42 protein-coding genes and 1 pseudogene are annotated in these 44,210 nt (G+C 71.0%); 30 read left to right on the top strand and 13 right to left on the bottom strand.

The annotated features are described in order from the left end of the window. Window positions 1-1,165, top strand: a pseudogene (locus tag G3I41_RS18795) (export associated protein); the annotation flags it as partial. A 287-nt stretch (window positions 1,166-1,452) separates the two neighbouring features. Then, the gene (locus tag G3I41_RS18790) at window positions 1,453-2,436 is read left to right on the top strand and encodes a TerC family protein (RefSeq protein ID WP_164401374.1); all 984 of its coding nucleotides are present in this window, start codon (window positions 1,453-1,455) and stop codon (window positions 2,434-2,436) included. Window positions 2,437-2,467: 31 nt separating this feature from the next. Here G3I41_RS18790 and G3I41_RS18785 read toward each other — a convergent pair whose 3' ends face one another. Further along, the gene (locus G3I41_RS18785) at window positions 2,468-3,124 is read right to left on the bottom strand and encodes an MBL fold metallo-hydrolase (RefSeq protein ID WP_164401373.1); all 657 of its coding nucleotides are present in this window, start codon (window positions 3,122-3,124) and stop codon (window positions 2,468-2,470) included. A gap of 29 nt (window positions 3,125-3,153) precedes the next feature. Continuing rightward, window positions 3,154-3,843 (bottom strand): maleylpyruvate isomerase family mycothiol-dependent enzyme, encoded by a 690-nt coding sequence (locus G3I41_RS18780; RefSeq protein WP_164401372.1) that lies wholly within the window; start codon window positions 3,841-3,843, stop codon window positions 3,154-3,156. Window positions 3,844-4,019: 176 nt separating this feature from the next. Here G3I41_RS18780 and uvrA point away from each other — a divergent pair, with 176 nt between their 5' ends. Next, window positions 4,020-7,025: an excinuclease ABC subunit UvrA gene (gene uvrA, locus G3I41_RS18775; RefSeq protein WP_164401371.1), complete on the top strand. Its 3,006-nt coding sequence runs from the start codon at window positions 4,020-4,022 to the stop codon at window positions 7,023-7,025. 234 nt (window positions 7,026-7,259) lie between these two features. After that, a complete protein-coding gene (locus tag G3I41_RS18770) occupies window positions 7,260-7,688 on the top strand; it encodes a Rieske (2Fe-2S) protein (RefSeq protein ID WP_164401370.1) in 429 nt (142 codons plus the stop codon). 25 nt (window positions 7,689-7,713) lie between these two features. On the opposite strand, the gene G3I41_RS18765 is transcribed toward G3I41_RS18770, so the two are convergent. After that, window positions 7,714-8,640 (bottom strand): hypothetical protein, encoded by a 927-nt coding sequence (locus G3I41_RS18765; RefSeq protein WP_164401369.1) that lies wholly within the window; start codon window positions 8,638-8,640, stop codon window positions 7,714-7,716. A 226-nt stretch (window positions 8,641-8,866) separates the two neighbouring features. Between G3I41_RS18765 and G3I41_RS18760 the strand changes: the two genes are divergently transcribed. From G3I41_RS18760 to pgi, 12 genes are all read left to right on the top strand, one after another. Beyond that, entirely contained in the window at window positions 8,867-9,520 is a 654-nt protein-coding gene (locus G3I41_RS18760) for a papain-like cysteine protease family protein (protein ID WP_164401368.1), read from the top strand. 4 nt (window positions 9,521-9,524) lie between these two features. Then, window positions 9,525-10,388: a hypothetical protein gene (locus G3I41_RS18755; protein ID WP_164401367.1), complete on the top strand. Its 864-nt coding sequence runs from the start codon at window positions 9,525-9,527 to the stop codon at window positions 10,386-10,388. 114 nt (window positions 10,389-10,502) lie between these two features. Beyond that, window positions 10,503-12,545 (top strand): excinuclease ABC subunit UvrC, encoded by a 2,043-nt coding sequence (gene uvrC, locus G3I41_RS18750; RefSeq protein WP_164401366.1) that lies wholly within the window; start codon window positions 10,503-10,505, stop codon window positions 12,543-12,545. Then, window positions 12,542-13,522: an RNase adapter RapZ gene (rapZ, locus tag G3I41_RS18745; protein ID WP_164401365.1), complete on the top strand. Its 981-nt coding sequence runs from the start codon at window positions 12,542-12,544 to the stop codon at window positions 13,520-13,522. Before uvrC ends, rapZ begins: the two co-directional genes overlap by 4 nt. Further along, complete coding sequence (gene yvcK, locus G3I41_RS18740) at window positions 13,519-14,553, top strand: uridine diphosphate-N-acetylglucosamine-binding protein YvcK (protein ID WP_164401364.1); 1,035 nt, start codon at window positions 13,519-13,521, stop codon at window positions 14,551-14,553. The genes rapZ and yvcK overlap by 4 nt, the downstream gene beginning before the upstream one ends. Continuing rightward, window positions 14,544-15,533, top strand: a complete 990-nt coding sequence (whiA, locus tag G3I41_RS18735) for a DNA-binding protein WhiA (RefSeq protein ID WP_018104603.1) — start codon at window positions 14,544-14,546, stop codon at window positions 15,531-15,533. The genes yvcK and whiA overlap by 10 nt, the downstream gene beginning before the upstream one ends. 260 nt (window positions 15,534-15,793) lie before the next feature. Further along, window positions 15,794-16,804: a type I glyceraldehyde-3-phosphate dehydrogenase gene (gap, locus tag G3I41_RS18730; protein WP_073968324.1), complete on the top strand. Its 1,011-nt coding sequence runs from the start codon at window positions 15,794-15,796 to the stop codon at window positions 16,802-16,804. Between the two features lie 111 nt (window positions 16,805-16,915). Further along, window positions 16,916-18,127, top strand: coding sequence for a phosphoglycerate kinase (locus G3I41_RS18725; RefSeq protein ID WP_164401363.1), 1,212 nt, complete (start codon window positions 16,916-16,918; stop codon window positions 18,125-18,127). Window positions 18,128-18,133: 6 nt separating this feature from the next. Next, window positions 18,134-18,910 carry a triose-phosphate isomerase gene (tpiA, locus tag G3I41_RS18720; protein ID WP_164401362.1) on the top strand — a complete coding sequence of 259 codons (777 nt, stop codon included), beginning with the start codon at window positions 18,134-18,136 and terminating at the stop codon, window positions 18,908-18,910. A 110-nt stretch (window positions 18,911-19,020) separates the two neighbouring features. Next, window positions 19,021-19,257: a preprotein translocase subunit SecG gene (gene secG, locus G3I41_RS18715; RefSeq protein ID WP_018104607.1), complete on the top strand. Its 237-nt coding sequence runs from the start codon at window positions 19,021-19,023 to the stop codon at window positions 19,255-19,257. Between the two features lie 109 nt (window positions 19,258-19,366). Beyond that, window positions 19,367-19,702, top strand: coding sequence for an RNA polymerase-binding protein RbpA (locus tag G3I41_RS18710; RefSeq protein WP_073864697.1), 336 nt, complete (start codon window positions 19,367-19,369; stop codon window positions 19,700-19,702). A gap of 152 nt (window positions 19,703-19,854) precedes the next feature. Beyond that, window positions 19,855-21,507 carry a glucose-6-phosphate isomerase gene (gene pgi / locus G3I41_RS18705; RefSeq protein ID WP_164401361.1) on the top strand — a complete coding sequence of 551 codons (1,653 nt, stop codon included), beginning with the start codon at window positions 19,855-19,857 and terminating at the stop codon, window positions 21,505-21,507. Window positions 21,508-21,582: 75 nt separating this feature from the next. On the opposite strand, the gene pgl is transcribed toward pgi, so the two are convergent. The 5 genes from pgl to tkt are packed head-to-tail and all read right to left on the bottom strand — an operon-like array spanning window position 21,583 to window position 28,156. Continuing rightward, window positions 21,583-22,368, bottom strand: a complete 786-nt coding sequence (gene pgl, locus G3I41_RS18700) for a 6-phosphogluconolactonase (RefSeq protein ID WP_164401360.1) — start codon at window positions 22,366-22,368, stop codon at window positions 21,583-21,585. Continuing rightward, entirely contained in the window at window positions 22,365-23,381 is a 1,017-nt protein-coding gene (gene opcA / locus G3I41_RS18695; RefSeq protein ID WP_164401359.1) for a glucose-6-phosphate dehydrogenase assembly protein OpcA, read from the bottom strand. The genes pgl and opcA overlap by 4 nt, the downstream gene beginning before the upstream one ends. After that, entirely contained in the window at window positions 23,378-24,910 is a 1,533-nt protein-coding gene (gene zwf / locus G3I41_RS18690; RefSeq protein WP_164401358.1) for a glucose-6-phosphate dehydrogenase, read from the bottom strand. Before zwf ends, opcA begins: the two co-directional genes overlap by 4 nt. Before the next feature lie 5 nt (window positions 24,911-24,915). Continuing rightward, window positions 24,916-26,034, bottom strand: a complete 1,119-nt coding sequence (gene tal, locus G3I41_RS18685; protein ID WP_164401357.1) for a transaldolase — start codon at window positions 26,032-26,034, stop codon at window positions 24,916-24,918. Window positions 26,035-26,068: 34 nt separating this feature from the next. After that, window positions 26,069-28,156, bottom strand: coding sequence for a transketolase (gene tkt, locus G3I41_RS18680; RefSeq protein WP_164401356.1), 2,088 nt, complete (start codon window positions 28,154-28,156; stop codon window positions 26,069-26,071). Between the two features lie 446 nt (window positions 28,157-28,602). Here tkt and G3I41_RS18675 point away from each other — a divergent pair, with 446 nt between their 5' ends. Both G3I41_RS18675 and G3I41_RS18670 read left to right on the top strand, forming a co-directional pair. Further along, window positions 28,603-29,556 (top strand): heme o synthase, encoded by a 954-nt coding sequence (locus tag G3I41_RS18675; RefSeq protein ID WP_164401355.1) that lies wholly within the window; start codon window positions 28,603-28,605, stop codon window positions 29,554-29,556. Window positions 29,557-29,648: 92 nt separating this feature from the next. Beyond that, window positions 29,649-30,011: a hypothetical protein gene (locus tag G3I41_RS18670; protein ID WP_164401354.1), complete on the top strand. Its 363-nt coding sequence runs from the start codon at window positions 29,649-29,651 to the stop codon at window positions 30,009-30,011. 82 nt (window positions 30,012-30,093) lie between these two features. On the opposite strand, the gene G3I41_RS18665 is transcribed toward G3I41_RS18670, so the two are convergent. The 3 genes from G3I41_RS18665 to G3I41_RS18655 form a co-directional block, all read right to left on the bottom strand. Continuing rightward, window positions 30,094-31,107, bottom strand: coding sequence for a COX15/CtaA family protein (locus tag G3I41_RS18665; RefSeq protein ID WP_164401353.1), 1,014 nt, complete (start codon window positions 31,105-31,107; stop codon window positions 30,094-30,096). A gap of 75 nt (window positions 31,108-31,182) precedes the next feature. Then, window positions 31,183-31,950, bottom strand: a complete 768-nt coding sequence (locus G3I41_RS18660) for an ABC transporter permease (protein WP_164401352.1) — start codon at window positions 31,948-31,950, stop codon at window positions 31,183-31,185. Further along, window positions 31,947-32,879, bottom strand: coding sequence for an ABC transporter ATP-binding protein (locus G3I41_RS18655; RefSeq protein WP_164401351.1), 933 nt, complete (start codon window positions 32,877-32,879; stop codon window positions 31,947-31,949). Before G3I41_RS18655 ends, G3I41_RS18660 begins: the two co-directional genes overlap by 4 nt. Before the next feature lie 136 nt (window positions 32,880-33,015). On the opposite strand from G3I41_RS18655, the gene G3I41_RS37460 reads away from it, so the two are divergent. From G3I41_RS37460 to G3I41_RS18610, 9 genes are all read left to right on the top strand, one after another. Continuing rightward, window positions 33,016-33,756 (top strand): metalloregulator ArsR/SmtB family transcription factor, encoded by a 741-nt coding sequence (locus G3I41_RS37460; RefSeq protein ID WP_164401350.1) that lies wholly within the window; start codon window positions 33,016-33,018, stop codon window positions 33,754-33,756. Then, window positions 33,753-35,174 carry a Fe-S cluster assembly protein SufB gene (gene sufB, locus G3I41_RS18645; RefSeq protein WP_018104622.1) on the top strand — a complete coding sequence of 474 codons (1,422 nt, stop codon included), beginning with the start codon at window positions 33,753-33,755 and terminating at the stop codon, window positions 35,172-35,174. Before G3I41_RS37460 ends, sufB begins: the two co-directional genes overlap by 4 nt. Before the next feature lie 60 nt (window positions 35,175-35,234). Continuing rightward, window positions 35,235-36,416, top strand: a complete 1,182-nt coding sequence (gene sufD / locus G3I41_RS18640) for a Fe-S cluster assembly protein SufD (RefSeq protein ID WP_164401349.1) — start codon at window positions 35,235-35,237, stop codon at window positions 36,414-36,416. Beyond that, window positions 36,416-36,733, top strand: coding sequence for a bifunctional 3-phenylpropionate/cinnamic acid dioxygenase ferredoxin subunit (locus G3I41_RS18635; RefSeq protein WP_018555702.1), 318 nt, complete (start codon window positions 36,416-36,418; stop codon window positions 36,731-36,733). Before sufD ends, G3I41_RS18635 begins: the two co-directional genes overlap by 1 nt. A 7-nt stretch (window positions 36,734-36,740) precedes the next feature. Next, on the top strand, window positions 36,741-37,505 hold the full coding sequence (gene sufC, locus G3I41_RS18630) for a Fe-S cluster assembly ATPase SufC (protein ID WP_073968339.1): 765 nt from the start codon (window positions 36,741-36,743) through the stop codon (window positions 37,503-37,505). Then, complete coding sequence (locus tag G3I41_RS18625; RefSeq protein ID WP_164401348.1) at window positions 37,502-38,758, top strand: cysteine desulfurase; 1,257 nt, start codon at window positions 37,502-37,504, stop codon at window positions 38,756-38,758. Before sufC ends, G3I41_RS18625 begins: the two co-directional genes overlap by 4 nt. 20 nt (window positions 38,759-38,778) lie before the next feature. Beyond that, the gene (sufU, locus tag G3I41_RS18620) at window positions 38,779-39,234 is read left to right on the top strand and encodes a Fe-S cluster assembly sulfur transfer protein SufU (RefSeq protein ID WP_164401347.1); all 456 of its coding nucleotides are present in this window, start codon (window positions 38,779-38,781) and stop codon (window positions 39,232-39,234) included. Then, on the top strand, window positions 39,231-39,569 hold the full coding sequence (locus G3I41_RS18615) for a metal-sulfur cluster assembly factor (RefSeq protein ID WP_018104628.1): 339 nt from the start codon (window positions 39,231-39,233) through the stop codon (window positions 39,567-39,569). The genes sufU and G3I41_RS18615 overlap by 4 nt, the downstream gene beginning before the upstream one ends. Before the next feature lie 104 nt (window positions 39,570-39,673). Then, on the top strand, window positions 39,674-40,039 hold the full coding sequence (locus G3I41_RS18610; protein WP_164401346.1) for a VOC family protein: 366 nt from the start codon (window positions 39,674-39,676) through the stop codon (window positions 40,037-40,039). Window positions 40,040-40,058: 19 nt separating this feature from the next. Here the strand turns inward: G3I41_RS18610 and G3I41_RS18605 are convergent, their stop codons facing one another. Then, window positions 40,059-41,078, bottom strand: coding sequence for a hypothetical protein (locus G3I41_RS18605; RefSeq protein WP_164401375.1), 1,020 nt, complete (start codon window positions 41,076-41,078; stop codon window positions 40,059-40,061). Window positions 41,079-41,200: 122 nt separating this feature from the next. Here G3I41_RS18605 and G3I41_RS18600 point away from each other — a divergent pair, with 122 nt between their 5' ends. Both G3I41_RS18600 and G3I41_RS18595 read left to right on the top strand, forming a co-directional pair. Beyond that, the gene (locus tag G3I41_RS18600) at window positions 41,201-41,521 is read left to right on the top strand and encodes a multidrug efflux SMR transporter (protein WP_143618885.1); all 321 of its coding nucleotides are present in this window, start codon (window positions 41,201-41,203) and stop codon (window positions 41,519-41,521) included. Further along, complete coding sequence (locus G3I41_RS18595) at window positions 41,521-42,057, top strand: TetR family transcriptional regulator (protein ID WP_164401345.1); 537 nt, start codon at window positions 41,521-41,523, stop codon at window positions 42,055-42,057. The genes G3I41_RS18600 and G3I41_RS18595 overlap by 1 nt, the downstream gene beginning before the upstream one ends. Window positions 42,058-42,073: 16 nt before the next feature. On the opposite strand, the gene G3I41_RS18590 is transcribed toward G3I41_RS18595, so the two are convergent. Further along, complete coding sequence (locus G3I41_RS18590; protein ID WP_164401344.1) at window positions 42,074-42,955, bottom strand: winged helix-turn-helix transcriptional regulator; 882 nt, start codon at window positions 42,953-42,955, stop codon at window positions 42,074-42,076. Window positions 42,956-43,083: 128 nt separating this feature from the next. On the opposite strand from G3I41_RS18590, the gene G3I41_RS18585 reads away from it, so the two are divergent. After that, on the top strand, window positions 43,084-44,210 hold a 1,127-nt coding region (locus G3I41_RS18585; protein ID WP_164401343.1), incomplete at its 3' end, for an MFS transporter.

Below are 44,210 nucleotides of genomic sequence, written 5' to 3'. Positions count from 1 at the left end.
GGCCGCGCCGCCCGCCCGGCCGGGGCAGCCCGCGCAGCCGGTCGCCGGGGACGCGACCGGCTGGTCCATGGACGAGCGCCTGTACAACCAGGTGTGGGGCATGTTCGAGGACCTGGCCCGGGCCGTCGCCGCCTACCGCAGCGCCGTCGACTTCGCCGAGTCCCGGATGGACCAGGAGCTGGAGCGCGCCCTGTCCGACCCGCGCAGCCGCATCGGGGGAGCGGGCGACCGGGCCCGCGAGGAGGCCCGCGCCAAGCGCGACGAGCTGACCGGCCGCGCCCGGGAGTCCCTGGACCGCGACCTCGCCCAGCTCGCCGCCGAGTCCGCCGTCGTGGAGCCCGCGCTCCCGGCCCCCTACGCGGGCTGGGACAACCCCGTCTGGCACGGCCACCGGGTGCCGATGGAGATCCCCATGGCGCTGCGCATCGGCGACCTCCACCTCCCGGAGCGGGCCGACCTGCGCATCCCGCTCCTCGTCCGGCTGCCGCTGGAACGGGGCATGTGGATCGACAGCGGGCGCACGGCCTCCGAGGCCGCCGCGCTGACCGGCACGGACCAGCTGCGCCGGCTGGCGATGGAGACCGCCGTGCTGCACGCGGCCCGCCTGCTGGCGGTCTACCCGCCGAACGAGTTCACGGTCCACGTCATCGACCCGGCCGGTTCGGCCGCCGGCGCGCTCGCCCCGCTGGTCCGCTCCGGGGTGCTGCCCTCGCCGCCCGCCGCCGGGGCCCAGGGCGTCTCCGCGGTCCTCGCCCACCTCACCCGGCGGGTGGACCTCGTGCAGATGGCGATCCGGGCCGGTGCCGCCGACTCGCTGCCGCCGGACGTGGACCCGGCCGAGCAGCTGCTGATCGTCAACGACTTCCCGCACGGCTTCGACGACCGGGCGGTGACCCAGCTCCGCTACCTCGCCGACGAGGGGCCCTCGGTGGGCGTCCACCTCATGATGGTCGCGGACCGGGAGGAGGCGTCCGAGTACGGCCCGGTCCTGGACCCGCTGTGGCGCTCGCTGCTCCGGGTCACCCCGGTCGCCGACGACCATCTGGCCGACCCCTGGGTCGGCCACGCGTGGACGTACGAGCCGCCCAGGACGCCGCCGGGGAGCGCGGTCCTGGACCAGGTGCTGGAGCGGGTGGCCCACGCCCGCCGCACCGGGTCCCGCTGAGCCGCCGCTCGTCCCCGTACAGCGCGGCAAGTCCTCGTCAAGCATGAGGCAAAGCGCCTCCGACCTGCGCTTTTGGAGATTTTTTAGGCTTCTCTTTACCTTTCTTTGGTATTTCCTGTACCGTTCATGGAGCGGAGGGGAGTACTCCCATACGCGGCGTTCCCGTCAGTACGGACTGTGACCGGTCCCGGGGCGCCGGCCCGGTGCGCAGCCCGCGCGCCCGGTGGAAGAGACCTCCGGCAGCGACGACGCTGATCAGTAGCCCGTAGCGAACTGCCGGAGGCGCAGTGGACGTTTCATGGACCCTCTGGGCGCTGACCATCTTTGGTCTGTGCGCCCTCATCGCCGTCGACTTCTTCATCGGGCGCAAGCCCCATGACGTGTCGACCAAGGAAGCCGGGATCTGGACGATCGTCTGGATCGTGCTGGCCGCCCTCTTCGGCCTCGGGCTGCTCGTCTTCGGCGAGAGCCAGGCATCGGGCGAGTTCTTCGCCGGCTACATCACCGAGAAGTCGCTCAGCGTCGACAACCTCTTCGTCTTCGTGCTGATCATGGCGAAGTTCTCGGTGCCCTCCCACCTCCAGCAGCGGGTGCTGCTGATCGGTGTGCTGATCGCGCTGGTACTGCGGGCGGTCTTCATCGCCGCGGGCGCCGCGGTCATCGCCAACTTCTCGTGGATCTTCTACATCTTCGGCGCGTTCCTGATCTACACCGCCTGGAAGCTCATCCAGGAGGCGCGGGCCGACGACGAGGACGAGGAGTTCGAGGAGAACCGCCTCCTGAAGAGCATCGAGCGCCGCTTCGGCGTCTCCGACCGGTACCATGGCACCAAGCTCTTCATCCGCACCAACGGCAAGCGCGTCATGACCCCGCTGATGGTGGTCATGCTCGCCATCGGCACCACCGACGTGCTGTTCGCGCTGGACTCCATCCCGGCGATCTTCGGCCTCACCCAGGACCCGTACATCGTCTTCACCGCCAACGCCTTCGCCCTGATGGGCTTGCGCCAGCTGTACTTCCTGATCGGCGGTCTGCTGGAGAAGCTGGTCCACCTCAGCTACGGGCTGTCGGTGATCCTCGGCTTCATCGGCGTCAAGCTGGTGCTGCACGCGCTGCACGAGTCCGGGGTGCACGTCCCCGAGATCTCCATCCCGGTCTCGCTCGGCGTGATCTGCGGGGTGCTGATCATCACCACGATCACCAGCCTCATGGCCAACAGGAAGAAGGCCGAGGCGGAGGCCCGGGAGGCGAAGACCGGCGACCGCGTCTAGCCGCTGCGGTACGGGGACGGACGGCCCCGCCTCACCAGCCCCGGGCGCGCCACTCGGGCAGGTGGGGCCGTTCGTCCCCCAGCGTGGTGTCGCGCCCGTGGCCCGGGTAGACCCAGGTCTCGTCCGGCAGGGGCGCGAAGAGCTTGGTCTCCACGTCGTGCAGCAGGCTCGCGAACGCCTCGGGGTCCTTCTGCGTGTTGCCGACGCCGCCGGGGAAGAGGCAGTCCCCGGTGAACAGGTGCGGCGCTCCGTGCGGGTCGTCGTACAGGAGGCTGATGGAGCCCGGGGTGTGACCGGTCAGTTGGCGGGCGGTGAGCGCCACCTCGCCCACCCGGATCGTGTCGCCGTCCTCCACCAGGACCTCCGTCGGCACCTCGATGCCCTCGGCGTCGAACCGGCCCGCGTAGGTGCGCGCCCCGGTCGCCGCGACCACCTCGCCCAGCGCCCGCCAGTGGTCGCGGTGCCGGTGGGTGGTGACGACGGAGAGGATCGAGTCGTCACCGATCAGCCGCAGCAGCGTCCCGGCCTCGTCGGCCGCGTCGATCAGCAGCTGCTCGCCGGTGGCCCGGCAGCGCAGCAGATAGGCGTTGTTGTCCATCGGGCCGACGGCGACCTTCGAGATCATCAGATCCGTCAGCTCGTGCACGTCGGCGGGCCCGCCGACCCTGACCGCTCCGCTGTACGTCATGTTCCTCAGCCTATAGCGGGGGCGGCGGCCTACAGCGGGGGCAGTGCCGGAAGCGGTCCGCCCTCGACCCTCAGGGCCGAGCCGTCGCGCCGCCCGCTGAGCCAGCCCAGCAGCTCGGGCGCCGTGCCCCGGACCCCGACCGGTCCCCCCTCCGCGCCGCCACCGGTCGTCCACACCCGCCCGGTGTCGTCGGCCACCGCGGTCGACACGACCTCCGGGTGCCCGGCGAACCGCTCGGCCAGGAAGTCGATCTCCCGTGCCGTGAACTCGTCCGGCAGGTCCTCCAGCTCGTAGCCGACGCCCAGGTCGACGTGGTGCAGCTCCACCTCGACGCGGCGCCGGAACGGCACGCGGGAGGCGGAGTCCGTCACACCGTTGCGCAGGGTCACCGTGCGCGACCAGTCCCCGGGCTCGGCCGCCGCCTCGACGAAACGGGCCGCGCTGGCGGTCAGGTCGGCCAGCTGCGCCACATGGGTCCGGGGGGCGTCCCGCTCGATGTCGCGGTCGCGGGTTTCGCTGTCTGCGTACATCGGCAGCCCGCGGAGAACATTTGCGAGCGCGTCGGCGTTACGTGAGACGTGCGCGATGACATGGCCGCGGCTCCAGCCCGGCAGCCGTGACGGCTCGGACAGCGCCGCGTCGCTCAGTCCTTCGGTGGCTCCCAGCAGTCGATCCGTCGCTTCCCGGAGTGCTGCCAGGTCGTGCGCATGATCAGTCATGGGGCCGAGCCTAGCCCCGACCACTCGTTCGGGTGAAGGAGTTCTCAGCCGTCCGCAATTCGAATGTGCGTGCTATACGCTCGAAGTCGAAAGCTTCGTACACCGCTGTGGCGCCCCCCATACCCTGGGCGAGGGGCTCAGTTCCCCCGCTTCTCTCTAGAAAGGTGCGGACCGGCGTGGCCGACCGTCTCATCGTCCGTGGCGCTCGCGAGCACAACCTCAAGAACGTCTCGCTCGACCTCCCCCGCGACTCCCTCATCGTCTTCACCGGGCTCTCCGGGTCGGGCAAGTCGTCGCTCGCGTTCGACACGATCTTCGCCGAGGGCCAGCGGCGCTACGTGGAGTCGCTCTCCTCGTACGCGCGGCAGTTCCTCGGCCAGATGGACAAGCCGGACGTCGACTTCATCGAGGGCCTGTCGCCCGCCGTCTCCATCGACCAGAAGTCGACCTCGCGCAACCCGCGCTCGACGGTCGGCACCATCACCGAGGTCTACGACTACCTCCGGCTGCTCTTCGCCCGGATCGGCAAGCCGCACTGCCCCGAGTGCCACCGCCCCATCTCGCGCCAGTCGCCGCAGGCCATCGTGGACAAGGTCCTCGGCCTGCCCGAGGGCAGCCGCTTCCAGGTGCTCTCGCCGCTGGTGCGCGAGCGCAAGGGCGAGTTCGTGGACCTGTTCTCCGACCTCCAGACCAAGGGTTACAGCCGCGCCCGGGTGGACGGCGCAACGATCCAGCTCTCCGAGCCGCCCACGCTCAAGAAGCAGGAGAAGCACACCATCGAGGTCGTCATCGACCGCCTCACCGTGAAGGACAGCGCCAAGCGCCGGCTGACGGACTCCGTCGAGACCGCGCTCGGCCTCTCCGGCGGCATGGTCGTGCTCGACTTCGTGGACCTCCCCGAGGACGACCCCGAGCGCGAGCGGATGTACTCGGAGCACCTCTACTGCCCGTACGACGACCTCTCCTTCGAGGAGCTGGAGCCGCGCTCGTTCTCCTTCAACTCCCCGTTCGGCGCCTGCCCCGACTGCACCGGCATCGGTACGCGCATGGAGGTCGACCCGGAGCTGATCGTCCCGGACGAGGAGAAGTCCCTGGACGAGGGCGCCATCCACCCCTGGTCCCACGGCCACACCAAGGAGTACTTCGGCCGCCAGATCAACGCCCTGGCCGAAGCCCTCGGCTTCCGTACGGACATCCCCTGGGCCGGGCTGCCGCAGCGCGCCAAGAAGGCCCTGCTGCACGGCCACAAGATCCAGACCGAGGTCCGCTACCGCAACCGGTACGGGCGCGAGCGCGCCTACACCACCCCGTCCTTCGAGGGCGCCGTCCAGTTCGTCAAGCGGCGGCACTCCGAGGCCGAGAGCGATTCCAGCCGGGAGCGCTTCGAGGGGTACATGCGCGAGGTCCCCTGCCCGACCTGTGAGGGCACCCGGCTCAAGCCGATCGTCCTCGCGGTCACGGTGATGGAGAGGTCCATCGCCGAGGTCTCCGCGATGTCCATCAGTGAGTGCGCCGAATTCCTCGGCCGTCTCAAGCTGAACGCCCGCGACAAGAAGATCGCCGAGCGGGTCCTCAAGGAGGTCAACGAGCGGCTGAAGTTCCTGGTCGACGTCGGCCTGGACTACCTCTCGCTGAACCGCGCCGCGGGCACCCTGTCCGGCGGCGAGGCCCAGCGCATCCGGCTCGCCACGCAGATCGGCTCCGGCCTCGTCGGCGTGCTCTACGTGCTGGACGAGCCCTCCATCGGACTGCACCAGCGCGACAACCACCGGCTGATCGAGACCCTGGTCCGCCTCCGGGACATGGGCAACACGCTCATCGTCGTGGAGCACGACGAGGACACCATCAAGGTCGCCGACTGGGTGGTCGACATCGGCCCCGGCGCCGGTGAGCACGGCGGCAAGGTCGTCCACTCCGGCTCGCTCAAGGAACTGCTGGCCAACGACAAGTCGGTCACCGGGCAGTACCTGACCGGCAAGCGGTCGATCCCCGTGCCCGAGGTGCGGCGGCCCGTGGACCCCTCGCGGCTGCTCACGGTGCACGGCGCCCGGGAGAACAACCTCCGGGACATCGACGTCTCCTTCCCGCTCGGCGTGCTGACGGCCGTCACCGGCGTCTCGGGCTCCGGCAAGTCGACGCTGGTCAACGACATCCTCTACACCCACCTGGCCCGCGAGCTGAACGGCGCCAAGTCGGTACCCGGCCGGCACACCCGGGTCGACGGGGACGACCTGGTCGACAAGGTGGTGCACGTCGACCAGTCGCCCATCGGCCGTACGCCCCGGTCCAACCCGGCCACGTACACCGGCGTCTTCGACCACGTCCGCAAGCTCTTCGCCGAGACGATGGAGGCCAAGGTCCGCGGCTACCTGCCGGGCCGGTTCTCCTTCAACGTCAAGGGCGGCCGCTGCGAGAACTGCTCCGGCGACGGCACCATCAAGATCGAGATGAACTTCCTGCCCGACGTGTACGTCCCGTGCGAGGTCTGCCACGGTGCGCGCTACAACCGGGAGACCCTGGAGGTCCACTACAAGGGGAAGTCCATCGCGGAGGTGCTGGACATGCCCATCGAGGAGGGCCTGGAGTTCTTCGAGGCCGTTCCCACGATCGCCCGCCATCTGCGCACGCTCAACGAGGTCGGCCTCGGATACGTGCGGCTCGGCCAGTCCGCGCCGACGCTCTCCGGCGGTGAGGCCCAGCGGGTCAAGCTCGCCAGCGAGCTCCAGAAGCGCTCCACCGGCCGCACCGTCTACGTCCTGGACGAGCCGACCACCGGTCTGCACTTCGAGGACATCTCCAAGCTGATCAAGGTGCTCTCCGGCCTGGTCGACAAGGGGAACTCGGTGATCGTCATCGAGCACAACCTCGATGTCATCAAGACCGCTGACTGGGTGGTCGACATGGGCCCCGAGGGCGGCAGCGGCGGCGGCCTGGTCATCGCCGAGGGCACCCCGGAGTTCGTGGCGGGCGCCCCCGCCAGCCACACCGGGAAGTTCCTCCAGGACATCCTGGACGCCGACCGGATCAGCGAGGCCGCCGTCCCGGCCGCCCGCAAGCCGGCGGGCAGGAAGGCCGTGAAGAAGACGGCCGCTTCGAAGCCGGCCTCGGCCACCAGGACGGCCACGGCGAAGACGGCCAAGAAGACGGCCGCCAAGAAGACGGCCCGCGCCCGGAAGAGCTGACCCCGGGACACGCGGTACGAGGCGGCGGCCCCCCACGACAGGGGCCGCCGCCTCGCCGCGTTCCCGCCCGGCCGTCCCTCCGACCGGCCGGGGCGGCCACGACCGACCACGACCGGCCCGCGCGCGGGACCGTCCGTCTCCGCCGGTATCGTCGGTTACGTCACCGATGCCGCGGCCACCCCCGGGCAGCTCCGGCACGGTCCCCGATCTGACCGCCCGACCCGTGGAGACCGCATGTCCGGCCAGCCCGCCGCCCGCCGCACCGTGCTGAAGGGCGCCGCTCTCGCGGGCGTCGCCGGGCTGGGAGCCGCCGCCTGCTCGACCGACTCGAAGCTCGGCCACGCCCAGACGCCGACCCCCACCGCCCCCGTCGAGCTCGGCGCGCCCGACGAGATCCCCGTCGGCCAGTCCAAGCTCTACCGCGAGCAGCGCGTCGTCGTGACCTGCCCGGCGAAGGGGGAGTTCAAGGCGTTCAGCGCCCAGTGCACCCACGCCGGCTGCCTGCTGGACAAGGTCGAGAAGAACGAGGGCCACTGCCCCTGCCACGGCAGCCGCTTCGACACGACGACCGGCAAGGCCCTGCACGGCCCCGCGACCGTGCCGCTGCCCGCCGTCCCGGTCCGCGTCGAGGGCGGAAAGCTGATCGCGGGCCCGGACGCCTGAGCCGCTTCCCGCCCCGCCCGCGGGCCTACTCCCAGTCCCAGTCGATGCCCACCAGACCCGGCCGTACCCCCTGCTCCACCAGATGCACGGTCCGGTGCCGGCCGGTCAGCGTGAGCTCCGCCCGGGCGCCCCGGGGCGCCCCCGCCGACGCCTGCGCGAAGCTCCGGCAGCGTACCGGCAGCGCCTCCTCGGCGAAGCCGACCTGGAGCACGTACTGCCCGCCGCCGAAGGTGAAGCCGCGCAGGTACTCGCCGCAGGGCCCGCCCGTGCCGTCCTCGAAGCCGTAGCCGAAGAGGTACGTGTCGCCCGCCCGCAGCCGGGTGTCGAACAGCAGCTCGGCGACCAGCACCCCCGTCTCCCGGTCCCAGCGGACCCGGCCCGTCCGGCAGTTCTCCCGGGCGCTCACCGCGACCCGCGCCGGGTCGCACCCCGGGTCCCCGACGTACACCGCGAGATAGCGGTCGATGCCGTCCCGGTGGGCGCGCACCACGTGCTGGGAGGTCCGCTGCTGCATCCGGCGCCCCGGCCCGATCCGTACCCGCTCCTGATGGCCCACCGTGTGCAGCCCGCCGTCCGCGGGTGATTCCAGGTCCGCGAGCAGGCGCTCCACAACCCCGGACGTCTCCACCAGCGAGCGGTACGTGCGCGCGGGCGGACGCTCGGTGTCCGGGCGGGGCTCCTCGGCGTCCAGCAGGCCGAGCAGCGAGTCCGGCGGCAGGGCGAGCACCTCCTCCAGGGCCTTCACGGCGCGCAGCGACTCCGGACGCTGCGGGCGGCGGGCGCCCTGCTGCCAGTAACTCAGGCTGGTCACGCCGAGCGTGATCCCCCGGTGCGCCAGATGGTGCCGGACCCGCTGGAGCGGCAGCCCGCGCACCGACAGCGCGGTGCGCAGGGCCAGGTGGAACGGTCCGGTGTGCAGCACCTGCGCCAGTTCGGCCTCGGTGTGCCGCATGGATCCTCCAGGTGAACGTTCACGCCGGCCGGGCACGAGGCCGCGCCGGCGGGGGCCGGTCCGCAGGTGGCCGGGGGCGCGCGTTCACACCTCGGCCCCGGGCGTTCACACCGCGGTGTTCACCCGCATTCAAGCGTGTTGACCCGTCCCCGACAACGGTTGATGCTCCTCCACAGCGTCCGGACGCGCTCCTCGGAACCCCACCCCCCGCCCCGGGAGGAACGCCATGCGCCCCACAGGAACCAGGCCGGCCCGGCTGTCGGCGACAGCCGTACTGGCCGCCCTGCTGCTCGCTGTCCCCACGGCGACCGCCACCGCCGCCGACCAGCCCCGCACCGCCACCGCCCCGGTCCGGACCGCCGGCCCGACCGCGCCCTCCGCCCCGTCGGCCGCCCTCGCCGCCACCAGGCGGCTGAACATCACCATGCAGGCGCAGCAGAAGACCAACTGGTGCTGGGCCGCGTCCGGCAACACCATCGCCACCTGGTACGGCCGCGACTACAGCCAGAACCAGTTCTGCAACGCCGCCTTCGGCCGCGCCCAGGGCTACGAGTGCCCCAACTCGCAGGCCACGCTCGGCGACGTCCGGAACGGCCTGTACTGGGCGGGCATCACCCCCGGCTCGTACGTCAGCGGCTGGCTGCGCTACTCGACCGTGCAGACCGAGATAGCCGCCGGACGCCCGGTCGAGACCCGCATCCAGTGGTCGTCGGGCGGCGGTCACATGCACGTCCTGTACGGCTACGACGACGCCGACAGCCTCGTCTACTGGGGCGACCCCTGGCCCTCCAGCAACCGGTACAACTGGGCCTCGCACGCCTGGTACGTGAACAACAGCGAGTTCTCCTGGACCCACTCGCTCTACCGGATCGGAGCGTGACGCCATGACCACCACCGGTTCCCGGCCTGTGCGCCGCCCCCTCGCCGCCTCCCTGGCCGCCGCCGGTGTCCTCGCCGGCGCGGCCCTGCTCACCACCGCCCCCCGGGCAGTCGCCGCCGACGGCCCCCAGGCCGGTCCCGCCGCCCTGGCCGCGGCCCACGAGGCGGCCACCGACGCCACCACCCTGAACACCCTCTCCCGGTTCTTCGCCCGCGAGGGCGCCGTCACCGAGAAGGCCGCCGCACCCCGCATCGAGGGCGAGGCCGTGCCCGTGCGCACCCTGTCCGCCGGTTTCGTCGCGGGCGAGCCGGGCGCCCCCGTCGCCTCCCTCGACTACCTGGCCAGCACCGCCGTCTCCTCGGACGGCCGGAAGGCGTCGCTCTGGACACTGCCGCAACCCGGCAAGGACGGCGGGATGCGGGTGGTGAACATCGCCACCGGCGACGACGAGGCCCGTTACACCGAGGCGGGTGCCCGGAAGCTGCCCGGCGGCACCGTCTTCCACGAGCCCCAGATCGACGCCTGGTACGTGCAGAAGGGCGACCGGGTCCTCCCGCTCGACCGGGACGCCGTCCGGGCGGTCGGCAAGCGGGGGACGACGCTGTCCGCCTACCGCACCCGGGTCCACGCCGCCTACGCGGACAAGCTCCCCGGCTCCGCGTACGCCCGCGAGGGCGAGGCGGGCGGCTACGGGCCCGAGGCGGAGCCCGCCGGCGGGAAGGGCTCCGGCCCCGCCGTCGCCGCCCGCCCCACCACCGGGCCCGCCCCGACCGCCGGTTCCACCGCGGCCGCCGGGGGCGCCGCCGCCGTGCTCGCCCTGTGCGGCGTCACCGCCCTGCGCCTCAGGAGCCGCCGCCGGACCGGATGACCCGCCCGGCCCCACGACCCCGCGCTCCGGGACAGGTGCTCCCCACCCCCGTCCCGGAGCGCGGCGCCATCCGAGCCCCCCGCGCTGTCACTGCCCGCAAGTAGGGTGGGGAGCATGGCAGACCCCTCCAGCTACCGCCCCAAGCCGGGACAGATCCCCGACTCCCCGGGGGTCTACAAATTCCGCGACGAACACCGCCGGGTGATCTACGTCGGGAAGGCCAAGAGCCTGCGCCAGCGCCTGGCCAACTACTTCCAGGACCTCTCCGGCCTCCACCCGCGTACGCGCACGATGGTGACCACGGCCGCCTCCGTGGAGTGGACGGTCGTCGCCACCGAGGTCGAGGCGCTCCAGCTGGAGTACTCCTGGATCAAGGAGTTCGACCCCCGGTTCAACGTCAAGTACCGCGACGACAAGAGCTATCCCTACCTGGCGGTCACGCTCAACGAGGAGTTCCCCCGCGTCCAGGTGATGCGCGGCGCCAAGAAGAAGGGCGTGCGCTACTTCGGTCCGTACGGGCACGCCTGGGCGATCCGCGAGACGGTCGACCTGATGCTCCGCGTCTTCCCCGTCCGCACCTGCTCCGCCGGAGTCTTCAAGAACGCCGAGCGGACCGGCCGCCCCTGCCTCCTCGGCTACATCGGCAAGTGCTCGGCCCCCTGCGTCGGCCGCGTCACCCCCGAGGAACACCGCGAACTGGCCGACGACTTCTGCGACTTCATGGCCGGCCGCACCGGCACCTACATCCGCCGCCTGGAGAAGGACATGATGGCGGCCGCCGAGGAGATGGAGTACGAGCGGGCCGCGCGGCTGCGCGACGACGTCGAGGCCCTGAAGCGCGCGATGGAGAAGAGCGCCGTCGTCCTCGCCGACGCCACCGACGCCGACCTCATCGCGGTCGCCGAGGACGAGCTGGAGGCCGCCGTCCAGATCTTCCACGTGCGCGGCGGCCGGGTCCGCGGCCAGCGCGGCTGGGTCACCGACAAGGTGGAGAACGTCGACACCTCCGGCCTCGTGGAGCACGCCCTCCAGCAGCTGTACGGCGAGGAGAGCGGCGACGCCGTCCCCAAGGAGGTCCTGGTCCCCGCCCTGCCCGAGGATCCCGCGGCGGTCTCCCAGTGGCTCGCGGACCGGCGCGGCTCCCAGGTCAGCCTGCGCATCCCGCAGCGCGGCGACAAGAAGGACCTGATGGTCACGGTCCAGCGCAACGCCCAGCAGGCGCTCGGTCTGCACAAGACCAAGCGGGCATCCGACCTGACCACCCGCTCCCGGGCCCTGGAGGAGATCGCCGGGGCCCTGGACCTGGACACCGCCCCCCTGCGCATCGAGTGCTTCGACATCTCCCACCTCCAGGGCGACGACGTGGTGGCGTCCATGGTGGTCTTCGAGGACGGCCTCGCCCGCAAGGGGGAGTACCGCCGCTTCCAGATCAAGGGCTTCGAGGGGCAGGACGACGTCCGCTCGATGCACGAGGTGATCAGCCGCCGCTTCCGCCGCTACCTCCAGGAGAAGGAGCGCACGGGGGAGTGGGAGGAGACCCCGGCGCCCACCGGTCCCGTTCCGGCGGTCCCGGGCGACGGCGACGGCACGGGGGACGCCCCGGCCGCCGGGGAGTCCCGTGAGGACGACGGCCGCCCCAAGCGCTTCGCGTACCCGCCGCAGCTCCTCGTCGTGGACGGCGGGCAGCCGCAGGTCGCCGCCGCCAAGCGGGCCCTGGACGAGCTGGGCATCGACGACATCGCGGTCTGCGGCCTCGCCAAGCGCCTCGAAGAGGTCTGGCTGCCCGATGACGACGACCCGGTGGTCCTGCCCCGCTCCAGCGAGGGCCTGTACCTCCTCCAGCGCGTCCGCGACGAGGCGCACCGCTTCGCCATCACCTACCAGCGCGCCAAGCGGGCCAAGCGCATCCGCGCCAGCCCGCTGGACGCCGTCCCCGGTCTCGGGGACACCCGGAAGCAGGCCCTGATCAAACATTTCGGCTCCGTCAAGAAGCTGAGGCAGGCGACAATCGAGGAGATCTGCGAGGTTCCCGGGATAGGCCGCAGGACAGCGGAGTCCGTGGCCGTCGCCCTCGCGGCGGCCGCCCCGGCCGCACCCGCCGTGAACACGGCCACAGGAGAGATCATGGAAGAGGACGACGGGGGCAGCACGACATGACCGAGCACGAACAGACCGAGCACGAGCACGAACACGGGCACGACCGCACGGACCGAGCAGACGGAGCAGCACACGTGAGTACCGGCACCCCGACCGAGACGGGCGACTCCGCCGCGGCCATCCCGGAGCTGGTGATCATCTCCGGCATGTCCGGCGCCGGGCGCAGCACCGCGGCCAAGTGTCTGGAGGACCTCGGCTGGTTCGTCGTGGACAACCTGCCGCCCGCGCTGATCCCCACCATGGTGGAGCTCGGCGCCCGCTCCCAGGGCAACGTGGCCCGGATCGCCGTCGTGGTCGACGTGCGGGGCCGCCGCTTCTTCGACAACCTGCGCGAATCCCTCGCCGACCTGGACGCCAAGGGCGTCACCCGCCGGGTGGTCTTCCTGGAGTCCTCCGACGACGCGCTGGTCCGCCGCTTCGAGTCGGTCCGCCGCCCCCACCCGCTCCAGGGCGACGGCCGCATCGTGGACGGCATCGCCGCCGAGCGCGACCTGCTGCGCGAGCTGCGCGGCGACGCAGACCTGGTGATCGACACCTCCAGCCTCAACGTCCACGAGCTGCGCGCCAAGATGGACGCCCAGTTCGCCGGCGACGAGGAGCCGGAGCTGCGCGCCACCGTGATGTCGTTCGGCTTCAAGTACGGCCTGCCGGTCGACGCCGACCTGGTGGTCGACTGCCGCTTCCTGCCGAACCCGCACTGGGTGCCGGAGCTGCGCCCGTTCACCGGACTCAACGAGGAGGTCTCCTCGTACGTCTTCAACCAGCCCGGCGCCAAGGAATTCCTCAACCAGTACACCGAACTGCTCCAGCTCGTCGCCGCGGGCTACCGCCGCGAGGGCAAGCGCTATGTGACCATCGCGGTGGGCTGCACGGGCGGCAAGCACCGTTCGGTGGCCATGTCCGAGAAGCTGGCGGCCCGGCTCGCCACGGAGGGGATCGAGACCGTGCTCGTACACAGGGACATGGGGCGCGAGTGACCAGTCGCAATCTGCGCCTGCGCCGGCTGCGGGGCGCGGCGCCCGCACTCTCCGTGCGCAAGCGCGGCGCCCAGCCCAAGGTCGTCGCCCTCGGCGGCGGCCGGGGCCTGTCGGCCTCCCTCACCGCGCTGCGCCGGATCACCGGCGACCTCACCGCCGTGGTCACCGTCGCCGACGACGGCGGTTCCAGCGGGCGGCTGCGCGAGGAGCTGGGCGTTCTGCCCCCGGGCGACCTGCGCAAGGCGCTGGCCGCCCTGTGCGGCGACGACGAGTGGGGCCAGACCTGGGCCCAGGTCATCCAGCACCGCTTCCAGTCCAAGGGCGACCTGCACGAGCACGCGGTCGGCAATCTGCTGATCGTCGCCCTCTGGGAGCAGCTGGGCGACCACGTCCAGGCCCTGGACCTGGTCGGCAAGCTGCTCGGCGCGCACGGCCGGGTGCTGCCCATGTCCGCCGTGCCGCTGGAGCTCCAGGCCCTCGTCAAGGGCCACGACCCGGACCGCCCGGAGGACGTGGACACCGTGCGCGGCCAGGCCACCGTCGCCCTCACCCCCGGCGAGGTGCAGTCCGTGCACCTGGTCCCGGCCGACCCGCCGGCCGTCCCCGAGGCGGCCGCCGCGGTCCGGGACGCGGACTGGGTGGTCCTCGGCCCCGGCTCCTGGTTCTCCTCGGTCATCCCGCACCTGCTCGTCCCCGAACTGCTGGACGCGCTGATCGAGACGAAGGCCCGCAAGGTCCTCTCGCTGAATCTCGCACCGCAGCCCGGCGAAACAGAAGGCTTCTCACCGCAGCGTCATTTGGAGGTTTTGGGACGACACGCCCCTAAACTCGCCCTGGACGTGGTGCTGGCCGACGAGGCCGCCGTGCCCGACCGCGAATCCCTCGCCGACGCAGCCAAACGGCTCGGTGCCGCGGTCGAGCTGGCGCCCGTGGCCTCACCCGACGGCGTTCCGATCCATGATCCGGAGCTGTTGGCCGCCGCGTACGACCGTATTTTTCGGATGCATGGAAGGATCGGCCCATGGCGATGACGCCGGCGGTGAAGGACGAAGTCTCCCGGCTTCCCGTGACCCGGACCTGCTGCAGGAAGGCAGAGGTCTCGGCGATTCTCCGGTTCGCGGGCGGCCTCCACCTGGTGAGCGGCCGGATCGTGATCGAGGCGGAGCTGGACACCGCGATGGCGGCGCGCCGGCTCAAGCGGGACATCCTGGAGATCTTCGGGCACAGCTCGGAGCTCATCGTGATGGCCCCCGGCGGCCTGCGGCGCGGCTCGCGCTACGTCGTACGGGTGGTGGCGGGCGGCGACCAGCTGGCGCGCCAGACCGGGCTCGTCGACGGCCGGGGCCGCCCCATCCGCGGTCTCCCCCCGCAGGTGGTCTCGGGGGCCACCTGTGACGCCGAGGCCGCCTGGCGCGGGGCGTTCCTGGCGCACGGCTCGCTCACCGAGCCGGGCCGCTCCTCCTCCCTGGAGGTGACCTGCCCGGGCCCGGAGGCCGCGCTGGCCCTGGTCGGCGCCGCCCGCCGGCTCTCCATCGCCGCCAAGGCGCGCGAGGTGCGCGGGGTGGACCGGGTCGTCGTCCGCGACGGCGACGCGATCGGCGCCCTGCTCACCCGGCTCGGCGCCCATGAGTCGGTGCTGGCCTGGGAGGAGCGCCGGATGCGCCGCGAGGTCCGGGCCACCGCCAACCGCCTCGCCAACTTCGACGACGCGAACCTGCGCCGTTCCGCCCGGGCCGCGGTCGCCGCGGGCGCCCGGGTCGGCCGCGCCCTGGAGATCCTGGGCGAGGAGGTCCCGGAGCACCTGGCGGCGGCGGGGCGGCTGCGCATGGAGCACAAGCAGGCGTCGCTGGAGGAGCTGGGCGCCCTCGCCGACCCGCCGCTGACCAAGGACGCGGTCGCGGGCCGCATCCGCCGGCTCCTGGCGATGGCCGACAAGCGCGCCCAGGACCTGGGCATTCCCGGCACGGAATCCACTCTCAGCGAAGAGCTGGCCGACGGCCTGGTCGGCTGAGCGGGACCCGCGGCCCGCGCCCCGGGAGGGGAACGGCCGGTCGGCCCGCGGCCGTTGACGCTGCGTAATCGCCGCGACGAAGGCCGCGCGGCAGCCGGAGGCCCGTACCCCTACTGGGGAGTACGGGCCTTTCGCGCTCTTTCCGGCCCCGCTCGATGTCACCCCGGCGGCTCCGGAGAGGTAGGGTCGGAGGCGGTCGGGGACATCCCATACAACTCGCCGGCGTCGAAAACCGGCGTACCTAACGAGGAGATCGGTTCGTGACGATCCGCGTAGGCATCAACGGCTTTGGCCGCATCGGTCGTAACTACTTCCGCGCGCTGCTGGAGCAGGGTGCGGACATCGAGATCGTGGCTGTCAACGACCTGGGTGACACCGCGACCACGGCCCACCTGCTGAAGTACGACACCATCCTGGGTCGTCTGAAGGCCGAGGTCAGCCACACCGCCGACACCATCACCGTCGACGGCCACACCATCAAGGTGCTCTCCGAGCGCAACCCGGCCGACATCCCCTGGGGTGAGCTGGGCGTCGACATCGTCATCGAGTCGACCGGCATCTTCACCAAGAAGGCCGACGCCGAGAAGCACATCGCCGGTGGCGCGAAGAAGGTCCTCATCTCGGCTCCGGCCAAGGACGAGGACATCACCATCGTGATGGGCGTCAACCAGGACAAGTACGACGCGGCCAACCACCACGTCATCTCCAACGCGTCCTGCACGACCAACTGCGTCGCCCCGATGGCCAAGGTTCTGGACGAGAACTTCGGCATCGTCAAGGGCCTCATGACGACGGTCCACGCGTACACCAACGACCAGCGCATCCTGGACTTCCCGCACTCGGACCTGCGCCGCGCCCGCGCCGCCGCCGAGAACATCATCCCGACCACGACCGGCGCCGCCAAGGCGACCGCCCTGGTCCTGCCGCAGCTCAAGGGCAAGCTCGACGGCATCGCGATGCGCGTCCCGGTCCCGACCGGCTCGGCCACCGACCTGGTCGTGACCCTCCAGCGCGAGGTCACCAAGGACGAGGTCAACGCCGCGTTCAAGAAGGCCGCCGACGACGGCGACCTCAAGGGCATCCTGTACTACACCGAGGACCCGATCGTGTCCTCGGACATCGTCAGCGACCCGGCGTCCTGCACCTTCGACTCCTCCCTGACGATGGTCCAGGAGGGCAACACGGTGAAGATCCTCGGCTGGTACGACAACGAGTGGGGCTACTCCAACCGTCTCGTCGACCTCACCGTCTTCGTCGGCGGCCAGCTCTGAGCACCGCCGCACCGGCAGGCATCTCGATGTGAGCACGGGGCTCGAACAGCGCGACGCTGCGCTGTTCGAGCCCCCTCGCATGCTCACTCGTCCTCCAAGGAGTCCAGACAGATGAAGACGATCGACGCACTTCTCGCCGAAGGGGTCGCCGGCAAGCGGGTATTCGTCCGCGCCGACCTCAACGTGCCGCTCAGCGGCACCACCATCACCGACGACGGCCGCATCCGCGCCGTGGCCCCGACCGTCCGCAAGCTGGCCGAGGCCGGCGCCCGGGTCGTCGTCGCCTCGCACCTGGGCCGCCCCAAGGGCGCCCCGGACCCGGCGTTCTCGCTGGCCCCCGCCGCCACCCGGCTCGGCGAACTGCTCGGCGCCGACGTGGCCTTCGCGACGGACACGGTCGGCGAGTCCGCCCGCGCCACCGTCGCCGCGCTCACCGACGGCCGGGTCGCGGTCATCGAGAACCTCCGCTTCAACCCCGGCGAGACCTCCAAGGACGACGCCGAGCGCGGCGCCTTCGCGGACCGGCTCGCCGAGCTCGCCGACCTGTACGTGGGCGACGGCTTCGGTGCCGTCCACCGCAAGCACGCCTCGGTCTTCGACCTCCCGGCCCGTCTTCCGCACGCGGCCGGCGACCTCATCGCCACCGAGGTCGGCGTCCTGAAGAAGCTCACCGACGACGTGCAGCGCCCCTACGCCGTCGTGCTCGGCGGTGCCAAGGTCTCCGACAAGCTCGGCGTCATCGACCACCTGCTGGAGCGCGCCGACCGCATCCTGATCGGCGGCGGCATGGCGTACACCTTCCTCAAGGCCCAGGGCCACGAGGTCGGCAGCTCGCTGCTCCAGGAGGACCAGATCCCGGCGGTCCAGGAGTACCTGCGGCGCGCCGAGGAGAAGGGCGTGGAGTTCGTGCTCCCCGTCGACGTCGTCGTCGCGCCCGCCTTCCCGGACCTGAAGACCAAGGCCCCGGCCCACCCGGAGACCGTCGCCGCCGACGCCATGCCGGCCGGGCAGATGGGCCTGGACAACGGTCCGGAGACCAACAAGCTCTACGCATCGAAGCTCGCCGACGCGGCCACCGTCTTCTGGAACGGCCCGATGGGCGTCTTCGAGCACCCCGACTTCGCCGAGGGCACCCGGGCCGTCGCCCAGGCCCTCGTCGACTCCTCGGGCTTCAGCGTGGTCGGCGGTGGCGACTCCGCCGCCGCGGTCCGCATCCTGGGCTTCGACGAGAACGCGTTCGGACACATCTCGACCGGTGGCGGCGCCAGCCTCGAATACCTCGAGGGCAAGACGCTTCCCGGCCTCGCCGCTCTGGAGGACTGACCTTTCATGACCACTCGCACCCCGCTGATGGCGGGCAACTGGAAGATGAACCTCAACCACCTCGAGGCCATCGCGCACGTCCAGAAGCTCGCCTTCGCCCTGGCCGACAAGGACTACGACGCCGTAGAGGTCGCCGTCCTGCCGCCCTTCACCGACCTGCGCTCCGTGCAGACGCTGGTCGACGGCGACAAGCTGAAGATCAAGTACGGCGCCCAGGACATCTCGGCGCACGACTCCGGCGCGTACACCGGTGAGATCTCCGGCCCCATGCTCGCCAAGCTGAAGTGCACCTTCGTCGCCATCGGCCACAGCGAGCGCCGCCAGTACCACGGCGAGACCGACGAGGTCTGCAACGCCAAGGTGAAGGCCGCGTACAAGCACGGTCTGACCCCGATCCTCTGCGTCGGCGAGGGCCTGGACGTCCGCAAGGCCGGCGAGCAGGTCGCGTACACCCTCGCGCAGCTCGACGGCGCCCTGAAGGACATCCCGGCCGAGCAGGCCGAGTCCATCGTGGTCGCCTACGAGCCGGTCTGGGCCATCGGCACCGGCGAGGTCGCCACCCCGGAGGACGCGCAGGAGGTCTGCGGTGCGATCCGCGTCCGCCTCGCCGAGCTGTACTCGCAGGAGCTGGCCGACGCGGTCCGCATCCAGTACGGGGGCTCGGTGAAGTCCGGCAACGTGGCCGCGATCATGGCCCAGCCCGACGTCGACGGCGCCCTGATCGGCGGCGCGGCGCTCGACGCGGACGAGTTCGTCAAGATCGTCCGCTTCCGCGACCAGTGAGTATGCGGTAGCGCGGATCCGTCGTACCCTTGCGGGGGCCGGGGAGGGAGACCTCCCGGCCCCCGTTGTTCGCACACGCAGTCGGTATTTCCGGAAAGTAGGGACCAGCCGTGATTCTGGGGTTCGAGATCGCCCTGATCGTCTTCAGCCTGCTGCTGATGCTGCTGGTGCTCATGCACAAGGGCAAGGGCGGCGGTCTCTCCGACATGTTCGGTGGCGGCATGCAGTCCTCCGTCGGCGGCTCCTCGGTGGCCGAGCGCAACCTCGACCGCATCACCGTCGTGGTCGGTCTGGGCTGGTTCGCGTGCATCGTGGTGCTTGGTCTGCTCATCAAGCTCGACAACTGACCCGTCGTACGCGTTTCCCGGTGACGGTGTAACTCCTTCCCCTGGACGCGCGTTGGGCCTTACGTAGACTGGGGCATCCTCGAGCACCATCACGCAGGGAGTTACGACCGTGGCAAGTGGCAACGCGATCCGGGGAAGCCGGGTCGGGGCGGGGCCGATGGGGGAGGCCGAGCGCGGCGAGTCCGCGCCACGGCTCCGCATCTCCTTCTGGTGCTCGAACGGGCACGAGACGCAGCCCAGTTTCGCCCATGACGCGCAGGTACCGGACACCTGGGACTGCCCCCGCTGCGGTTTCCCGGCCGGCCAGGACCCGGAGAGCCCGCCCGACCCGCCGCGCACCGAACCGTACAAGACGCACCTCGCGTACGTACGCGAGCGCCGCAGCGACGCGGACGGCGAGGCCATCCTCGCCGAGGCCCTGGCGAAACTGCGCGGCGAGATCTAGAGACGTTCACCGGCCGGACGCCCCCTCGGGTGCCCGGCCGGAATGCTTCCGTCGTGCCGCAGCCCGCCGCTGCCGCGTCCGGCCGCCTGATCAATTAGGTTGGAGGGGCAGCGGGGAACTGCGGTAACGAGAGAAGTGGGCTGATGTCCGGGATGAACGCAACAAGCCGTACCAGGCTCAACCAGACGCCGGAATGGGCGGCGCTGGGAAAGCACCGTGAGCAGCTCGGGTCGACGGGCCTGCGCCAGCTGTTCGCGGACGACCCGGAGCGCGGCACCGGGTACACCCTGCGGGTCGGCGACCTGCACCTCGACTACTCCAAGCACCTCGTCACCGACGAGACGCTGACGCTCCTGCGCGAACTCGCCGCGGCCACCGACGTGTTCGGGCTGCGCGACGCGATGTTCCGCGGCGACAAGATCAACACCACCGAGGACCGGGCCGTCCTGCACACCGCGCTGCGCGCACCGCGCGACGCCGTCATCGAGGTCGACGGCGAGAACGTGGTGCCCGCCGTGCACGCGGTGCTCGACAAGATGACGGCGTTCTCCGACCGGGTCCGGTCGGGGGAGTGGACCGGCCACACCGGCAAGCCCATCAAGAACATCGTCAACATCGGCATCGGCGGCTCGGACCTGGGCCCCGCCATGGCGTACGAGGCGCTGCGCTCCTTCACGGACCGCTCGCTCACCTTCCGCTTCGTCTCCAACGTGGACGGCGCCGACCTGCACGAGGCCGTCCGCGACCTCGACCCGGCCGAGACGCTGTTCATCATCGCCTCGAAGACCTTCACCACGATCGAGACGATCACCAACGCCACCTCCGCCCGGGACTGGCTGCTCACCGGCCTGAGGGCGGGCCAGGAGGCCGTCGCCCAGCACTTCGTGGCGCTGTCGACCAACGCGGAGAAGGTCGCGGACTTCGGCATCGACACGGCCAACATGTTCGAGTTCTGGGACTGGGTCGGGGGCCGCTACTCGTACGACTCCGCCATCGGCCTCTCGCTGATGATCGCCATCGGCCCGGACCGGTTCCGCGAGATGCTCGACGGCTTCCACCTCGTCGACGAGCACTTCCGGACCGCCCCGGCCGAGGAGAACGCCCCGCTGCTGCTCGGCCTGCTGGGCGTCTGGTACGGCGCGTTCTTCGACGCCCAGTCGCACGCGGTGCTGCCCTACAGCCACTACCTGTCCAAGTTCACCGCGTACCTCCAGCAGCTGGACATGGAGTCCAACGGCAAGTCCGTGGACCGCGACGGCAACCCCGTCGACTGGCAGACCGGACCGGTCGTCTGGGGCACCCCCGGCACCAATGGCCAGCACGCCTACTACCAGCTGATCCACCAGGGCACGAAGGTCATCCCGGCCGACTTCATCGGCTTCGCGCAGCCGGTCGAGGACCTGCTGCCCGGACTGGTCGCCCAGCACGACCTGCTGATGGCCAACTTCTTCGCCCAGACCCAGGCCCTCGCCTTCGGCAAGACGCCCGACGAGGTGCGCGCCGAGGGCGTCCCCGAGGAGCTGGTGGCGCACAAGACGTTCCGGGGCGACCACCCCACGACGACGATCCTCGCCGACCGGCTCACCCCGTCCGTGCTCGGTCAGCTGATCGCCCTGTACGAGCACAAGGTCTTCGTCCAGGGCGCCGTCTGGAACATCGACTCCTTCGACCAGTGGGGCGTTGAACTCGGCAAGGTCCTCGCCAAGAAGATCGAGCCCGTCCTGACCGAGGGCAAGGGCGGCGAGCAGCTGGACAGCTCCACCGCCGCGCTCGTCTCCACCTACCGCGAGCTGCGCGGGCGCTGAGCCCGCCCGAACGCCCACGGGCCCGGACCACTCCTCGGAGCGGACCGGGCCCGTGGGCGTTCGAGCGGCGTCCGGTCAGGCGGAGGCCGGCGGGTACAGGGCGCGCGGGAGGCGGGAGGCCGCCGCCGCGTCCAGCAGCCACAGCGTGCGGGCGCGGCCGTACGCACCGGCCGCCGGCGCCTGGATCTCGCCGGCCCCGGACAGGGCGATCGCGACCGCCTCCGCCTTGTCCTCGCCCGCGGCCAGCAGCCACACCTCGCGTGCCGCCCGGATGGCGGGCAGCGTCAGCGAGACCCGGACCGGCGGCGGCTTGGGCGCACCGTGCACACCGACGACGGTGCGCTCGGTCTCCCGCACCCCGGGCAGTTCCGGGAAGAGCGAGGCGACGTGGGTGTCCGGGCCGACGCCCAGCATCAGCACGTCGAACTCCGGCACCGGGCCGTGGTCCTGAGGCGCCGCGGCGGCCGCCAGCTCGGCCGCGTACCCGGCGGCCGCGGCGTCGGCGTCCGGACCGTAGGGACCGTCCGACGCCGGCATCACGTGCACCCGGGAGGGATCCAGGGGCACGGCGTCCAGCAGGGCCTCGCGGGCCTGCGTGACATTGCGCTCCGGGTCGCCCTCCGGCAGGAACCGCTCGTCGCCCCACCACAGGTCGAGCCGCGACCAGTCGACCGCGTCCCGGGCGGGCGCGGCGGCGAGCGCGGCCAGCAGGCCGTTGCCGTTGCGCCCGCCGGTGAGCACCACCGAGGCGTCGCCGCGCGCGGCCTGGGCGTCCACGATCTTCGTGATCAGCCGGGCCGCGGCGGCCTGCGCCATCAGCTCCTTGTCGCGGTGCACGACGAGCTGCGGGACTCCGGTCACTTCGCCGCCGCCTTCTTCGCCGGGGCGGCCTTCTTCGCGGCGGGGGCCGGGGCCGGGTCCGTCGCCTTCGCCGACTCGCCCGAGCCCGCCTTGTGGAGGCGGTCCAGGCCGAACTTCACGGTCGACTCGTAGATGTTGTCCGGGTCCAGCCGGCGCAGCTCCTCCGCGAGGAGCTCCGCCGTCTCGCGGCGCTTGAGTGCCACCGCGCGGTCCGGCTGGCCCACCATGCAGAGCGTGGCGAGCGAGCCGTCGGCCCGGTCCAGGACGATGTCGCCGTTCTTGGTGACCATCCGGACGGCCGTCAGACCGGGGCCGCCGGACGTGGTGCGCTCCACCGGGACCCCGAGCCGGTCCGCGAGCCACATGGCCAGCAGCTCGCAGCTCGGGTTGTCCGACTCGCCCTCGACCGTGGCCGAGACGATCTCCGCCGGCTGCTGGTCGAGCGCGGCGGCCAGCATGGAACGCCACGGCGTGATGCGCGTCCACGCCAGGTCCGTGTCACCGGGCCGGTACGTGTCGGCGCGCACCCCCAGCTCGTCCAGCGGGTGCTCGGCCGAGTAGGTGTCGGTGATCCGGCGCTGGGCGAGCGCGCCGAGCGCGTCCTTCGCCGGGTCGGCGGGGGAGTCCTGCGGCCACCACACCACCACCGGGGCGTCCGGCAGCAGCAGCGGCAGGACGACCGACTGGGCGTGGTTGGCCAGCTCGCCGTGGAGCCGGAGCACCACGGTCTCGCCGGAGCCCGAGTCGGAGCCGACCCGGATCTCGGCGTCGAGCCGCGCGTCGCGGCGGGTGCGCGGCGAGCGGCTCAGCCGCTTGATGACGGCGATGATCCGCGAGGGGTGCTCCCGCGAGGAGTCGCTCGCCGCCTTCAGCGCGTCGTAGGCGTTCTCCTCGTCGGTGACGATGACGAGGGTAAGGACCATCCCGATCGCCGGGGCGCCGACCGCGCGCCGGGCCGAGATGAGCGCCTGGTTGATCTTGCTGGACGTGGTTTCCGTGAGATCGATCTTCATGGCCGGCGCCAGCTCCGTCCGTCGCGTGCGAGCATCTCGTCCGCCTCGGCCGGACCCCAGGTGCCGGCCGGGTACTGGGCGGGCTTGCCGTGCTTGTCCCAGTACTCCTCGATCGGGTCGAGGATGTTCCAGGAGAGCTCGACCTCCTGGTGGCGCGGGAAGAGGTTGGCGTCGCCGAGCAGGACGTCGAGGATGAGCCGCTCGTACGCCTCCGGGCTGGACTCCGTGAAGGACTCGCCGTACGCGAAGTCCATCGTGACGTCCCGGACCTCCATCGAGGTGCCGGGCACCTTGGAGCCGAACCGCACGGTGACGCCCTCGTCCGGCTGCACCCGGATGACCAGGGCGTTGCCGCCCAGCTCCTCGGTGGCGCCGGACTCGAACGGCAGGTACGGGGCCCGCTTGAAGACGACCGCGATCTCCGTGACCCGGCGGCCGAGGCGCTTGCCGGTGCGCAGGTAGAAGGGGACGTCCGCCCAGCGGCGGTTGTTGATCGTCAGCTTGATCGCGGCGAAGGTGTCGGTCTTCGACTTGGGGTCGATGCCGTCCTCCTCCAGATACCCGACGGCCTCCTCGCCGCCCTGCCAGGCGTGCGTGTACTGGCCGCGCACGGTGTGCTTGCCCAGGTCGTCGGGCAGTTCCACCGCCGTGAGCACCTTGAGCTTCTCGGCGACCAGGGCCTTCGGGTGGAAGGAGCCGGGCTCCTCCATCGCGGTCAGCGCCAGCAGCTGGAGCAGGTGGTTCTGGATGACGTCACGGGCGGCGCCGATGCCGTCGTAGTAACCGGCCCGGCCGCCGATGCCGATGTCCTCGGCCATCGTGATCTGCACGTGGTCGACGTAACTGCGGTTCCAGATCGGCTCGAACATCGTGTTGGCGAAGCGGAGCGCCAGGATGTTCTGGACGGTCTCCTTGCCGAGGTAGTGGTCGATCCGGAAGACCTCGTTCGGCGGGAAGACGTCGTGCACGATCTGGTTGAGCTCCTGCGCGCTCTTCAGGTCGTGGCCGAACGGCTTCTCGATGACGGCGCGGCGCCAGCTGCCTTCCTTCTGGTCGGCCAGCCCGTGCTTCTTGAGCTGCTGGACGACCTTGGGGAAGAACTTCGGCGGGACGGACAGGTAGAAGGCGAAGTTGCCGCCCGTGCCCTGCGCCTTGTCCAGCTCCTCGATCGTGGCCCTCAGGGTCTCGAAGGCCACGTCGTCGTCGAAGTTGCCCTGCACGAAGCGCATGCCCTGGCTGAGCTGCTGCCAGACCTCTTCGCGGAAGGGGGTGCGGGAATGCTCCTTGACGGCGTCGTGGACGACCTGGGCGAAGTCCTCGTCCTCCCAGTCGCGGCGCGCGAAACCGATGAGCGAGAAGCCCGGCGGCAGCAGGCCGCGGTTGGCCAGGTCGTAGACGGCGGGCATCAGCTTTTTACGGGACAAATCGCCCGTGACGCCAAAGATGACCAGGCCCGACGGCCCCGCGATGCGCGGGAGCCGTCGGTCCTGGGCGTCACGGAGCGGGTTGGCTCCGGGAACACCAGACAAAATGGTCAGCCCTTCGAGGGGGCGAGGCGCTGCAGCTCCGCCTCGGTCGACTTGAGCAGGTCGTTCCAGGCCGTCTCGAACTTCTCGACGCCCTCGTCCTCCAGCACCTGCACGACGTCGTCGTAGTCGACGCCGAGCTTCTTGATGGTGTCGAGGTCCGCACGGGCCTGGTCGTACGCACCGGCGACGGTGTTGCCGGTGATCTCTCCGTGGTCCGCCACCGCGTCCAGAGTCGCCTCCGGCATGGTGTTGACCGTGTTCGGCGCGACCAGGTCCACGACGTACAGGGTGTCCTTGAGGGCCGGGTCCTTCACGCCGGTCGAGGCCCACAGCGGACGCTGCTTGTTGGCGTGCGCCTTGTCCAGGGCGGCCCAGCGCTCACTGGCGAAGACCTCCTCGTAGGCCTCGTAGGCCAGCCGGGCGTTGGCCAGGGCGGACTTGCCCTTCGCGGCCTTCGCCTCGTCGCTGCCCACGGCGTCCAGACGCTTGTCGATCTCGGTGTCCACCCGGGACACGAAGAACGACGCCACCGAGTGGATCTTGGAGAGGTCCAGGCCCGCGGCCTTCGCCTTCTCCAGGCCCGCCAGGTAGGCGTCCATGACCGCGCGGTAGCGCTCCAGCGAGAAGATCAGCGTGACGTTGACGCTGATGCCCCGGCCGATCGTCTCGGTGATCGCGGGCAGGCCCGCCTTGGTCGCCGGGATCTTGATCAGCGTGTTCGGGCGGTCCACCAGCCAGGCCAGCTGCTTGGCCTCGGCGACCGTGGCCGTCGTGTCGTGCGCCAGGCGCGGGTCGACCTCGATGGAGACCCGGCCGTCCTGGCCCTCGGTCGCGTCGAAGACCGGACGCAGGATGTCGGCCGCGTCCCGGACGTCCGCGGTGGTGATCATGCGGATCGCCTCCTCGACGGTCACCTTGCGGGCCGCGAGGTCGGTGAGCTGCTGGTCGTAGCCGTCGCCCTGCGAAATGGCCTTCTGGAAGATCGACGGGTTGGTCGTGACCCCCACGACGTGGCTCTGGTCGATCAGCTCGGCGAGGTTGCCCGAGGTGATCCGCTTGCGCGAGAGGTCGTCGAGCCAGATCGCCACGCCCTCGTCGGAGAGGCGCTTGAGTGCGTCTGTCATGAGAAATGCATCTCCTACTAGTCGTATACAGGCGTCAGCGCGTGACGGCGGCGAGGGATTCCCGGGCGGCCGCGGCGACGTTCTCGCCGGTGAAGCCGAACTCGCGGAACAGGACCTTCGCGTCCGCCGAAGCGCCGAAGTGCTCCAGCGAGACGATCCGGCCGGCGTCCCCCACGTACCGGTACCAGGTCAGGGCGATGCCCGCCTCGACGGCCACGCGCGCCTTGACCGACGGCGGCAGAACGCTGTCCTTGTAACCCTGATCCTGCTCCTCGAACCACTCGACACACGGCATCGAGACCACACGGGTCGGAATTCCGGCCGCCTGGAGCTCCTCGCGCGCCTCGACGGCGAGCTGGACCTCGGAGCCCGTACCGATCAGCACGACCTGCGGCTCGCCGCCCTCGGCGTCGAACAGGACGTAGCCGCCCTTGGCCGCGTCCTCGTTCGCCTCGTACGTCGGCACGCCCTGGCGGGTCAGCGCCAGCCCGTGCGGGGCGCCCTCGCCGAACACCTTGGTGTAGCGGCGCAGGATCTCGCGCCACGCGATGGCGGTCTCGTTGGCGTCGGCCGGGCGCACGACGTTGAGGCCCGGGATGGCACGCAGCGAGGCCAGGTGCTCGACCGGCTGGTGGGTCGGACCGTCCTCGCCGAGGCCGATCGAGTCGTGCGTCCACACGTAGGTCACCGGCAGGTGCATCAGCGCGGACAGGCGCACGGCGTTGCGCATGTAGTCGGAGAACACCAGGAAGGTGCCGCCGTAGACGCGGGTGTTGCCGTGCAGCGCGATGCCGTTCATGGCGGCGGCCATGGCGTGCTCGCGGATGCCGAAGTGGATCGTGCGGCCGTACGGGTCCGCCTCCGGCAGCGAGTTGCCCGCGGGGAGGAACGACGACGTCTTGTCGATCGTGGTGTTGTTCGAACCGGCCAGGTCGGCGGAGCCGCCCCACAGCTCGGGGATGATCCCGCCGAGCGCCTGGAGCACCTTGCCGGACGCGGCCCGGGTGGCGACACCCTTGCCCGTCTCGAAGACCGGCAGGCTGTCCTCCCAGCCCTTGGGCAGCTCGCCCGCGGCGATCCGGTCGAAGTCGGCGGCGCGCTCGGGATTGGCGGCGCGCCAGGCGTCGAAGCCCTGCTGCCACTCGGTCTTCGCCTCGCGGCCCCGGTCCAGGGCGCGGCGGGTGTGCGCGATGACCTCGTCGGCCACGTCGAAGGACTTCTCGGGGTCGAAGCCGAGCACCTTCTTGGTCGCGGCGACCTCGTCGTCGCCGAGCGCCGAGCCGTGCGACGCCTCGGTGTTCTGGGCGTGCGGGGCGGGCCAGGCGATGATCGAGCGGGCCGCGATGAACGACGGGCGCTCGGTCTCGGCCTTGGCGGCCAGCAGCGCGCGGTAGAGGCCCTCGGGGTCCAGGTCGCCGTTGGGCAGCTGGTCGACGCGCTGGACGTGCCAGCCGTACGCCTCGTAGCGCTTGACGGTGTCCTCGGAGACCGCGGTCTCCGTGTCGCCCTCGATGGAGATGTGGTTGTCGTCCCACAGCAGGACCAGGTTGCCCAGCTTCTGGTGGCCGGCCAGCGAGGACGCCTCGGCCGAGATGCCCTCCTGGAGGCAGCCGTCACCGGCGACGACCCACACCATGTGGTCGAACGGGGAGGTGCCCGGGGCCGCCTCCGGGTCGAACAGACCGCGCTCGTAGCGGGCGGCCATGGCCATGCCCACCGCGTTGGCGACGCCCTGGCCCAGCGGACCGGTCGTCGTCTCGACCCCGGTGGTGTGGCCGTACTCCGGGTGGCCCGGGGTCTTGGAGCCCCAGGTGCGGAACGACTTCAGGTCGTCCAGCTCCAGGCCGTAGCCGGCCAGGTAGAGCTGGATGTACAGGGTCAGGCTGCTGTGGCCCGCCGAGAGCACGAACCGGTCGCGGCCGGTCCAGTCCGCGTCCGCCGGATCGTGCCGCATCACCTTCTGGAAGATGGTGTACGCGGCGGGAGCCAGGCTCATCGCCGTGCCCGGGTGGCCGTTTCCGACTTTCTGTACGGCGTCCGCGGCGAGGACGCGGACGGTGTCCACGGCCCGCTGGTCCAATTCGGTCCACTGGAGGTCTGTGGTGGTCGGCTTGGTGCTCACCCTGAGTCAGGGCTCCTCTCCAACTGTTGTAGACCGGTGACTGTGACCGCACCGGATGCTGTCGAGCCTACCCCCGTCCGTACCCGTGTTTTCCGGCTCCTACCAGGGTGCGGGCGGCCCGCGGAATCCGCCTCCCGTATGAGCGGAAGGGCTCACCGATGGGCTTCTCCGATGAGCGCGGAGACCCACTCCTGGGCGCTCCGAAGAGCGGCCCCGGGCGCGGTTGCGAGGGTCTCGGAAACGGGTCGCGCGAACCCTCCGACACCAGTGCGTCACTCGTGCGTACGAGACGGCCCGCGGCCGGGCCGGGGCGGCCGTCCGCGCCACATCAACACGACCCCACCCCCGCGAAGGGCGGCCTGTCCCCAACGTCTACAGTGGTCGGGTTCGCGCAAGTCTTTACTGGGCCCTCACGCCCGGAGCTTGCTGGGATTTCTCTGTCAGGGGTGTGCGTGACGGCCGTCGAGTCCCGACCCGCAGGGGTCGCCTTGACTCCGAGCCCAGGGGGCCAACGCCCATTCGGGGCCCGTGTCAAGGCATTCGTGGCACTGACCAAGCCTCGGATCATCGAGCTGTTGCTGATCACCACTGTTCCGGTGATGTTCCTGGCCGCTCAGGGTGTACCCGACCTGTGGCTCGTGCTCACTACCACCATCGGCGGCTACCTGTCCGCCGGCGGTGCCAATGCACTGAACATGTACATCGACCGCGACATCGACGCGCTGATGGACCGCACGTCGCAGCGCCCGCTGGTCACCGGCATGGTGAGCCCGCGCGAGTGCCTGGCGTTCGGCATCACCCTCGCGGTGGTCTCGACGGTCTGGTTCGGGCTGCTGGTCAACTGGCTGTCGGCGGCGCTGTCGCTGGGCGCCCTGCTCTTCTACGTCGTGATCTACACGATGCTGCTGAAGCGCCGCACCGCGCAGAACATCGTCTGGGGCGGCATCGCGGGCTGCATGCCGGTCCTCATCGGCTGGTCCGCCGTGACGAACGAGATGTCCTGGGCCGCGGTGATCCTCTTCGCCGTCATCTTCTTCTGGACGCCGCCGCACTACTGGCCGCTGTCGATGAAGGTCAAGGACGACTACGCGCGCGTCGGCGTCCCCATGCTCCCGGTCATCGCGTCCAATCGGGTGGTCGCCCGCCAGATCGTCGCCTACAGCTGGGTGATGGTCGCCGTGTCGCTGCTCCTCACCCCGCTGGGCTACACCGGCTGGTTCTACACGGCCGTGGCGCTGCTGACCGGCGGCTTCTGGCTCTGGGAGGCGCACGGGCTGCTCAGCCGGGCCAAGGCCGGCGTGACGGGTGCGAAGCTCAAGGAGATGCGGCTCTTCCACTGGTCGATCACCTATGTGTCGCTGCTCTTCGTGGCCGTGGCGGTGGACCCCTTCCTGCGGTAGAACCCCTGCTCCGTCCGACGGGCGGGGAGCGTGGCACAAGCCACGCTCCCCGCCCGTCGCCGGTTGATCTACCCGCCGGTAGCATCCTGTCCATGGCAGAGACGGCAGAAGCTGAGACCCAGCAGGTGGACGGCAGGCGGGCGGCGCGCGCGGAGCGCAGGGCGGCCCGGCTGGCCAAGCAGATCGGCGCCTTCGCGAAGGCGCACGGCGGTGCCGAGGGGCAGGTCGCCTATCTCGGGCAGATGGGCGCCCGCATCGTCCTGGTGGGCGAGGACGGCGACTGGGGCGATCTGGTCGCCCCCTCGTACGAGATCGCCGAGAGCGCCGCACGGAAGTCCGGGATCACGCTCCACGAGTCCTTCGACGGCGAGTTCGCGGCGAAGGTGCGCACGGGCCCGTACGAGTGGAGCCGGATGGCCGGCATCCAGGTCGGCGGCCCGTCCAACGCGGCCTGACACCGGAAACGGACCGGGGCTCCCGCTCCGACGGCGTACAGCCGTGGAGCGGGAGCCCCGGTCCGTTTCCGGTGCGCGCGCCTCAGCCAGCCGCGGCGGGCTCCGCCTGCTCGACCGCCGGTGCCGGCACCCCGGCGACGGCCACCGGCCGCTCCCGCAGCGACAGCAGGACGCGTACGACCCCGATCCACACCAGGCACGAGCCGAACATGTGCACGCCGACCAGGATCTCCGGCGTATCGGTGAAGTACTGCACATAGCCCACGATCCCCTGGCTCATCAGGATCAGGAACAGCTCACGCGTCCGGTGCAGCGGCCCGATCGGCGCGTCCACGGCCTTCAGGACGAACCAGAGCGCGACGGTCAGCGCCACCACGACCCAGGCCAGGTCCGCGTGCAGCTGGGCGACCATCTTCCAGTCGATCGGGATGCGGTGGACGTCGCTGGAGTCGCCCGCGTGCCGTCCGGCGCCGGTGACCACCGTGCCCACGGCGACCAGGAGCCCCGCCGCGACCGCCAGCAGCCAGGCCAGCTGCGCGACCGCCTTGCCGACCAGCGGGCGCGGCGCCTCGTCGCCCTCCCGGATCCGCTGCCAGGTCATCAGGGCGACCGTGAGCAGCGCGGTGGACAGCAGGAAGTGCGCCGCGACGGTGTACGGGTTGAGGCCGACGAGCACGACGATGCCGCCGAGCACCGCGTTGCCCATCACGATCCAGAACTGCACCCAGCCGAGCCGGGTGACGCCGCGGCGCCAGGGCTTCGCCGAGCGGGCGGCGATGATCGCCCAGCCGACGGCCGCGCACAGCACGTACGTGAGCATCCGGTTGCCGAACTCGATGGCGCCGTGGAAGCCCATCGCGCTCGTCGCCGTCAGGCTCTCGTCGGTGCACTTGGGCCAGGTCGGGCAGCCGAGGCCGGAGCCGGTCAGCCGGACGGCGCCGCCGGTCACGACGATGACGACGGCCATCACGACCGCGGACATGGCCGCGCGGCGCACCGTCCTGGGCTCGGGCGTCCAGCGCTCGGCGATGTAGAGCAGCGGATTGCGCAGGGCTTGAGCGACTTCGGCTCGGGTCAGCTTGGGCACGCGCACCATGGTAGGGCGCCGCTTGTGCAAGCTTTCACGAGGGGGACGAGTTACGCGTAACGGCGACGGAGCGCGGTTGAGGGCTCACTCCCAGCGGAAGAAACGCGCCGCCGCGCCGAGCCCCAGCACCGTCCAGACCGCGAGGATGCCCAGGTCGCCCCACGGCATCCCGGCGCCGTGCTGGAGGACGTCCCGCAGCCCGTCCGAGAGGGCCGCGATCGGCAGCAGGCCCAGCACCGACTGCACCGCGTCCGGGAACTTCTCCAGCGGCACGATCACCCCGCCGCCCACCAGGAGGAGCAGGAAGACCAGGTTGGCCGCGGCGAGCGTCGCCTCCGCCTTCAGCGTCCCGGCCATCAGCAGCCCGAGCCCCGAGAAGGCGGCGGTCCCCAGCACCAGGAGCAGCAGCACGGCGAACGGGTTGCCGTGCGGCGACCAGCCGAGCGCGAAGGCGATCACCGTCAGCAGGACCACCTGGAGGACCTCGGTGACCAGCACGGACAGGGTCTTCGCGGTCATCAGCCCCCAGCGGGGCAGCGGCGACGCGCCGAGCCGCTTGAGCACCCCGTAGCGCCGCTCGAAGCCGGTGGCGATGGCCTGGCCGGTGAAGGCGGTCGACATCACGGCCAGCGCCAGCACGCCGGGCGTGAGGAAGTCGACCGGCTCGCCCGCGCCGGTGTCCACGATGTCCACGGAGCTGAACAGCACGAGGAGCAGCGTCGGGATGACCACGGTCAGCAGCAGCTGCTCGCCGTTGCGCAGCAGCATCCGGGTCTCCAGCGCGGTCTGCGCGGCGATCATGCGCGGCAGCGGGGCCGCGCCCGGCCGGGGGGTGTACGTACCGGCGCTCATGCGCGCAGCTCCTTGCCGGTGAGTTCGAGGAAGACGTCCTCGAGGGTGTGGCGCTCGACGGAGATGCCGGAGGGCATCACGCCGTGCTGCGCGCACCAGGAGGTGACGGTGGCCAGCAGCTGCGGGTCGATGTCGCCGGTGATGCGGTACGTGCCGGAGCTCAGCTCGTCCGCCTGCGTGCCGTCGGGCAGCGCCTTGAGCAGCGAGCCGAGGTCGAGCCCGGGGCGGCCGGTGAAGCGCAGGGTGTTCTCGGCGCCGCCCCGGCACAGGGCCTCGGGGGAGCCATGGGCGACGATCCGGCCGGCGTCGATGACGGCGACCTCGTCGGCCAGCTCCTCCGCCTCGTCCATGAAGTGGGTGGTGAGCACGGTGCTCACGCCGTCGGCGCGCAGTTCCCGGACCAGGTCCCAGGTGGAGCGGCGGGCCTGCGGGTCGAGGCCCGCGGTGGGCTCGTCCAGGAAGACCAGCTCGGGCCGTCCGACGACCGCCATGGCCAGGGCGAGCCGTTGCTGCTGGCCGCCGGAGAGCCTGCGGTAGGAGGTCCGGCCGCAGGAACCGAGGCCGAGCCGTTCGATCAGGGCGTCGACGTCGAGCGGGTGGGCGTGCAGCTTGGCCATGTGGCGGAGCATCTCGTCGGCGCGGGCGCCGGAGTAGATGCCGCCCGACTGGAGCATCACGCCGATCCGGGGGCGCAGCCGTGCGGCGTCGGCGACGGGGTCGAGGCCGAGGACCCGGACGGTTCCGCCGTCGGGGCGGCGGTAGCCCTCGCAGGTCTCGATGGTGGTGGTCTTGCCGGCGCCGTTGGGGCCGAGTACGGCGGTGACCGCGCCGGCCGGGATCTCCAGATCGAGGCCGTCCACCGCGGTCTTGTCGCCGTACCGCTTCACCAGGCCGCTGATCCGGACGGCCGGGCGGGGCTCGCTGTTCATGGCAGACGAGTGTAGGCAGCGGCCGGGGCCGACCCCGTCCCGGGGCCGGATTAGGTAACCCTAAGTGATGGAGAGCACCGTTGATCGTTTCGGACCGTGGTTGTCACGGCCGGAGGAATTACGCAACAATGGCGTTGTGAAATACGCGGGCGAGGCTCCTCAGGAGGAACTCGCGACCGGTGAGCGCTCGACGCGCAACCGTGTCGCGCGGTCCATCCTGGACCACGGCCCGTCCACCGTCGCGGAGCTGGCGAAGCGGCTGGGGCTCACCCAGGCCGCCGTCCGGCGCCATCTCGACGCGCTCGCCTGCGACGGCGTGGTCGAGGCCCGCGAGAAGCGGGTGTACGGGGCGCGGACCCGGGGCCGTCCGGCCAAGGTCTTCGCCCTCACCGACTGCGGCCGGGACGCCTTCGACCAGTCCTACGACACGCTCGCCGCGGACGCCCTGCGCTGGATCGCCGAGACCGCGGGCGACGAAGCGGTCATGGCGTTCGCCCGGGCCAGGACCGCCGAGCAGTCGGCGGCCTACCGCGCGGCGATCGAGGCCGCGGACCCCGAGGCGCGTACGGAGGCGCTGGCCAAGGCGCTGTCCGCCGACGGGTACGCTGCTACGGCGCGCAGCGCGCCGGGCCCGCAGCAGGGTGAGCAGCTGTGCCAGCACCACTGCCCGGTCGCGCACGTCGCCGAGCAGTACCCGCAGCTGTGCGAGGCGGAGACGGAGATCTTCTCCAGCCTCCTGGGGACCCATGTGCAGCGTCTGGCCACCATCGCCCACGGCGACGGGGTGTGCACGACGTACATTCCGCGCAGCGGACACCCCACCCCACAGACCACCGATTCAGCATCTGCAAGCACGGCCGGGAGGAACCCCGCATGACGCTCCCCACGGAGACTGCCCACCCTGAGCTCGAGGGGCTGGGCACGTACGAATTCGGCTGGGCCGACTCCGACGCGGCAGGCGCGGCGGCCAAGCGCGGCCTCTCCGAGGCTGTCGTCCGCGACATCTCGGAGAAGAAGAACGAGCCCGAGTGGATGCTGAAGCTGCGGCTCAAGGGCCTCAAGCTGTTCGGCAAGAAGCCGATGCCGAACTGGGGCTCCGACCTGTCGGGCATCGACTTCGACAACATCAAGTACTTCGTCCGCTCGACGGAGAAGCAGGCGGCCTCCTGGGACGACCTGCCCGAGGACATCAAGAACACCTACGACAAGCTCGGCATCCCGGAGGCGGAGAAGCAGCGCCTCGTCGCCGGTGTCGCCGCGCAGTACGAGTCCGAGGTCGTCTACCACCAGATCCGCGAGGACCTGGAGGAGCAGGGCGTCATCTTCGTCGACACCGACACCGCGCTGAAGGAGCACGAGGAGCTCTTCAAGGAGTACTTCGGCACCGTCATCCCGGTCGGCGACAACAAGTTCGCCTCGCTGAACACGGCCGTGTGGTCCGGCGGCTCGTTCATCTACGTGCCCAAGGGCGTCCACGTGGACATCCCGCTCCAGGCGTACTTCCGTATCAACACGGAGAACATGGGCCAGTTCGAGCGGACGCTGATCATCGTGGACGAGGACGCCTACGTCCACTACGTCGAGGGCTGCACGGCCCCGATCTACTCGTCCGACTCGCTGCACTCCGCCGTGGTCGAGATCATCGTGAAGAAGGGCGGCCGCTGCCGCTACACGACGATCCAGAACTGGTCGAACAACGTCTACAACCTGGTCACCAAGCGCGCCGTGGCCTACGAGGGCGCGACCATGGAGTGGGTCGACGGCAACATCGGCTCCAAGGTCACCATGAAGTACCCGGCCGTCTACCTGATGGGCGAGCACGCCAAGGGCGAGACCCTGTCCATCGCCTTCGCGGGCGAGGGCCAGCACCAGGACGCCGGCGCCAAGATGGTCCACATGGCCCCCAACACCTCGTCCAACATCGTCTCCAAGTCGGTGGCGCGAGGCGGCGGCCGCACCTCCTACCGCGGTCTGATCGAGATCGGCGAGGGCGCGCCGGGCGCGAAGTCCAACGTGCTGTGCGACGCGCTGCTGGTGGACACGATCTCCCGGTCCGACACCTACCCGTACGTGGACGTCCGCGAGGACGACGTGTCGATGGGCCACGAGGCGACCGTCTCCAAGGTCTCCGAGGACCAGCTCTTCTACCTGATGAGCCGCGGCATGACGGAGTTCGAGGCCATGGCGATGATCGTGCGCGGCTTCGTCGAGCCGATCGCCAAGGAGCTCCCGATGGAGTACGCCCTGGAGCTCAACCGGCTGATCGAGCTGCAGATGGAGGGTTCCGTCGGCTGATCCGCCGCCGAACGCGTCCTCGAAGAGTTCTTGACTGAGAAAGCGAGCACTACGACAGCCATGGCTGAGGCTCAGAACATCCCCGCGGGGTCCACCACCGCCGGTTCCATCGCGGTGGCCGCGGAGTCGACCGTCGCCACGCGCATGAGCGCGCCCCCGTCCTTCGACGTCGCGGACTTCCCCGTCCCGCACGGCCGCGAGGAGGAGTGGCGGTTCACCCCGCTGGAGCGGCTGCGCGGTCTGCACGACGGCACCGCCGCCGCCACCGGCAGCGGTGTGAAGGTCGCCATCGAGGCCCCCGCGGGCGTCGTGGTCGAGACCGTCGGCCGCGACGACGCCCGGCTGGGCAGGGCCGGCAAGCCGGTCGACCGGGTGGCCGCGCAGGCCTACTCGTCCTTCGAGCAGGCCCACGTCGTCACGGTGCCGAAGGAGGCCGTGCTGACCGAGCCGATCCGGATCGCCGTGCACGGCGAGGGCGGTGTCGCCTACGGCCACCAGGTCGTGGAGCTGGGCGCCTTCGCCGAGGCCGTCGTCGTCATCGACCACACCGGCGACGCGGTGCTCGCCGCCAACGTCGACTACGTCCTGGGCGACGGCGCCAAGCTGACCGTCGTCTCCGTGCAGGACTGGGACGAGCGCGCGGTCCACGTCGCCCAGCACAACGCGCTGGTCGGCCGGGACGCCTCGTTCAAGTCCGTCGTCGTCACCTTCGGCGGCGACGTGGTCCGGCTGCACCCCCGGATCGCGTACGCGGGCACCGGCGGCGAGGCCGAGCTGTTCGGCCTGTACTTCACCGACAAGGGCCAGCACCAGGAGCACCGCCTCCTGGTCGACCACAACACCCCGCACTGCAAGTCGAACGTGGCCTACAAGGGCGCGCTCCAGGGCGACGAGGCGCACGCGGTGTGGATCGGCGACGTGCTCATCCAGGCCGCCGCCGAGGGCACCGACACCTACGAGATGAACCGCAACCTCGTCCTCACGGACGGCGCGCGGGTCGACTCCGTGCCGAACCTGGAGATCGAGACCGGCGAGATCGTCGGCGCCGGCCACGCCTCCGCGACCGGCCGGTTCGACGACGAGCAGCTGTTCTACCTCCAGTCCCGCGGCATCCCGGCCGAGGAGGCCCGCCGGCTCGTCGTGCGCGGCTTCTTCGCCGAGCTGGTCCAGCAGATCGGCCTTCCGGACGTCGAGGCCCGGCTGCTCGACAAGATCGAGGCCGAGCTGGAGGCGTCGGTCTGATGGCCTTCGTCAAAGCCTGTGCGCTGAGCGAGCTGGAGGACGACACCCCCAAGCGGGTGGAGCTCGACGGCACGCCGGTCTCCGTCGTCCGCACCGAGGGCGAGGTGTTCGCGATCAACGACATCTGCTCGCACGCGAACGTCTCGCTGTCCGAGGGCGAGGTCGAGGACTGCTCGATCGAGTGCTGGCTGCACGGATCGAGCTTCGACCTGCGCACCGGCAAGCCGTCCGGCCTTCCCGCGACGCGCCCCGTCCCCGTATACCCCGTCAAGATCGAAGGGGACGATGTGCTCGTCTCCGTCACCCAGGAGTCCTGAGTCACCCATGGCAACGCTTGAAATCCGCGACCTGCACGTCTCCGTCGAGGCCGACAACGCCACGAAGGAGATCCTCAAGGGCGTCGACCTGACCGTGAAGCAGGGCGAGACCCACGCCATCATGGGCCCCAACGGGTCCGGCAAGTCCACCCTCGCGTACTCCCTCGCAGGTCACCCCAAGTACACGATCACCAGCGGCACGGTGACCCTGGACGGCGAGGACGTCCTGGAGATGTCCGTGGACGAGCGGGCCCGCGCCGGCCTGTTCCTCGCCATGCAGTACCCGGTCGAGATCCCCGGTGTCTCGGTCTCCAACTTCCTGCGCACCTCCGCCACCGCCGTCCGCGGCGAGGCCCCCAAGCTGCGTACCTGGGTCAAGGAGGTCAAGGAGACGATGGCCCAGCTCCAGATGGACCCGGCCTTCGCCGAGCGCAACGTCAACGAGGGCTTCTCCGGCGGTGAGAAGAAGCGCCACGAGATCCTCCAGCTGGAGCTCCTCAAGCCGAAGGTCGCCATCCTGGACGAGACCGACTCCGGTCTGGACGTCGACGCCCTGCGTATCGTCTCCGAGGGCGTCAACCGCGTCCGCGAGACCGGCGAGGTCGGCACCCTGCTGATCACGCACTACACCCGGATCCTCCGGTACATCAAGCCCGACTTCGTGCACGTGTTCGCCAACGGCCGGATCGCCGAGTCCGGCGGCGCGGAGCTGGCCGACAAGCTGGAGAACGAGGGCTACGAGGCATACGTGAAGGGTGGCGCTGCCGCGTGACATATCTGCCGGGCCTCCTCGACACCGAGGCGATCCGCAAGGACTTCCCCCTCCTGGACCGCACGGTCCACGACGGCAAGAAGGTCGTGTACCTGGACAGCGCGGCGACCTCGCAGAAGCCGCGCCAGGTCCTCGACGCCCTCAACGAGTACTACGAGCGCCACAACGCCAATGTGCACCGGGGCGTGTACACGATCGCGGAGGAGGCCACGGCGCTGTACGAGGGCGCCCGTGACAAGGTCGCCGCCTTCATCAACGCGCCCAGCCGCGACGAGGTCATCTTCACGAAGAACGCCTCGGAGTCGCTGAACCTCGTGGCCAACATGCTCGGCTGGGCCGACGAGCCCTACCGGGTCGACCACGAGACCGAGATCGTCACCACGGAGATGGAGCACCACTCCAACATCGTTCCCTGGCAGCTGCTCTCGCAGCGCACGGGCGCGAAGCTGAAGTGGTTCGGCATCACCGACGACGGCCGGCTCGACCTGTCCAACATCGACGAGATCATCACCGAGAAGACGAAGATCGTCTCCTTCACGCTGGTCTCGAACATCATGGGCACGCACAACCCGGTCGAGCAGATCGTCCGCCGCGCCCAGGAGGTCGGTGCGCTCGTCTGCGTCGACGCCTCCCAGGCGGCCCCCCACATGGTGCTCGACGTGCAGGCGCTCCAGGCCGACTTCGTGGCGTTCACCGGTCACAAGATGGTCGGCCCGACCGGCATCGGCGTGCTCTGGGGACGGCAGGAGCTCCTGGAGGACCTGCCGCCGTTCCTGGGTGGCGGCGAGATGATCGAGACCGTGTCGATGCACTCCTCGACCTACGCCCCCGCGCCGCACAAGTTCGAGGCCGGTACGCCCCCGATCGCCCAGGCCGTCGGCCTCGGCGCGGCCGTGGACTACCTCTCGGCGATCGGCATGGAGAACATCCACCGCCATGAGCAGGCCATCACCGCCTACGCGGTGAAGCGCCTCCTCGAAGTGCCGGACCTGCGGATCATCGGTCCGGCCAGCGCGGAGGACCGCGGCGCGACGATCTCCTTCACGCTCGGCGACATCCATCCGCACGACGTGGGGCAGGTGCTGGACGAACAGGGCATCGCGGTCCGGGTCGGCCACCACTGCGCCCGCCCGGTCTGCCTGCGGTACGGAATTCCTGCGACGACGCGAGCGTCGTTCTATCTGTACTCCACGCCCGCCGAGGTCGACGCCCTGGTGGACGGCCTGGAACACGTCCGGAATTTTTTCGCCTAGACGCGGCTGGGGATTGACTCGTGAAGCTGGATTCCATGTACCAGGAAGTGATCCTGGACCACTACAAGCACCCCCACGGGCGCGGTCTGCGGGACGGCGACGCCGAGGTGCACCACGTCAATCCGACGTGTGGTGACGAGATCACGCTGCGGGTGCGGTACGACGGCGAGACCATCGCCGACGTGAGTTACGAGGGCCAGGGCTGCTCCATCAGCCAGGCCAGCGCGTCCGTGCTGAACGATCTGCTGGTCGGCAAGGAACTGGGCGAGGCGCAGAAGATCCAGGCCGCGTTCCTGGAACTGATGCAGTCGAAGGGGCAGCTGGAGCCCGACGACGCGATGGAAGAGGTGCTGGAGGACGCGGTCGCGTTCGCCGGCGTCTCCAAGTACCCGGCCCGGGTGAAATGCGCGCTGCTGAGCTGGATGGCGTGGAAGGACGCGACGGCGCAGGCGCTGTCCGAAGGGAAGACCGCATGAGCGACAACGAGACCGTGACGACCAAGCCGGCCTCCGAGGAGGAGGTCCGCGAAGCGCTGTACGACGTGGTCGACCCCGAGCTGGGCATCGACGTCGTCAACCTGGGGCTGATCTACGGCATCCACATCGACGACGCCAACATCGCCACCCTCGACATGACCCTGACGTCCGCGGCCTGTCCGCTGACCGATGTCATCGAGGACCAGGCGAAGTCCGCGACGGACGGCATCGTCAACGAGCTGCGGATCAACTGGGTCTGGATGCCGCCGTGGGGTCCGGACAAGATCACGGACGACGGCCGCGAGCAGCTGCGCGCGCTGGGCTTCAACGTCTGAGCGTCCGCGTTCCGCGTACGACCCCGTGCGACCGAAACGGCCCCAGCATCCGCCGGGGCCGTTTCGGCGTTGTCGCCGTGGGGAGTGCCGGGCAGACTGTGCCCATGGCTCTTCGCTTCTACCAGCTCGCTGTCGATGCCCACGATCTGCCCGCACAGGCCCGCTTCTGGTGTGCCGCCCTGGACTGGCGGGTGCTCTACGAGGACGCGGACGAGATCGTCATCGGAGCCGACGAGGCCGCGCTGCCCGGCATCTGCTTCTTGCCTGTGCCCGAGGACAAGGCGGTCAAGAACCGGCTGCACATCGACCTCTCGCCGGACGACCAGGCCGCCGAGGTCGAGCGGCTGATCGGGCTCGGCGCCCGGCGCGTCGAGGTCGGCCAGCCGTCGGACGTGACGTGGGTGGTGCTGGCCGACCCGGAGGGCAACGAGTTCTGCGTACTGCGCCCGAAGAAGACGCTGACCGACTGACGCCGGGGCGCCGGGGCCGCTACGCCGCGTACGGCGGTGGTACGGCGGCGGCCTCGGTGAGGACCGGCGCCAGGTCCTCGGTGCGGATGCGCCGGTCCACGTACAGCAGCCCGGTCACCAGCGGCGGGAACACCGCGACGATCAGCTGGCTCACCAGCTGGCCGAGCACTCCGACGACCAGGTAGCCGCCGAGTGCGGTGATGATCGCGGCCGGGTGGGTGTTCTCGTCCAGGGCGGCGCCGCCCAGCGCGCCCGTGAACATGCCGAGGAAGCTGAACGGCAGCTGGATGACGTAGCCCGCCACGGAGGCGATCATGCTCGCGAGCAGCGTCATCCCGCAGATCCGCCACCAGTCGCCGCGTACCAGCAGGGCCGAGCGGCGCATCGATGCCACGGGCCCCTGGTTCTCGAACACGGCGGCCGAGGGGGCGAGCGACAGCCGCACCCAGAGCCAGAGGGCCAGCGGGATGAAGGCGAGGAAGCAGATGGCGCCCACGACGATCAGTGCCACCGCGCCCCCGCCGCCGTCCGTGGCGACCGCGGCGATGATGCCCCCGGTGAGCGCGGCGATCGCCAGCACCATCGGCACCATGGTGATCAGCCCGGTCAGCAGCAGCGTGCCGATCACCGCGGGCGTCCGCGCCCAGGCCCGCCGCCAGACCGCGGAGAACGTCGTCGGCCGGCCCAGCACCGCCTCCTGGAGGACCGCCGGCACCGCCGCGTAGACCACGGCCGAGGCGATCACCATCGCGAGGAACCCGAGCAGCACGACCACGCCGAACGCGACGAGCACGGGCACCACGTCCCCCGAGGCGGCGCTCTCGCCCTCGTCCAGCGCGAACAGCCGGTCCAGATGGTCCGAGACCGCCGCGTACGCGACGGCGACCGCGGCGCCCACCACGACCAGTGCCCCGCCGTACAGCGCCGCGCCCACCGCGAAGAGCTGCTTGCCGTAGCGGCCCAGCGTCGAGAACGCGCCGTTGAACACGTCCCCGAGCTTCAACGGCCCCAGGGGTATGACCCCCGGCTTCGGCGGCATCCAGCCACCACCACCCCAGCCGCCCCACCCTGCGTCCTGCGCCACTGCCGCTCCCGCCCGTCTGTTCGATCATGTACTGAACGGACTACGGTAGCGGCAAGGCGTTACGTACACTTGTACACATGGGATACGGACTGCTCGCCGCGGCCATCGCGGCGGAGGTGGCGGGGACGACCGCCATGAAGTACAGCGAGGGATTCACCCGGCTGTGGCCCTCGCTGATCACCGTCGCCGGTTATCTGCTGGCCTTCTCCCTGCTCGCCCAGACCCTCAAGACCCTCTCCGTCGGCACCGCCTACGCGATCTGGGCGGGCGTCGGCACCGCGGCCGTGGCCCTCATCGGGATGTTCTTCCTCGGGGAGTCCGCGAGTCCGCTCAAGGCGCTCGGCGTCGTGCTGGTCATCGCCGGTGTGGTGGTGCTCAACCTGGGCGGGGCGCACTGATGGCGCGGCGGTACGACCCCGAGCGGCGGGCCCGGATCATCGACGCGGCGATCCGGGTGGTCGGCGAGCGGGGGATCGCCGGGCTGAGCCACCGCTCCGTCGCCGCCGAGGCCGATGTGCCGCTGGGCTCCACCACGTACCACTTCGCCTCCCTGGACGAACTGCTCGTCGCCGCCCTGCGCCGGACCAACGAGAACTTCGCCGCCGTGCTGCGCGAGAGCCCCGCCCTCGCCGACCCGGAAGCGGACCTCGCCGCCGAACTCGCCCGGCTGCTGGGTGAGTTCTTCGCGGGCGGCCGGGGCCGGGCCGAGCTGGAGTACGAGCTGTATCTCGCCGCCGTGCGCAGGCCCGCGCTGCGCCCGGTCGCCACCGAGTGGGCCGACGGCGTGACCGCCCTGCTCCGCCCCCGCACCGACCCGGCGACCGCGCGGGCCCTGGTCGCCCTGATGGACGGCATCTGCATCCAGGTGCTGCTCACGGGCGGCGCGTACGACGAGGCGTACGCACGGGAGATGCTGGGGCGGGTCGCGGGGTGACGGAATCCGGCGGCGGTCAGCGGCCGGCCGTGTCCTTCACCGCCGCCAGGGCCGCCCGCACGCTGTCCTCGATGTCGGTGACCGGGTACAGCACTTCGCGCACCGTGCGGTCCCGGTCCACCACCAGGGTCAGCCGCTTGGCGCGGACGGTCCCGCCGGCGCGGAACGTCGGCAGGCGCAGCGCGGCGGTCAGTTCCAGGTCGGCGTCGGAGAGGAGCGGGAAGCGCATCCGCTCCGCCTCGGCGAACGCCGCCTGCTCGTCCGGACGTTGCGTGGAGACACCGCGGACGGCCGCGCCCGCCGTCGTGAAGTCGGCCAGCCGGTCGCGGTAGGTGCACGATTCGAGCGTGCAGCCGCGGGCGCCGGGGATGCCGGACCAGCCCGGTGGATAGGACTCCTGGCGGGCGTAGGCGCCGGGAAAGAAGTACAGGACGGTGTACGGGGTGTCCGCCACCGGGTCCCGGCGGTCGCCGTCGGCGCCCGGCAGGGCCAGGTCGGGCACGCGCGTTCCGCGCAGCGCGTGCACGCGTGCGGCCTCCCGTGAGGACTCGTCCGTGGTCGCCATCGTCTCCCCGTCTCCCATCACCCAGGCGTCGCCCCAGTCCTGGAGCGCGATCAGTACCGGCAGCAGGGCGCGGCCGCGCGGGGTCAGCCGGTACTCGTACCGCACCGGCCGCTCCTGGTACGGCTCGCGGGAGAGCACCCCCGCCTCGACGAGCAGCCGCAGCCGTTCCGTCAGGACCTTGCGCGAGACGCCGAGTTCGCGTTGGAGCGCGTCGAACCGGTGCACTCCGCGCGCGGTGTCCCGCACGATCAGCAGGGTCCACCAGTCGCCGACCACGTCGAGCGCCTGCGCGATGGCGCAGTCGGCGTCGGCCTGGCTGATGCGCTGGGACATGGGGCCTCCCTCGGTGGTCAGGGCTGCCATTCAACTTCATCGGGCCGCGTTGACCTGCGGAATCCATGCTGCCATAGTCAGTTCCCAAAAGGAACTCACTCGGTTGTTCCGTGGGGGAGGGTGTTCGGATGGGGATGCTGCAGGGTGTGCCGCGCACGGTGCGGCTGCTGGCCTTCGGGGCGTTCTTCAACGCGGTGGTGAGCTTCACCTTCGTCTACCTCTTCGTCTATCTGACGGGCCCGCGCGGGCTCTCCGTCGCCCAGGCCGGGCTGCTCACCGGCATCGGCGGCACCGGTCTGGTCGCGGGGAACTTCACCGGCGGCTGGTTCGGCGACCGCTACGGACACCGCCGGATGCTGCTGCTCGGCGCCGGCGTGAGCGGCGCCGTGCTCGTCACCCTCCCGCTGCTGCCGCTCGCCGCGCTGTACGCCGCACTGCCGCTCGCCCAGTACGCGAGCGGCGTCGTGCGGGCCGCCAACTCCGCGCTGGTGGCCGTCTCCGTCCCGGAGGGCGGCCGGCGCCAGAGCTTCGCCCTGACCCGCTTCGCCTCCAACGGCGGCTTCACCCTCGGGCCGCCCGCCGGAGCGCTGATCGCCGCCCGCTTCTCGTACGACTGGCTGTTCCTCGCCGACGGTGTGGGCACCCTGCTCTTCGCCTGTTACGCGGCCCGCATCCTCCCCGCCCGGGGCACCGCGCACTCCCGCCCCGCGCCCCCGCCGCCCGGCGCCCCGGGGCTGTGGCGCGCACTGCGGGCCAGGCCCGCCGTGCCGGTCCTGCTCGCCGCGATCGTCTGCGTGGACGTCGTCTACCGCCAGCAGTACTCCACCCTCCCGGTCTTCCTCGCGGACCACGGGCACGGCACCGCGTTCTACGGCTGGCTCGTCGCCGTGAACGGCGGGGTCATCCTCTGCCTGGAACTGCCCGCCGCCCACGCCCTGCGCGCCCGCGCCCCGCTGGGCATCATCGGCGCCGGACTGCTGCTGGTCGCGGCCGGGTACGCGCTGCTGATCCCGGGCGCCGGGGCCGGGTACGCCGTCCTCATGATGGTCTCCCTCACCCTCGGCGAGATCCTGTACAAGACCCCGGCCACGGCGTACGTCGCCGACCAGGCGCCGGCCCACGCGCAGGGCCGCTTCCAGAGCCTGTACGCGGGCGCCTCGATCAGCGGCCAGGTCCTGGCCCCGCTGCTGGGCGGCGCCCTGTACGCCACCGCGCCCGCGCTGCTCTGGCCCGCCTGCGCGGTCCTGGCGGGCCT

This window comes from Streptomyces sp. SID9727 (genome assembly GCF_010550605.1).
Lineage (GTDB): Bacteria > Actinomycetota > Actinomycetes > Streptomycetales > Streptomycetaceae > Streptomyces.
Note: the sequence above shows the minus strand (reverse complement) of the source record. Positions and strands in the feature narration are given on the sequence as shown.

Coding starts and splice junctions, on each gene's coding strand:
- G3I41_RS18785 (WP_164401373.1), bottom strand. CDS start 3,124: ATGACGTACAGCGGAGCGGTCAGGGTCGGCGGGCCCGCCGACGTGCAC.
- G3I41_RS18765 (WP_164401369.1), bottom strand. CDS start 8,640: ATGCGGCACACCGAGGCCGAACTGGCGCAGGTGCTGCACACCGGACCG.
- G3I41_RS18670 (WP_164401354.1), top strand. CDS start 29,649: ATGGCAGAGACGGCAGAAGCTGAGACCCAGCAGGTGGACGGCAGGCGG.
- G3I41_RS18780 (WP_164401372.1), bottom strand. CDS start 3,843: ATGACTGATCATGCGCACGACCTGGCAGCACTCCGGGAAGCGACGGAT.
- G3I41_RS18605 (WP_164401375.1), bottom strand. CDS start 41,078: ATGCCGCCGAAGCCGGGGGTCATACCCCTGGGGCCGTTGAAGCTCGGG.
- G3I41_RS18665 (WP_164401353.1), bottom strand. CDS start 31,107: ATGGTGCGCGTGCCCAAGCTGACCCGAGCCGAAGTCGCTCAAGCCCTG.
- G3I41_RS18760 (WP_164401368.1), top strand. CDS start 8,867: ATGCGCCCCACAGGAACCAGGCCGGCCCGGCTGTCGGCGACAGCCGTA.
- G3I41_RS18725 (WP_164401363.1), top strand. CDS start 16,916: ATGAAGACGATCGACGCACTTCTCGCCGAAGGGGTCGCCGGCAAGCGG.
- tpiA (WP_164401362.1), top strand. CDS start 18,134: ATGACCACTCGCACCCCGCTGATGGCGGGCAACTGGAAGATGAACCTC.
- sufC (WP_073968339.1), top strand. CDS start 36,741: ATGGCAACGCTTGAAATCCGCGACCTGCACGTCTCCGTCGAGGCCGAC.
- G3I41_RS18755 (WP_164401367.1), top strand. CDS start 9,525: ATGACCACCACCGGTTCCCGGCCTGTGCGCCGCCCCCTCGCCGCCTCC.
- pgi (WP_164401361.1), top strand. CDS start 19,855: ATGAACGCAACAAGCCGTACCAGGCTCAACCAGACGCCGGAATGGGCG.
- G3I41_RS18660 (WP_164401352.1), bottom strand. CDS start 31,950: ATGAGCGCCGGTACGTACACCCCCCGGCCGGGCGCGGCCCCGCTGCCG.
- G3I41_RS18635 (WP_018555702.1), top strand. CDS start 36,416: ATGGCCTTCGTCAAAGCCTGTGCGCTGAGCGAGCTGGAGGACGACACC.
- rapZ (WP_164401365.1), top strand. CDS start 12,542: ATGACCGAGCACGAACAGACCGAGCACGAGCACGAACACGGGCACGAC.
- sufD (WP_164401349.1), top strand. CDS start 35,235: ATGGCTGAGGCTCAGAACATCCCCGCGGGGTCCACCACCGCCGGTTCC.
- uvrC (WP_164401366.1), top strand. CDS start 10,503: ATGGCAGACCCCTCCAGCTACCGCCCCAAGCCGGGACAGATCCCCGAC.
- opcA (WP_164401359.1), bottom strand. CDS start 23,381: ATGAAGATCGATCTCACGGAAACCACGTCCAGCAAGATCAACCAGGCG.
- G3I41_RS18610 (WP_164401346.1), top strand. CDS start 39,674: ATGGCTCTTCGCTTCTACCAGCTCGCTGTCGATGCCCACGATCTGCCC.
- G3I41_RS18655 (WP_164401351.1), bottom strand. CDS start 32,879: ATGAACAGCGAGCCCCGCCCGGCCGTCCGGATCAGCGGCCTGGTGAAG.
- sufB (WP_018104622.1), top strand. CDS start 33,753: ATGACGCTCCCCACGGAGACTGCCCACCCTGAGCTCGAGGGGCTGGGC.
- G3I41_RS18600 (WP_143618885.1), top strand. CDS start 41,201: ATGGGATACGGACTGCTCGCCGCGGCCATCGCGGCGGAGGTGGCGGGG.
- G3I41_RS18595 (WP_164401345.1), top strand. CDS start 41,521: ATGGCGCGGCGGTACGACCCCGAGCGGCGGGCCCGGATCATCGACGCG.
- G3I41_RS18770 (WP_164401370.1), top strand. CDS start 7,260: ATGTCCGGCCAGCCCGCCGCCCGCCGCACCGTGCTGAAGGGCGCCGCT.
- G3I41_RS18615 (WP_018104628.1), top strand. CDS start 39,231: ATGAGCGACAACGAGACCGTGACGACCAAGCCGGCCTCCGAGGAGGAG.
- whiA (WP_018104603.1), top strand. CDS start 14,544: ATGGCGATGACGCCGGCGGTGAAGGACGAAGTCTCCCGGCTTCCCGTG.
- tal (WP_164401357.1), bottom strand. CDS start 26,034: ATGACAGACGCACTCAAGCGCCTCTCCGACGAGGGCGTGGCGATCTGG.
- G3I41_RS18590 (WP_164401344.1), bottom strand. CDS start 42,955: ATGTCCCAGCGCATCAGCCAGGCCGACGCCGACTGCGCCATCGCGCAG.